A 52,835-nucleotide genomic window follows, 5' to 3' on the forward strand; every position below is an offset into this window, starting at 1 on the left:
GGCGGCGCTGCTGCCTGTACTGATCCTGGGCGCGGTGCAGTCGACCCTGGCCTTCCAGCGGGAGGGCGAGACCCGGCGCGCCGGCCTGGCCGCCGCCGCCGAGCGCAGCGCCGCCACCGCCCGGGCCCGGATGGAAGCGGCCGATATCCTGCTGGAGACCCTCGCCCCGGGCTCCATCGGCTTCCAGTGCGCCCAGCGGCTGGCCGAAGTCACCCAGCGCATTCCCGGCTACGCCAACCTGATCCGGTTCGACCGCAACGGGCGGGTGGCCTGCGCCGCCGCCGACACCCCCTTTGACCCGCAACGCGCCCAGCGCCCGTGGTTCCAGCGCATGGCCGCCGGCGAGAACATGGTGGTGACCCGCGACGCCGGCGCGGCCTACGCCCGGCAGCCCGCCCTGCTGGCCGCCGTGCGGGCCACGGGTCCGGACCATCAGTTCGACGGCGGCCTGGTGGCGGTGATCTCCCTGGCCAGCCTGGCCCCCAAGCTGTCCGACGCCTCGCTGCCCGTGGACGCCGAGGTGGCGCTGGCCGATTCCACCGGCCACTATGTCAACGCCACCGACGCCCAGGCCTTTCCGGCCCTGCCGAAGGGATGGCGCAGCCGTATCGCCGCCCAGGGCTCGACCGTCTGGACCGGCCGCGACGCCCACGACCGCAGCCGGGTGTTCTCCGCCGCGCCGCTGGTGGGCGACGACCTCTATGTGATCCTCTCGGCCAAGTCGCAGGACCTGTTCGCCTGGGCCTGGATCAATCCCCTGAGCGGCCTGGCCTTCCCGCTGCTCACCTTCGCCCTGTCGCTCACCGCCGTGCTGGTGGCCGCCGACCGGGTGGTGATCCGCTGGATCAACTATCTGCAGCGCATCGCCGCCCTCTACGCGCGGGGCCGGTTCAGCGTCCGCGCCATCCAGGCCGAACAGGCGCCGCCGGAGATCCGCGACCTCGCCGAGACCCTCGAGGACATGGCCGACGCCATCCTGGCCCGCGACGGCGCCCTGCGCGAGAACCTGGCCCAGAAGGATGCGCTGATGCGCGAGATCCATCACCGGGTGAAGAACAACCTGCAGGTCATCACCAGCCTGCTCAACATGCAGCAGCGGGCCCTGTCCGACCCGGCCGCCCGCGCCGCCATGTCCGACACCCGCCAGAGGATCACGGCGCTCGCCCTCATCTACCGCGCCCTCTATCAGGGCCCCGACCTCAAGCAGGTGGATCTGCGCCCGTTCCTGGAGGAGCTGACCGCCCAGCTGATCGCCGCCGATTCCCTGCACGGGGCGACGGTGGAGACCGAGCTGAAGGTCGACGCCCTGGTCATCGATCCCGACCGGCTCGCGCCGCTGGCCCTGTTCACGGTGGAGGCCATCACCAACGCCCAGAAGCACGCCTTCGCCGGCCGGGGCGGGCGACTGCTGGTCGAGTTCAAGGTGGAGAACGGCGAGGCCGTTCTGATCATCAGCGACGACGGCTCCCCGCCGGATTCGGCCCTGGCCGGGTCAGGGGTCGGGCGCACCCTGATGAACGCCTTCGCCCGCCAGCTGCGGGGCACCGCAGAGCTGGTCCGCAACGCCCATGGCGGGATCAGCGCCCGCCTGGAATTCCCCACCCCGGCCTATGTGCCGCCGACACATCAGACCGCGGCGAGCGGGAACCAAGCTGCGGCTTGACCGTTGTTGAGGGCGTTCCCTTCCACACCGTCGCGGAGACCTAAGTCCATGCGCAAAATCATCCTGCTGGCCCTCGTGGCCTCGAGCCTCGCCGTCACCGCCTGCAACACCGTCTCGGGCGCCGGCAAGGACGTCCAGGCCGCCGGCAAGGCCGTCACCGGCACCGCCGAAGACGCCAAGCACTAGACCTTTCGCAGGTCTCAGAGCGTTCGAAGCCCCGCCCTCACCGGCGGGGTTTCTTCTTTTGGGGTCAGTCCCCGCCGAACCAGACGAAGGCCCGGTTCAGCCTCTGGCGCATGGCGGTGACCACGCCGGTCAGGACCGGCTCCTCCGCCCCGCCGGCGCGCACCCGGGCCAGGGCGGCCGCATCGATCCGGCCCTCGAAGGCGACTTCGCCCAGGACCTCGTCATGCCCGTGGAAGCGGATCGTCCCGGCCGTCACCTCATAGGCGTCGGGCAGCACGCGACGGCTGACCTCGTGATAGGTCTGGCCGAGTTCGTTTTCCTTCTGCGGGCTGGTGACGTCGTCGAATTCGAGCATCACCGGGGCGTAGTTGGGCGAGATCCTCTGGCCCTTCTCATAGGCCTCGAACTCCTCGGCCGAGCCGAGATTGACCTGCCGGAGCTTGAAATTGCCGAACATCACGTCGGACTTCGGAAAATAGTAGCCGAACAGGTCCAGGCCGGCCGCGTGGCGGAAGCCCTGGGCGGCGGGCGCCGCGGGGGGCTGAGGGGCCGCGGGCGCGATCGCCGCCGGCTTGGCCGCCGACGCCTTGGGCGCCTTGTCCTGGCGGTTGCAGGCGGCCAGCGACAGGGCCGCGACCAGGATCAGAGTGGAAACAAGACTGCGGCGCATCTGGGTCTCCCGATGTCGCGGCGACCTTAGCCCGGCGGGCCCGACCCGTCAGGCCCCCTCGCCTTTCAGGCGGCGGCGCGATAGGCGGGATTGCGGGCGTAGACGCCTGGCCGGCCGGTCACCGCCTGGAACGCGTCGGACACGCCGGTGACCCCTTCGCCCTCGCCCAGCACCAGGAAGCCGTCGGGGCTGAGCGCGCGGGCGAGGTTCTCCAGCAGGCGGGGCTTCATCTGGGGCGTGAGGCCGCCCAGCACATAGCGGCAGAAGATCACGTCGAAGCGGCCGGCGGTGGACAGGTCGGCGATCAGGTTGATGCGCCGCCAGCGGACCATCTGGCGGATGCGGGGCGACAGCACCCACATCTCGTCCGCCTTCTCGAAATGATTGACCAGGTGGCGGATCGGCAGGCCGCGCTGGATCTCGAACTGGGTGTAGAGGCCGCTCTGGGCCTTCTCCAGGGCGCGCTCGGAGAGATCGGAGGCGAACAGCTCGACCTTGGCGCCGGGAATCTGGCCGCGCATGTCCTCGACGGTCATGGCGAGCGAATAGATCTCTTGGCCCGAGCCGCAGGCGGCGCTCCAGATGCGGATCGGCTCATTGCCGCGCAGGCGGGCCAGAGTCGGCAGGATTTCCGTCTCGAACAGGGCGAAGGGGCGGCGGTCGCGATAGAAGGCGGTCTCGCCGGCGGCCAGGGCCTCGACGATCGACCAGGCCAGACGGTCGTCGCGCTTCAGCCGCAGATCGCCCAGCATGTCGTCGACCGAGCCGAAGCCCTCGCGGCGGGCGACGGGCGCGAGCCGGCTCTCGATGAAATAGGCCTTTTCCGGGTCGATCAGCAGCCCGGCCCGCGACGCGCAGATCTGCGCCGCCAGTTCGCGATCTTCAGGCGTCATGCCAGTCCGACCTCGACCAGCTTGGAGGCGATGATGTCGCCGTCGAAGGGCTTCATGATGTACTCGTTGGCGCCGGCCGCCAGGGCCTCGCGGATGTGGTCCAGATCGTTCTCGACGGTGCAGAACACCACGGTCGGCTTGTCGCCGCCGGGCTCGCGACGCAGGTGGCGCAGGAACTCGATCCCGTTCATCACCGGCATGTTCCAGTCGAGCAGCACGGCGTCAGGCATGGCGGCGCGACACCAGGCGAGCGCCTCCATCCCGTCGGACGCCTCGGCGATCTCGAAGCCAAGGTCCTCCAGGATGCGGCGAGCCACCTTGCGGATGACCTTGCTGTCGTCGACCACCAGACAGGTCTTCAAAAGCCACACCTCTTCCAATCGCCTTCATTTCGCGCGGCTTTGGTTAAGGAGGCGTGTGAACGCGACAAATCTTAACGCGGGACCACCCGATTTGGGGCGCATGACCGCGCCCTGGGCGCCGGCGCCCCGTCAGACCAAGCTAGACTATTGAATTCAAACGCGTCTCGAACCCAAAATGGGGATCAGGCCGGCAGGGTGGCGGCGAACACCACCTTCTCCTCGGAGGCCTCGGCGAACACCCGGCCGCCGGCGTCATTTATGAACAGGCTGACGTAATAGGCCTGGACCCAATGGCCGTGCAGGCCTTCGCCCATGGGCTCGCCGCGCAGGCCGGCGGCGACCTCGGGCCGCAGCCGGGCGCGCGGGCCGGTCGCCTCGACGGCGATGACCAGATTGCCGTCTTCCTCCACCGCCTGGACCCGGGCCGTGCCGCCGGTCGGCAGGGCCGCGCCGGCCAGCTGGGCGAGATTGAGCAGGGTGCGGGCGGCCGGCTTGTTGACCCCCAGAGGCGTCACCTGCCAGTCGAGCTGGGCGCGCATGTGCTGGAAGATCGCCGTGGTCAGCTTGGCGAGTTCGCGGCAGTCGAAGGTCTCGGCCATGGCCGAGGCGCCGAAGGCCACGCGGGTGAAGGAGAGCGCGTCGGCCAGCTTGCGGGCGCTGGACGAGATCAGGCCCATGGCCTCCTCGCGCATGTCCTGGGCGCTGGGGTCCTCCAGCAGGTCCAGGCCGGAGACGATGGCGCTGGCCGGGCTGATGAAGTCGTGACACATGCGCGCGGCCAGATAGGCCGCCACCTCGGCGGTGCGGGGCGTCGCAAGGGGTTCGGCGATCGTGGCGGCTTCGGTCATGGGCCCTGGACCTTGGCCTGATTTGGCGCTTTGGCAAACCGGGCGCTGAGGCTAGACCCTGGCCCGATGAGCGGTCCAGATCCCTTCCTCGAACCCGGCGTCCTTGTCCGCCATCCCGCCCAGCCCGACTGGGGCCTGGGCCATGTGCAGTCGGTGGCGGGCCGCAAGGTCACGGTCAATTTCGACGAGGCCGGCAAGCAGGTGATCGATTCCGCCGTGGTCCGCCTGGATTTCGTCGGCGACGACCCCCGCGCGCCAGGAGCCCGCCGATGAGCGCGACGACCGTGCCTGACGACGCCGGCGCCCGCCTGGCCGACATCTGCGAGGAAGCCGGCCGGCTGATCCTGCCCCTGTGGAAATCGGGGCTGAAGGTTCACACCAAGTCCGACGAGAGCCCGGTGACCGCGGCCGACCGTGAGGCGGAGCTTCTGATTCTGCGCCGCCTGGCCGAGGCGTTTCCGGACGTCCACGTGGTGTCGGAGGAACACGCCAGCGAATATGGCGCGCCGGAAGCGATCGGCGACCCCTTCTTCCTGGTCGATCCGATCGACGGCACCAAGGCCTTCGTGCGGGGCGATCCGAACTTCACCGTCAATATCGGCCTGATCTCCGGCAAGCGGCCGATCGCCGGCGCCGTGATGGCGCCCGTGACGGGCGAGACCTGGTTCACCCGGGCCGGGCGCACCTTCAAGCGGGTGTGGGGCGGGCCGGAGACCGAGGTGCGGGCCAGGGCCTGGCCGCAGGGCCATGCGGTCGCCCTGGTCAGCCACACCATGAAGCCCGACATCATCGAGAAGTACGCCGCCGAGTACGGCTTCGATCATCCGCAGGCGATGGATTCCTCCATCAAGTTCTGCCGGCTGGCCGAGGGTGCGGCGGATATCTATCCGCGGCACGGCCCGACCATGGAATGGGACATCGCCGCCGGCCAGGCGGTGCTGGAGGCTGCAGGCGGGCGGATGGAGGCCCACGGCGGCGGCGCGTTCGTCTATGGCAAGGTCGCCGATGGCTTCCGGAACGGCTGGTTCATCGCCCGGGGGGCGGCGGGCTAGATCGGCTGGGCCGCAGCCTCGTCCGCCGGCATCGGATAGAGCTCTGCGGAGATCGACTGCGCCCGGCCGTGCGCCTGGGCCACGCTGCTCGCGCCCGCGAAGAGGAAGCCGGAGAAGCCCAGCAGGAACGACAGCAGCGCGAGCCAGATGAAGGGCTTGAGCAGGCCGTACGGGGAGGCGGGCGAGGCCTGCAACGTCATGACGGTGTTCCTGGATGTCATGGACAGGGGAACGACCGGACCGCGCGAAAGGTTGCGATCCTTGAGCTCAAGGAATCAGCGAATCGCGCGACGGGCGAGGGGCCGGATCGTCGCAGGCAAATCAGACCTCGGCCCACATGCGGATCAGGTTGTGATAGGTCCCGGCCAGGGCGACCACCGACGGATCGGTCTGGCCCACCTGGGTCGAGAGCGCGCGGATGGCGTTGTCCATGTCGTGCAGCAGGGCCCGGCGCGCGTCCTCGCGGATCATCGACTGCATCCAGAAGAATGAGGCCCAGCGGGAGCCCGCCGTGACCGGCGCCACCCTGTGCAGGCTGGACGAGGGATAGAGCACCAGGTCACCGGCCGGCAGCTTCACGGCGTGTTCGCCGTAGGTGTCCTCGATGATCAGCTCGCCGCCTTCATATTCGTCGGGCTCGGACAGGAAGAGGGTGGCCGAGACATCGGTGCGGTAGCGGATCGGGCCGGCGAAGCGGATCGAATTGTCCACATGGGTGTCGAAGCCCATGCCCGCGTCGTAGCGGTTGAACAGCGGCGGGAAGACCCGCAGCGGAAGGGCGGCGGAGACGAAGGTCTCGTGGCGGCCGAGCGCGCCCAGGATGATCTCGCCCAGTTCGCGGGCGGTGGGGGAGTCCTCCGGAACCTGCAGATTGCGCTTGGCCTGGGCGGACTGCTCGCCGGCCGTGACCTTGCCGTCGACCCAGGGCGTCGCCGCCAGGGTCTGGCGGAACCGGGCCACCTGGTCGGGCGTCAGCACGCCCTCGATCTGAATCAGCATTGTCGGGTCCTGAAGAGGTGATCGGCGCGGACCGGGACAGGGGTCCGCGCCGACGCCGAGCCGCGCAAGAGGGGAGGCGCGCGGCTCAGAAGGTCTTGCCGTAGGAGAGGATGAAGGTCCGGCCGGCGGCGGGAATGGCCCGGTTGGAGAACACCTGGGTGTAGTTCAGCCGGTCGGTGAGGTTGTAGATGTTGAGGCCCAGCCGCTGGCCGTCGGCGAAGGTCCAGGCGGCGAAGGCGTTGAGGGTGATGCTCTCGGGAACCTGGGCCAGGCGCGCGGCGGTCAGGGTCGAGCGGTCGGCGTAGGAGACGCTGCGGGCGGTGTAGGCCACGTTGAGCTTGCTCTGATAGGTCGCGTCGCCGCCGACACTCAGCCCCGGGACCCATCGGCCCAGGTCATAGGTGGTGAACAGCGAGGCCGAGGTCTTGGGCACATAGGCCACCTGCTGGCCCACGGCGACGGTGTTGAGCACGGGGATCGCGGCCGTCACCCCCACCGGACAGATCACCGCGGTCGGCGTGCCGGAGGTCGAGGTGGGCACGGTGCAGTTGGAGTAGGATTCCTTGATCTTGGCGTCGAGATAGGCGTAGCCCGCGCTGACCGTCCAGGCGTCGGTCAGCTTGCCGGTCAGGCCGAGCTCGAGCCCCTTGACCTCCTGGCGCTCGCCCGACTGGGCGACCAGGAAGCCGGTGCCGGGATCGGTCTGCAGGGCGTTGTCCTTCTTTACATCGAACAGCGAGGCGGTGAAGGACGCGCGGCCGCTGGGCAGGGCGAGCTTGGCGCCGGCCTCCCAGATCTGGCTGACCTCGGGCTCCAGGTCCTTGGCGGTGAGGGCCACGGCCGTGCCGGCGCCGACCACCGAGGTTCCCTGCGGGGTCTCGGACCGGCCCCAGGAGAGGTAGTAGGTCTGGGTCTGGGAGGGCTCATAGACCACGCTGGCCCGCGGGCTCTTCAGGGTCGACTTGACCTTCAGCCCCCCGACCGGGCTCTCGGCGCCGCTCATCAGCAGGGTGTCCAGTTCGGCGTTGTAGCGGTCGAGCCGCAGCGATCCGATCACCGACAGCTCCTCGGTCAGCCAAAGCCGGTCGGTCAGGAACACGGCGAGGTCCGTCGATTCGCCCTTCGTCGACAGGGTGGTCGCCGCGGTGACATTGGTCGCCACCGTCGCCCCGTTCAGGGTGGTGGTGCAGGCGCCGCTGGTCGGGCAGGTGATGTTCACGCCAGGCCTGGGCCGGAACACCGTGTAGCCCGCCGGGAAGTTCGGATCGGGATTGACCAAGGCGTGCGGAATGGCGGTCCGCGCCGTGATCCCGCTGGGCAGGGTGTAGGCATAGAACTGTTTGTCATTGTGCTGGTAGGAGACGTCGAGGCCGACGATCGCCTGGTTCTTCAGGCCGCCGACGGTGAAGTCCATGCGCGCTGTCGAGATGTTCTGGGCGCCCCAGCTGTCCTGGTCATAGGGGCCCGAACCGCCAATGCCGCCATAGGCCTCGGTGGCCGGATTGTTGTCGAACAGGGCGGTGGTGCAGGCCGTGTTGCACTGATCGGTCGTCGTATATTGGAAGTAGCGCTTATAGGCGCCGACCCGGCTGTCGGAGGTGAGCGTCAGCCAGGATTCGGGCTTGTGGCTGAGCCTCAGGGTCACGACGTCGGCGTCGGTGCGGTCGACGTCGTTCTTGAAGCCCAGATAGCTGGAGCGCTCGACGCCCACGCCATATTCGGTGGCCGGCAGGGCGACGATGTCGCCAGGCTTCTGGACAATGATGATCCCGTAGTCGGGGCGGCGGTTGTCGTGCTGGTGCAGATAGCTGAGCACGGCGCTGGTGTCGGTCCCGAGCCCGAGCCCCACCGAGATCGCCGCCCCCCAGCGGTCGGACTTGACCAGGTCGCGATCGACCACGCCGGTCGAGGAGCCCATCAGGTTCAGCCGCACGGCCGAATGCTCGCCCAGCTGATGATTGATGTCGGCCAGCGCCCGGTAGTAGTCGCCGTTGCCGACATAGGCGTCGAGGATCGTCACATCGTCGAGCTTGGGCGTCTTGGAGACGGTGTTGATGGCCCCGCCCGTCGTGCCGCGCCCGAACATGGCGCCCGACGGCCCTTTCAGGACCTGGACCTCCTGATAGTTGAAGCTGTCGCGGGTGTAGACGCCGAAGTCGCGCAGGCCGTCGATATAGACGTCGTCCTTGGCGTCGAAGCCGCGGATCTTGAACTGGTCGCCGTTGAGGGTGCCGCCCTCGCCGATGGCGATGGTGATGCCCGGCACGTTGCGCAGGGCCTGTTCCAGGGTGTTGACCCCCTGGGCCTTCAGCTGGGCCTGGGAGATCACATTGATCGCCTGGGGCGTGTCCTGGACCGTGGTCGGCAGGACCGAGAGGCCGGTGTCGGTGTCGAGCGGCTTGCGCTGGCCGTTGACCTGGACGCCGGCGATCTCGTTGGCGTCGGCGTCGGCCTCGGCGGCCTGGGCCGCGCCGGCCAGGCTGACCACACCCGCGAGCGCCAGCATGCCCAACCGCGCCGGCCGCTTGCGCGCATAACCGACCACTCCGCTCTTCACCCGACGCATCCCCGAACCCTCACTGAAAGCCGCACAAACTGCTATTGCGAAGCGTTCTTAATTGCAGGCGAGAAACTTAGCAATGCGAGTCATTCGCAAATTTGATCAGGATCAAACGGCGCAACGCATGGCGCCTACACGGCCGCGCATTTTCGGCCCATAAGGCGGCGCTGACCTAAGGAGACCGGCCATGGCCCTCGACACCGCCGCCCCCGCCAAGACCTTCGATTGGGAAGACCCCCTCGACCTGGCCGCGCGGCTTTCCGAAGACGAGCGCATGGTCTGGGATTCGGCCCGCGCCTACGCCCGCGAGAAGCTCCTGCCCCGCGTGGTCTCGGCCTATGCCGAGGAGCGGTTCGATCGCGAGATCATGACCGAGATGGGCGCCCTGGGCTTCCTCGGCCCGACGCTTCCGGAAGAGTACGGCTGCGCCGGGGTCAATCACGTGGCCTATGGCCTGATCGCCCGCGAGATCGAGGCGATCGATTCCGGCTACCGCTCGGCGATGAGCGTGCAGTCGTCGCTGGTCATGTACCCGATCTTCGCCTTCGGCTCCGAGGCCCAGAAGCGCAAGTACCTGCCCGGCATGGCGGCCGGCGAGATCATCGGCTGCTTCGGCCTGACCGAGGCGGACGGCGGCTCCGACCCCGCCTCCATGCGCACCGTGGCCCGCAAGGCGCCCGGCGGCTATGTGCTGAACGGCGCGAAGATGTGGATCACCAACGCCCCGATCGCCGACGTGGCCCTGGTCTGGGCCAAGCTCGACGGGGTGATCCGCGGCTTCCTGGTGGATCGCGGCTCGGAAGGCTTCGAGACGCCGAAGATCCAGAACAAGCTTTCCCTGCGCGCCTCCATCACCGGCGAGATCGCTCTGGCCGACGTGTTCGTGCCGGAAGACCAGATGATGCCGGGCGTGTCGGGCCTGCGCGGACCGTTCTCCTGCCTGAACAAGGCCCGCTACGGCATCGCCTGGGGCGCCATGGGCGCGGCGGACTTCTGCCTGCACGCCAGCCGCGAATACACCCAGACCCGCAAGGTGTTCGGCAAGCCGCTCGCCGCCCGTCAGCTGATCCAGAAGAAGCTGGCCGACATGCAGACCGAGATCGCGCTCGGCTTCGAAGGCGCCCTGGCGCTGGGCCGGCTGATCGACCAGGGCGCCTGGGTGCCCGAGGCCATCAGCCTGATGAAGCGCAACAACTGCGGCAAGGCGCTGGCCATCGCCCGCGAGGCCCGCGACATCCACGGCGGCAACGGCATTTCCGGCGACTATCACGTGATGCGCCACGCCGCGAACCTGGAGACCGTGAACACCTATGAAGGCGCTCACGACGTCCACGCCCTGATCCTGGGCCGGGCCATCACCGGCGAGAACGCGTTCTAGGACGGACCTCGGCCGCCCTCCCCGGCGTCGGGCAGGGCGGCCACTTCCGCGTGGCTCCCGCATCCGCGCAACCCTTGCGGTCAATCGTCGCGGGTTCGAACCATACGTTTACGCTTCCTGCCCCATGGTCTCGCCCGTCACCGGGGGACGAGGACATGGCCGAAGCGCGCAGGGACTGCACGCCGACCGATCGGGCGGGCATGGTGCAATGGCTGTTCGAGAACAGCCGCGAAGTGCTGTTCGTGCTGGGCCCCAACCGCCGCTTCAAGCTGGTCAATCCCGCCTGGCTGCGCACCACCGGCTGGACCGAGGCCGAGGTGATCGGCCGCCCGGCCCGCGACTTCATGCACCCCGACGACCTGCCCGGCATCGAGGCCCACATGGCCCGCGTCGCCGCCGAGGGGATCGGCGACCACACCTCGCGCGTCCTGATGAAGAACGGCGACTGGCGCTGGTTCGAAGGCCGCGCCCAGTTCACCGAGGACGGCCACACCATCGGCATCGTCCGCGACGTGACCGAGGATCGCGCCGCGCGCCTGGAGCTGGAGACCGCGCGCCAGACCCAGCTGATCCTGGCGGAAGCCGCGGGCATCGGGTCCTGGAGCTATGAGCCGGAAGACCGGCGCATCACCTGGTCCGAGGATATCCGCGCCATCACCGGCTACAGCCAGGACGAGATGGAGACGCCGGAGCAGTTCATCGGCCTGCTGCACGCCGACGAGGCCGAGGAGGTTCGGCGCCGGTTCGTTGAAGGCGCGCAGCTGGGCCGGCCCGGGGCCTTCGACCACCGCATGCGCAACAAGAACGGCCGCTGGTCGACCTGGCGCGTCACCTATCTCTGCGAACCGCGCCCGAGCGGCGTCTTCGCCCTGCGCGGCATCTCCCAGGACATCACCGAGCTGACCGCGGCCCACGAGGCGGCCGTGCGCACCAGCCAGCAGATCCGCGGCCTGATCGAAAGCGCCCCGGTCGCGGTGGCCATGTTCGACACCGAGCTGAAATATGTGGTGGCCAGCGGCGCCTGGCGGGCGGCCTTCAGCCTGGATCACCGCCCCTATATCGGCCGCACCCTGCCGGAGGTCTTCCCGACCATCCCGAAGCGCCTGCTGCGCGCCCAGCGCCGGGCCCTGGCCGGCCAGGTGACCTCCAACCAGGAGGACCGCTTCACCGACAGCCAGGGCGTCGCCCACTGGGTGCGCTGGGAGGCCCGGCCGTGGCGCGACGCCTCGGGCGAGATCCGCGGCATGCTGGCCTTTGTCGACGACGTCTCGGCCCTGTCCCTGGCCAAGCGCGAGGCCCAGAGCAATGCGCGTCGCCTGAAGCTGGCGCTCAGCGCCGCCGACGCCGGGGTCTATGAGATCGACCACGTCAACAAGACGTTCTGGGTCTCGCCGGAATTCAAGCGGCTGATCGGGGCGACCAAGAGCTACGAGGACGCGCGCGCCCTGCGTTTTCCGCACTTCCACGAGGACGACATCGAGCGGGTCAAGGCCGCCTTCCGCGAGGTCCGCTCCGGCCAGCGCGCCGGCGGCGACGCGATCGAGGCCCGGATCCACACCCCCTCGGGCGAGGCGCGATGGGTCCGCGTCTTCCACCATCTGAAGATCGACCGGAACGGCCAATGGCTGAAGGGCGTCGGCCTGATCCAGGACATCGACGACCGCAAGCGCCAGGAACTCGCCCTGATCGAGGCCCAGCGCGCGGCCGAGGCGGGCGCGGACGCCAAGGCGGCGTTCCTGGCCAATATGAGCCACGAGATCCGCACCCCGCTGAACGGGGTGATGGGCGTGCTGCACCTGTTGAAGTCCGAGGCCCTGTCCGGCGAAGGGCGCGGCATGCTGGAGGAGGCGCTGTCCTGCGGCCAGATGCTGTCGGAGCTGCTCAACGACGTCATCGACTTCTCGAAGATCGAGGCGGGGCGCCTGGAGCTGACGCCGGAATCCATCGACCCCGCCGCCCTGGCCCAGGGGGTGGCGCATCTGCTGCGGCCCCAGGCCGAGGCCAAGGGCCTGGCCATCCGCCTGGAAGGGTTCGCCGAGATCGGCTGGGTGCGGGCCGACCCCGTGCGGCTGCGCCAGGCCCTGTTCAATCTGGTCGGCAATGCGGTGAAGTTCACCCTTGAAGGCCATATCACCCTGCGGGCCCGCCTGCTGGAGGGCGAGACCCGGCTGCTGCGGATCGAGGTCGAGGACACCGGGGTCGGCATCCCCGCCGAGGCCCAGGCCCGGATCTTCCAGCGCTTCGACCAGGGCGACGCCTCCACCACCCGCCGGTTCGGGGGCTCGGGCCTGGGCCTGGCCATCACGCGGCGCCTGGCCGAGATGATGGGGGGCCGGGTCGGCTTCTCCTCCGTCGAGGGCGAGGGGTCCACCTTCTGGCTGGAGGTCACCGCCCCGCCTGCCGAGGCCGTCGCGGTCGTGCAGGACAGCCGCGAGGCCTTCCTGGCCGGCCTGAAGGTCCTGGTGGTCGAGGACAACCCGACCAACCGGATGATCGCCACCAAGCTGCTCGAGAACCTGGGGGCCAGCGTCGAGACGGCGCCGGACGGCCTGCTGGGCGTCGAGGCCGCCGCGCGCGGGAGCTTCGACCTGATCCTGATGGACGTGCAGATGCCGGGCATCGACGGGCTGGAGGCCGCGCGGCGCATCCGGGCCCTGGCCTGCCCCGCCGCGGCGACGCCGATCGTGGCGCTGACCGCCAACGTGCTGTCGCACCAGCACCAGTCCTATATCGAGGCCGGGATGGACGGGGTGGTGGCCAAGCCGATCTCGCCGGCCGCCCTGCTCACCGAGATCGCGCGGCTGTCGCAGGCGGGGCCGCTCAGGGACGAAGCGGCGGCCTGATCCAAGGCCGCGCGGCGGCCCGAGTCGCCAGCCCCTTTCGCGCAAGGTCTTGCCGGTGTTAGACCTTCCCGCCAGTTCAGGGGGGCATAAACACATGGCCGAAGTCGCCGCACAGTCATCGGAGGCGCCGCTGGAGGGCGCGTCCCTGCGCACCGTGGTCGCCGCGTCATCCGCCGGCACGACCTTCGAGTGGTACGACTTCTTCGTCTTCGGCAGCCTGACCCAGGTCATTTCCAAGACCTTCTTCTCCGGCCTCACCGACACCGCCGGCTATATCGCGGCGCTCGCCCTGTTCGGCGCGGGCTTCGCCTTCCGGCCCCTGGGGGCCCTGGTGTTCGGGCGAATCGGCGACCGGGTTGGGCGCAAGGGCGCCTTCCTGGTGACGGTGATGCTGATGGGCGGCGCGACGGTCGCCATCGGCCTGTTGCCCAGCTACGCCCAGGCCGGCCTGCTGGCGCCGGCCCTGCTGGTCCTGATGCGCATCCTGCAGGGCTTCGCGCTCGGCGGGGAATATGGCGGGGCCGCGATCTATGTGGCCGAGCACGCGCCTTCGAACGGCCGGGGCAACGCCACCAGCTGGGTCCAGACCTCGGCGGCCTTCGGCCTGTTCGGGGCCCTGCTGGTGATCCTGCTGACCCGCCTGATCCTGGGCAAGACCTTCGGCCCCGAGGCCTTCGACGCCTGGGGCTGGCGCATCCCGTTCCTGTTCTCGGCGGGCCTGTTGGCGGTCTCGGTGTTCATGCGCCTGAAGCTCACCGAGAGCCCGGCCTTCGCGAAGATGAAGGAGGACGGCGAGATCAGCCATGCGCCCTTCACCGAGGCCTTCGGCCAGTGGAAGAACCTCAAGCTGGTGCTGATCGCGCTGTTCGCGATCATGTCGGCCCAGGGCGCGGTCTGGTACACGGCCTTCTTCTACGTCCAGACCTTCCTGGACAAGTTCCTGAAGGTGCCGGCCGAAACCATCAACTGGATCATGATGGTCGCCACCGCGGTCAGCGCGATCTTCTATGTGGTGTTCGGCTGGCTGTCGGACCGGATCGGCCGCAAGCCGGTCATGCTGTTCGGCATGTCGCTCATGCTGGTCGCCTATTTCCCCGGCTTCCACGCCCTGACCCAGGCCGCCAATCCGGCGCTGGCCGAGGCCCAGGCCCGCACCCCCGTCGTGGTGGTCGCCGATCCGGCGGAGTGCTCCCTGCAGTTCGACCCCGTCGGCAAGGCGTCCTTCGTCTCGTCCTGCGACATCGCCAAGAGCGTGCTGGCCAACGCCGGCGTCTCCTATGACAACCAGAAGGGCGCGCCGGGGTCGAAGGCCGAGGTGCGGGTGGGATCGTCCGTGGTGACCACGGCCTCGGCCAAGGGGCTGGCCAAGCCCCAGGCCAAGCTGGTCAAGACCAAGGTCGAGGGCGACATCAAGAAGGCCCTGGCGGCCGCCGGCTATCCGGCCAAGGCGGATCCCAAGCGCATGAACCTGCCCCTGCTGTTCGGGGTGCTGTTCGTGTTCGTGATCGCCGCCACCGCCCTGTTCGGCCCGATCGCCGCCTGCCTGGTGGAGCTGTTCCCGACGAAGATCCGCTACACGGCCATGTCCCTGCCCTATCACATCGGCACGGGCTGGATCGGCGGCTTCGTCCCCTTCACCGCCTTCGCCATCGTGGCGGCGGTGGGCAACATCTATTCCGGCCTCTGGTACCCCTTCGGCTTCACCCTGCTGTCGGTGCTGACCTGCCTGTTCTTCCTGCCGGAGACCAATGGCCGGTCTTTGGACCAGTAGGACGGCTCAGGCGGCCAGCACCCTGGCCGCCTGATCGAAGGCCGGGCCGGCCATGCCGTCGCGCGCGGCCGCAAGGTGCGCCTTGCCATAGGTCACCCGACCCTCCCAGGGATCCAGGGCGAAGGCCCCCTCGCTGATGCCCCGATGCAGTTGGCCGAGCGGAGGCGCCTCCAGGTCGGCGAACCGCGCCCCCGGCCGTTCGGCCGCCGCGCCCGACAGGAACATCACGCCGTAGAAGACGTGATTGATCTGGCGCATGAGCTGCAGCCGCGCCGCTTCCTGGGGGGTCGGCTCGCGGTTGAAATAGGTGCGCACGGCCAGGGCCGCCTCGGCCTCGTCGGCGGTGAACATGTTGAGAAGCGCCGCGAGATCCACATAGCGGTCGGTGCGGAACGCCGATTCCCAGTCCACCAGCCAGATCCGGCGACCGTCATAGAGAAGGTTGCGGGGGTTGAGGTCGTTGTGGCTGGAGACCTCGTCCGCCGGCAGCCGGCTGTAGAGCGCGGCGAGCCGGGCGTAGCGGCCGAGCAGGTCGTCCAGAACGCCCTTCGCGAAGATCCCGCCGGCCCGGAAAGGCGCCAGCAGGCTCTCCATAGCGTCGAGATAGCCGACCAGGGGCGGGAAGCCGGGGGTCTGGTGCAGGATCCGGACGGTCTGGGCCAGTTCGACGATCAGGTCGGCCCTCGTCCCCGCATAGTCGGTCGACATCGGACGTTCGGGAATGAAGTCGAGGACCGCCACCCCGTCCTCGGGGTCGGCGCACCAGACCCGCGGCGCCAGGCAGGCTTCCGCCGCGCGGCGCATGCAGCCGTACCAGCGATGCGGGTCGCGAAAGGCGTCGCGGGCGCCCTCGATCCTCAGCACATAGGCGATGCCGCCCACCCGGATCTTGAGGATCAGCGCGCCCGACAGGCCGCCGGACAGCGGGGTGACGCTGTCGAGCACGTCCGTGCCGAAGGCCGCGGTCAGGGCGCGGGCGACGGCGGCGCGATGGATTTCGGGAATGGACATGCAGCGGCTCCAGACGAGGCCGCCGCTTTTACCCGGATAAAATCAGGAGTCAATATTACCCGGATTATATTCAACCCGAGCTCGCCGTCGCCAGGACCTCCACCGGGACCCCGGCCGCCGCCAGGGCCTGGACCTCGCCGGCCGGGATCTGGGCGGCCAGCACCCGGACCACCCGCCGGCCCGAGGCCACCAATTCGGCCAGGTGCTCCGGCCCCGCGTCGCCGGGCGCCAGCCGCTCGGCGTCGCGGCGGGCCATGGCCAGGACCTGGGGATCGGCGCCGGCGTCGATGACCAGCACATCGGCGGCGGCGAGCGCCCGGCTGGCGCGGATGGTCAGGAGGTCGGCGGGGCCGCGGCCGGCGACGTACTGGACCTTGCCGATGGCCTTGGGGCCGCGGGCGATGGCGTCGCGGAACAGCTGCTGGGCCTTGGTCATGTCGCCGGACTGGGCCGCTTCCGCCGCCGCGCCGGACAGGGCCTCGCGCAGGAAGGCGCGGCGGGCGTGCAGCTCGGGGAAGCGGGCGCGGATGTCGTCCTGGAACTTGCGGAACAGGGCCGCGACCCGACCGGCGCCCTCCGGCACGCGCTGCTCGATGTCGTTGCGCAGCATGGTGGCCAGCATGGGCGAGGCGCCGCCGGTGCCGATGGCGGCCACCACCTCGCCGCGGTCGATCACCGCCGGCGTGGTGAAGTCGCAGAGCTGCGGCCGGTCAGCGACATTGACCAGGGCGCGGGCCACCCGGGCGGCGGCGGCGGCGGCCTGGCAGAAGCCCTCGTCCTCGTCGGCGATGAAGGCCAGCATGGCGCCGGAATAGGCGCCGGGCAGCAGGGCCTCGGGCCCCTCGACCCGGACCAGAATGGCCGGCGAACTGGCCAGCAGCCGGTGCTTGGCCTCGGCGGGTTCGCCGGAGCCGGCGATCACCACCTTGCGGCCGGCGAGCGGAAAGAAGGCGGGAAAGGCGTCCAAGGGCCTAACCGCGCGCCGGGGCGGCCGGGCTCATTTCAGGGTCTTCAGATAGCCGATCACCGCCGTGCGGTCGGGGGCGGAGACCACGCCGGCGGTCATGCGCGTGCCCGGCGCGAACTTCGAGGGACTGGCCAGATAGGCGTCGAGATTGGCGTCGGTCCAGGTCCCGTCCTTGCCCTTCAGCCCCGTGGAATAGGCGAAGTCCGCAAGGCTCGCGATCTTGCGGCCGGCCACGCCCGCCAGGCTGGGCGCCATGGGCGAGCTCTTGGCCCCGTGGCAGGTCTTGCATTGCAGCTGAAAGATCTTGGCGCCGTCGGCCGCCTGGGCCGTTCCGGCGACGGCCGCAACCCCCAGGGCGAGGGCGGGCAACCAGGGGTGGCGGGTCATGGGCGTCTCCTGAACCTGTGGTGCGAGGTTAGTCGCATGCGCCCTTGGCCGCAAAGCCGGAACCGATTTACGACGCGAGCTAAACGACGTTAAGATCGACCCATAACCGCCGATACGGGGAGGACGCGAACCCATGGCTACGACGCTTGATGTGAACGGCAAGCCGGTGACGGTGAAGGCCGCGCCAGAAACGCCTCTGCTGTGGGTGTTGCGCGACGAGATCGGTCTGACCGGTCCGAAATTCGGCTGCGGCATCGCCCAGTGCGGCGCCTGCACGGTGCTGGCCGATGGCCAGCCGATCCGCTCCTGCTCCATGCCGATCTCGGGCCTGGCCGGCGTGAAGATCACCACGGTCGAAAGCCTGGGCGGGAACTCCGCCCTGCAGCAGGCCTGGGTGAAGAACGACGTGCCCCAGTGCGGCTATTGCCAATCGGGCCAGCTGATGAGCGCCACGGCGCTGCTCGCCGCCAAGCCCAAGCCGACCGACGAGGACATCGACGCGGCCATGGACGGCAACATCTGCCGCTGCGGGGCCTATCAGCGCATCCGCGCCGCCATCAAGGACGCCGCCGGCATGACGCCCGCCGCGCCCGCCAAAGCCTGAGGGAGGACCGCATGAACGCTCCCGTGAACCCTGAAAACCTGAAGTCGGGCGCCACCCGGCGCGAACTGGTGGTCGGCACGGCCCTGGTCGGCGGCGCCCTCCTGGTCGGCTGCTCGCCCGGCGATCTGCTGTCGATCGGCGCCAAGACCGATTTCGGCGCCTTCGGCCCCTTCATCAAGATCGGCGCCGACGGCGTGGTGACCGTGGTCTCCAAGCACATCGAATTCGGCCAGGGAAACCATGCCGGTCTCGCCGCCATCGCGGCCGAGGAGCTGGACGCCAACTGGTCGACGCTCAAGGTCGAGCAGGCGCCCGCCATCGCCAAGGTCTACGCCAATCTGAAGATGGGCGTGCAGGGCACCGGCGGCTCGTCGGCCATCGCCAACAGCTGGACCCAGCTGCGCCAGGCCGGCGCCTCGGCCCGCGCGATGTTCGTCGAGGCCGCCTCCAACAAGTGGAACCTGCCGGCCGGCGAGATCACCGTGAAGGACGGGGTGGTCGGCCATCCCTCCGGCAAGAGCGCCACCTTCGCCGAACTCCTGCCCGACGCCGCCAAGGTGACGCCGCCCAAGGAGCCCAAGCTGAAGGATCCCAAGACCTTCACCCTGATCGGCACCGACCGCGTGCGCCGCAAGGACGCCCAGGCCAAGAGCGACGGCACCGCCCGCTTCACCCAGGACGTCCACCTGCCCAACATGCTCACCGCCATGGTGGCGCATGCGCCGCGCTTCGGCGCGACGGTGGCGAGCTTTGACGCGACCGAGGCCAAGAAGGTCGCCGGCGTGGTCGATGTGTTCCAGATCCCCTCGGGCGTGGCCGTGGTGGCCGAGAACACCTACGCCGCCCGCATGGGGCGCGAGGCCCTGAAGGTGACGTGGGACGAGTCCAAGGCCGAGAAGCGCGGCTCCAAGGAGCTGACCGCCGCCTATACCGGCTGGGCCGCCGGCAAGGGCGCCCTGCCCGAGAAGACCGCCTGGCAAGGCTTCGAGACCAAGGGCGACTTCGCCCAGGCGCCCAAGGGCGAGCTGTTCGAGGCGACCTACGACTTCCCGTTCCTGGCGCATGCGACCATGGAGCCGATGAACTGCGTGGCCGAGGTCTCGGCCGGCAAGGCCAAGCTGACCTTCGGCTCGCAGATCCCGACCGTCGACCAGCTCAACACCGCCAAGATCGTCGGCATGCTGCCGGGCGCGGTGGAGATCGAGACCCTGTTCGCCGGCGGCTCCTTCGGCCGTCGCGCCAACTTCCAGTCCGACTACGCCGCCGAGTGCGTGCAGATCGCCAAGAAGGTCGGCAAAGGCCGGCCGGTGAAGCTGGTCTGGACCCGCGAGGACGACATGACGGCGGGCTATTTCCGCCCGCTGACCCACCACAATGTGAAGGTGGTGATCGGGGCGGACGGCTATCCCGTCGCCTGGCGCCACCGGATCGTCACCCAGACCCTGATGAAGGGCTCGCCGATCCCCTCCAAGGGGCTGGACGAGACCACGGTCGAAGGGGCCAAGGGCTCGCCCTATCTGAAGGCGATCCCGATCGTCGACGGCCAGGCCCTGCTGCCGGATGTCGGGGTGCCGGTGCTGTGGTGGCGATCGGTGGGCGCGACCCACACCGCCTTCGTCATGGAGCACACCATCGACCAGCTGGCCCGCAAGGCCGGCAAGGACCCGATCGCCTATCGCCTGGCCCTGTACGACAAGGCCGGCGCGACCCGGCACACCGCGGTGCTCAAGCTGGCGGCCGAGAAGGCCGGCTATGACCAGCCGGCCACCGCCGGCTGGACCCGCGGAGTCGCGGTTCACGAATGCTTCGGCACGGTGGTCGCCCAGATCGCCGAGGTGAAGCTGGTGGACGGGGCGCCCAAGGTCGGGCGCGTGGTCACCGCCGTCGATTGCGGCGTCGCCATCTCGCCGGACCAGATCGCCGCCCAGATGGAAGGCGGCACCTGCTACGGCCTGTCGGCGGCGATGTTCGGCCAGATCACCCTCAATAACGGGGTGGTCGAGCAGACCAATTTCGACACCTACCGGGTGCTGCGCAATTCCGAGGCCCCGCACGTCGAGACCTATATCCTGCCCTCCGGCGAGGCCCCCTCGGGCATCGGCGAACCGGGCGTGCCGGTGATCGGCCCGGCGGTGGCCAACGCCATCCTGGCGATCAACGGCCAGGCCACCCACAGCCTGCCGATCGTGAAGGCCTAGGACCCGTCCAGGGCCTCGCCCAGATCCCGGGCGCCGTGGAGGATACGCATGATCTCCACGGCGTCCGGCGCGATCCGGTAAAGGATGAGATAGTTTCCAACCGCCCAGCTTCGGGCGTCAGACGCGATGTCGGGCCGTTCCCGGCCCATTTGCGGAAAGTCGGCGAGTCGCTGTTCGGCGTCGTATATCCGAGTGAGCAACCGGTCCGCAGCGCCTTCGCTGTCCACCGCGATCGACATCCAGATTTCGTCGGCGTCGAGGACCGCTTGTGGCGCCCGCCTAAGCCGCGCCACGCCGCATCTCGGCCAGCCTGCGTCGGTTGCGCGCCAGCATGTCGTCCAGGGGCTCACGCTCAACGGACGGGCCGCTATTGACCGCCTCATCCCAAGCCTGGCGCAGGCGTTCGATCGCGGCCGCCTTGCGTTCCTGCTTCTCAGCGAAGTCGCGCAGGGCGTCGCGGATCACCTCGCTGGAGGACGCGTAGCCGCCGGTGCTCACCGCCGCACGGACGACGTCGGCGAGTTCGCCGGTGAGCGAAATGGAGATCTTCTCTACCTTGGACATCAGCGCCTCCTGGTGCGAAAAAGTACTACCTTTTCGCACCACCGTCGAGATCGCCCCGCTCGTCCACGTCGAACAGCACCCCGTCGTCGGGGGCCTCGACCCGCGCCAGCCGATCGCCCAGGTCCTTGAGAACGGCGCGGGCGCCGGCGTCGCCCTTGAGGATCAGGAGCTGGGGGATCAGGTCGCGGCCGATCAGGGCCGGGTGGCCGCGCTCGCCCTGAAAGACCGGCGCAGCGGCGGGCGCCCCGTCGCGGACGGCCTGGATCAGGGCCTCGGCGATTGCGGGCGGGATGCGCGGCATGTCGCCCAGGAAGACGAAGACGCCCCGGGCGTCCGGGGACAGGGCCGCCGCGGCGGTCCGCAGGGAGGCTCCCATGCCCTCGGCGTGATCGGGCGCATGCACGACCCTGAGCCGCGCCGCCTGGCCCGTCCGGTTGGCATAGGCCTGGACGGCGCGCCCGACCGCCTCGTCGTCGGCGCCGGTCACCACCACCACGCGCGCCACCGGGGCGGCGAAGGCGGCGGCGAGCGCGCCCTCGATCAGCACGCCGTCCCGCCAGGGCGCCAGCAGCTTGCCGCCGCCGAACCGCGTCCCCGACCCGGCCGCCAATAGGATCGCCTCAAATGCGTCGCCCCCTGTCATGGACGGCCCATCCTCTCTATGTTGCCAAGGTGATGACGCCCTACGACGCCCCCTCGCCTCGCGCGCCCGCCCTGATCGACGGGTTCGGCCGCACGGTGACCTATCTGCGGGTCTCGGTCACCGACCGATGCGACCTGCGCTGCGTCTATTGCATGGCCGAGCACATGACCTTCCTGCCAAAGGCCGAGGTCCTGACGCTGGAAGAGCTCGATCGCATCGCCTCGGGCTTTGTCGGCCTGGGCGTGCGCAAGCTGCGCATCACCGGCGGCGAGCCCCTGGTCCGCAAGGGCGTCATGGGACTGATCGAGTCCCTGTCACGGCACCTGCATACCGGCGCGCTCGAGGAGCTCACGCTCACCACCAACGGCACCCGGCTGGCGGAGTTCGCGAGCGACCTCGCCAGGTTCGGGATCCGGCGGATCAATGTGTCCATGGACACCCTGAAGCCCGACCTGTTCCGCAAGCTGACCCGCGGCGGCGACCTCTCCAAGGTGATCGGCGGCATTGATGCGGCGCTGGCCGCCGGCATTGCGGTCAAGGTCAACGCCGTGGCGCTGAAGGACGACAACGCCGCCGAGCTGCCGGACCTGATCACCTGGGCCCATGCGCGCGGCTGCGACATGACCTTGATCGAGGCCATGCCGCTCGGCGAGATCGAGGTCGACCGCACCGACCAGTTCCTGTCGCTGAAGGACGTCCGCCGGACCCTGGAGAGCTTCTGGACCCTGGAGGATTCCGACCACGTCACCGGCGGGCCCGCCCGCTATGTACGGGTCGCCGAGACCGGCGGGCGGCTGGGCTTCATCACGCCCTTGAGCCACAATTTCTGCGAGGCCTGCAACCGCGTGCGGCTGACCTGCACCGGCACCCTGCACACCTGCCTGGGCCGCGAGGACGCCAGCGACCTGCGGGCCGTTCTGCGGGCCGGCGGGACCGACGCCGACCTTATCGACGCCATCCGCCTGGCCGTGGACGCCAAGCCCCAGGGTCATGATTTCCAGATCGTCCGCTCATCGGCCCCGGCCGTGGCGCGGCACATGTCGACCACGGGCGGCTGACATGGCCCGCGTGCTGCTGTTCGGACGCCTCAGCGACATCGCCGGCTGGCATGAGCGCGACCTGGAGGGCGACAGCCTGTTCGCCCTGCGCGCCCGTCTGGCCGAGGAGGACGAGGCGCTGGGCCAGGCCCTGGGCGGCCCCGGGGTGCAGATCGCGCTCGACCAGGAGATCGTCCGCGGCGACGCGGCCGTGACCGCCCGCTCCGAGGTCGCCTTCCTGCCGCCGATGAGCGGCGGATGATCACCCTGACCGACCAGCCCTTCGCGCCCGGCGACCTGCTGACCGCCTTTTCGCAGGGGCGCAGCGAGACCGGCGCCATCGCCACCTTCACCGGCCTGGCGCGCGCCGAGGCCGGCGAGACCCAGGTGCTGGAGCTGCAGGCCTATCCCGGCTTCACCGAGCGCGAGATCGGCAAGATCGCCGATCAGGCCCGCGACCGGTTTGCTCTGCAGGACCTGGCCATCCTGCACCGGGTCGGTCGGATCGCGCCGGGTGAGGCCATCGTGTTCGTGGCCACGGCCGCCAGCCATCGCCGCGCCGCCTTCGAGGCCTGCGACTTCCTGATGGATTATCTGAAGAGCCGGGCGCCGTTCTGGAAGAAGGAGACCGGGCCCGGTGGCGACCGCTGGATCGAGCCCCGCCCCCAGGACCACGCCGACATCGCCCGCTGGGAGACCACCACATGAGCACCATCGCCTTCGGCGGCTATATCGAGGACAGCCTGAAGCTGGTCCCCGTCCGCATCGCGGTCCTGACCGTGTCCGACACCCGCACGGCCGAGACCGACACCTCCGGCGATGTGCTGGCCGGCCGGATCACCGACTACGGCCACGAGCTGGCGGCGCGGGCCATCGTCAAGGACGACATCGGCCAGATTCGGGAACAGGTGAAGGCCTGGATCGCCTCGGGCGAGATCGACGCGATCATCACCACCGGCGGCACCGGCATCACCGGGCGCGACGTCACGGTGGAGGCCCTGGAGCCCCTGTTCGACAAGAAGATCGACGGCTTCTCGGTGATCTTCCACCTGGTCAGCTACCAGTCGGTGGGCCTCTCCACCCTGCAGAGCCGCGCCACCGCCGGCATCATCGGCGGGGTGTTCGTGTTCTGCCTGCCGGGCTCCAACGGCGCCGTGAAAGACGGCTGGGACAAGGTGATCTCCGCCCAGCTCGATAACCGGCACGGCCCCTGCAACATGGTCGAGCTCATGCCCCGGCTGCTGGAGAAATGAGCGGCCTGACCCACATCGACGAGACCGGCCGCGCCCATATGGTCGACGTCTCCGACAAGGCGGCCACGGCCCGCGAGGCCCTGGCCGAGGGTTTCGTGCGGATGGACGCCGCCACCCTGGCCCTGGCCCTGTCCGGCGACGCCAAGAAGGGCGACGTGCGCGCCACGGCCGAGATCGCCGGGATCATGGCCGCCAAGAAGACCGCCGACCTCATCCCGCTCTGCCACCCGCTCGCGCTCAGCAAGGTCGAGGTGCGGGTGACGCCCGGCGAGGGCGGCCTGGCCGTCACCGCCCGGGTGAAGACCACCGGCCCGACCGGCGTGGAAATGGAGGCCCTGACCGCCGTCTCGGTCGCCTGCCTGACCGTCTATGACATGCTGAAGGCCGCCGATAAGGGCATGACCATCGAGACCGTCCGGCTGATGACCAAGTCCGGCGGCAAGTCCGGCGACTGGGTCCGCGCATGAAACTGATGCCGGTCGACCAGGCCCGGGCAGCCATGCTGGCGGAGATCCGCCCCCTGGGGGCCGAGACCCTGGCGCTGAAGTCCGCCATCGGCCGGGTGCTGGCCGAGGATGTGGCCGCCGTCCGCGACCAGCCCCCCTTCACCGCCTCGGCCATGGACGGCTGGGCCCTGCGCAGCGCCGACGCGCCCGGATCCCTGCAGATCGTCGGCGAGAGCGCGGCCGGCCACGGATATGAGACCGCGCTGCGGCCCGGCGAGGCGGTGCGCATCTTCACCGGCGCCGCCTTGCCCGCTGGCGCCGACACCGTGGTGATCCAGGAGGAGGCGACCCGCGAGGGCGATCGCGTCACCGTGCCCGCCAGCCCGCCCGGCGCCCATCTGCGGCCGGCCGGCGTCGATTTCCGCGCCGATCAGGTGCTGCTGACCCGGGGCCTGAGGATCGATCCCTGGCGTCTGTCGCTCGCGGCCTCGGCGGGGCGGGAGATGGTGCTGGTCCATGACCGGCCGCGGGTGGCGATCGTCTCCACCGGCGAGGAGATCGTCGAGGCGCCGGCCCATCCCGGCCCCTTCCAGATCTATGACTCCGGCGCTCCGGCCCTGGCGGCCATGGCGAGCGGCTGGGGCGCAGAGGTCAGCAAGCTGAAGCCGGTCCGCGACCAGCTGGATGCGGTGATCGCGGCGCTCAAGTCCGCCGAGGCCGACCTGATCGTCACGGTGGGCGGCGCCTCGGTGGGCGACCACGATCTGGTCCGGGCGGCGGCCGAGGCCCTGGGGCTGAGCCTCAAGGTCGCCAGCGTCAATGTGCGGCCCGGCAAGCCGACCTTCTTCGGGACCCTGGCGGACGGCCGCCGCCTGCTGGGCCTGCCCGGCAATCCGGCCTCGGCCTTCGTCTGCGCCGAACTGTTCCTGAAACCCTTGATCTGCGCCTATTCCGGCGCCCCGGCCGAGCCCGCCCTGGTCGGCGCCCGCCTGGCCCAGCCCCTGGGCGGCAACGGTCCGCGCGAGCACTGGATGCGGGCCAAGCTCAGCTTCCAGGACGGCGGCCTGATCGCCCAGCCCTATCGCGACCAGGACTCGTCCCTGGTCACCGTCTTCGCCGCCGCCGACGCCCTGTTGCGCCGACCGGGCGGCGCCCCCGCCGCCGCCGCGGGCGATGTGGTCGAGGTCCTGCCTCTGCCCCGCGCCTGATCCTCACCCCAAGGAGCCTCGACCATGACCACCCCCCGGACCGTCGCCGTCATCGTCGGCAGCCTGCGCAAGGGCTCCTTCAGCCGGATCACCGCCAAGGCCCTGGCGGGCCTCGCCCCGGCGAACCTGAAGCTGGAGATCGTCGAGATCGGCGACCTGGCGCTCTATAACGAGGATGTCGAGAAGGAGGGCCCTCCGGCCGCCTGGACGGCCTTCCGCGACCAGGTCCGGGCCGCCGACGCCGTGCTGTTCGTCACCCCGGAATACAACCGCTCGGTCCCGGGCGCCCTGAAGAACGCCATCGATGTCGGCTCGCGCCCCTATGGCAAGAGCTGCTGGGCGGGCAAGCCGGGCGCGGTGGTCAGCGTCTCGCCGGGCGCCATGGGCGCCTTCGGGGCCAATCACCACCTGCGCCAGTCCCTGGTGTTCCTGGACGTGGCGACCCTGCAGCAGCCCGAGGCCTATGTCGGCCACATCGCCACCCTGTTCGACGAGGCGGGCCAGATCACCAATGAGGGGACCAAGGGCTTCCTCACCGGCTTCATGGCCAGTTTCGCGAGCTGGATCGAGGCGGTGCTCGGGCGCGCCTGACCTCAGGCGTCGTCGCGCCCCGGCCGGATGATCGGCGCGGACATCAGGTCTTCGAGAAACAGGCTGGCCAGGGCGGCCCGCGAGTTCACGCCGGCCTTGTCATAAACCCGGGTCAGCTGGGCCCGGACCGTGCCCGCCGCCGATCCCCGCAGCTCGCAGATCTGGGCGATGTCGCAGCCCTTGAGCGCGAAGACGGCGACATCGGCCTCGGCCGGGGTGAGCCGCCACTCCCGAAACCGCTGGGCCATCACCTCGCTCAAGGCGCCCGCGGCGACGGCCAGGGCGGCCCGGCGACGCCGCGCCTCGCGCCACATGCGACGGACCTGAAGCGCGCCGGTCACCACGCCCGCCACCAGGGCCAGGGCGATGATCGCCTCGATCACCACATGCGGGGTCGCGCCGGACGCCCCGATGTCCGCCGTCGCGTCGGCCAGGAAGAACGCCGCGGCGATCGCCTGTAGCGCGACGACGGCGGCGACCGCGGCGGCGCCGCGATCGCCAGGGCAGTGATCGGAGCGGGCCATCAGGCGTCCTTGGGAGCGTCCCCTCCGCCTAGCATCGCCGTGACCACCTGGCGACCGCTTCGGCGCGTCTCGAAGGCGACGCCGGCCAGATGGACGGCCGCCAGGACGAACAGGAGGTTGGCGGCGACCTCGTGGATCTCGCCAATCCCTTCGTCCTCGCCCTCATGCTCCTCCTCGCCGCCCTCCGCCTCGCGGTTGGCCTCGGGACGTCCCGCGACCTCCCCCGCTTCATGGGCCCGCGGGGCCGGCGGAAAGCCGGTCATGGCCACCCCCGTGCCGACGACGACCGCCAGGGTCGCCCAGACCGCATAGACCATCAGGGCGCCCAGGGGATTGTGCGACCGATGCGACGTGCGCCGGCCGGCCAGGATGTCGCGCACGTGCCGGACCGCTGCGGCGGGACTGGGCGGGAAGGCCGTGAACCGCGCTTCCGGCGGGCCGATCAGTCCCCAGGCCAGGCGGAGCGCCAGCAGCGCCCCGGCCGCCAGCCCGACCCAGACGTGCCATTGCGAGCCTTCCTCGGTGATCAGGCCATTGACGACGATCGCGGCGGCGACGCCCCAGTGGGTCAGTCTGACCAGGGGGTCCCAGCGGCGCGGCGGGGCGACGGGGCCGGTCATTCGCGGTCCTTTCCGTCCGCGCCGCGAGGCCGGGTCGTGACCTTGGTGACCTTGCCCGAGACGGGATCGACCCGGAGCTCCAGGCGCTGGGCGGGACTGGAGGCCTTGAGCTCGAGCGCGCCGTCCTCGCGTTCGAACGCGGTCATGCGATAGCCCTGGGCGGCGAGGGCCGTGGTCGCGGCGGGCTTGGTGGTCCCGACCAGGTCGCCGACACGGGTCTGGGCAAGCGCCGGGGTGGCGGCGACGAGCAGGGGGATGAGGAGGAGAGGCAGGCGCATGGGAGCTCCGTTCGATGTGACGGAGCCCAGCCTGGCCCTCTGCAGACCGGCGACCATGGGAGGCGCGCTTACGCCCGGCCGCCTAAGCGCCTGCTTAGGGTCAGGCCGGCTGGACCTTGTCCGTCTTCGACTCCGGGGCGCGGTCGGCGCCGCGGGCGTGGCGCAGGGCCATGATCTCGCCGATCACCGAGACGGCGACCTCCCAGGGCGCCTTGCCGCCGATGTCCAGGCCGATGGGGGCGTGGACCCGCATCAGCACGCTTTCGGCCACGCCCTTGGCCCGTAGGGGGGCCAGGCGTTCCGGCAGGCGGCGGCGGGCGCCCAGCAGGCCGACATAGCCGGCGGCGGACGGCAGGGCGGCGGCGAGCGCCGACTGGTCGAGCTCCAGGCTGTGGGTGGCGATGGCGACGGCTGTCCAGGCGTCGACCCCGATGGCGGCGAGCGCCGCCTGGGGTTCGTCGCGGCGATAGGCGACGCCGGGCAGGGGCGGCGGGGCCTCGGGCCCCTTGGGGCGGACCAGGGTGGTCTCGAAGCCGCTCTGGGCGCCGAGGCCCGCGATGGCCAGCGCCGTGGGGTCGGAGCCGAACACCACCAGCCGCGGGACCGGATCATGACGGCGGACAATGGCCCCCGCCCAGGGCGTGACCGTTCCCGGCGCGGCGCAGCTGCGCTTCACCCCGTCGCTGATCCATTCGACCGGACGCCGCTCGGTCTCGGCCGTCAGCAGGGCGGCGAGCGCCGGATCGTCGGCCTCGACCTTTTCCAGGAAGATCTCGATCCGCGCGCCGCACAGCAGCTGGATGTCGGGCCAGGGGCTGCCGGCCCCATAGACCAGGGTGCGGGGCGCGCCGTCGTCCAGGCAGGCGCGGGCGTGGCCGGCGATGTCGCCCTCCACGCAGCCGCCTGAAAAATAACCGGCGACGATCCCACGAGCGAAAACCATCTGGGTTCCGGGGGGACGCGGCCCTCCGCCCTCGACGGCGGTCAGGGTGGCCAGCACCAGGGGCGTTTTCCCTTGCTGGGCTTGGCGCAGGGCGGGGCGCACATCCTCGGCCATGCCGAACAGGGGCCACTCGGGCAGGGTCTCGATCATCGACTGAGCTTAACTCCCCGGAAAGGTTACAGACACCGGTTCTTTAGGCCTTTGCGTCTAGATGGGGGCTCACAGGGTTCGCATCCAGCGTTGTTGATGACCTCACCGCTTACCAAACTCGGCATCGGCTCCGGCCAGTTCGCCCTCGACCAGGCCAGCGTCCGCGGACGTCCGCGCTCGGCCGAGGTCCGCGACATGCTGGAGATCGCCGCGCGCTCGCGACTGTCCGTGTTGGACATCGCCGGGCACTCGCCCCAGGCCGACGGCGCGCTCGCCGACGTCCTGCCGCGCCCCAATCCTTTTGACGTCTGCATCTCGACCGTTCGCGCCGACCGCGGCCCCGACCTGGTCGAGGCCGAAGCCCGCGCCGCCCTGCGCCGGCTGGGCGTCGACCAGGCCGAATGCATCTTCGTGCCCTCGGCCTCCGAGCTGTTCGGCCCCCATGGCCTGGCCATGTGGGACCGCCTGCGCGCCCTGAAGGACCAGGGCGTCACCCGCAAGATCGGCGTCTCGGTCTTCGCCTCCGACGATCCGCTGGGCGTCGCCCGCCGGTTCCGCCCGGACGTGGTCCAGGCGCCGGCCAGCCTGCTCGACCAGCGGCTGATCGTCGACGGCACGCTCGCGGCCATCGCCGAGATGGGCATGCAGGTCCACCTGCGCTCGATCTTCCTCAACGGCCTCTTGCTGCTGCCGCCGGACCGCGCGCCCAATCATCTGAAGGCCGCCGCCGCCCGCATCTCGCGCGCCCGCCGGCTGATCGCCGAAGGCAAGAGCGACCCGCTGCAGGCCGCCCTGGGCTTCGCCCTGTCCCGTCCCGAGGCCCACACCGTGCTGGTGGGCGTGGCCTCGGCCGCCGAACTCAATGCGGTGATCGCCGCCGCCGCCAATCCGCCCCCGGATCTCGACTGGGACGAGATGGCGATCGACGATCCCGTCGCCCTCGATCCCCGCGCCTGGGCCGCCGCCTAAAGGCCGCCCACGGCACGGGTAAGGCGCTCAGAAGGAGCCCGCCCGTGATCCTCGCCATCCTGCAAGCCCGCATGACCTCGCCCCGCCTGCCCGGCAAGGCGATGGCCCCCCTGCGCGGCGAACCTATGATCTGGCGCCAGGTGGAGCGCATCCGCCAGGCCCGCTGCCTGACCAAGCTGGTGGTCGCCACCAGCGGCGAGGCGGTGGACGATCCGCTCGCCAGCTTCCTGGTCTCCCGCGGCCAGACCGTGTTCCGCGGCGCCTCGGAGAACCTGTCACGCCGTTTCATGCGATGCGTGGAGGCCGCCGGCCCCGTACGCCATGTGGTTCGGCTGAAGGGCGACAGCGCCTTTGTCGATCCCGGCCTCATCGACGAGACCATCCGCCTGGCCCTGGCCTCGCGCGCCGACTACGTCTCCAACCGCGTCCAGCAGACCTATCCCAAGGGGCTGGAGGTCGAGGTGGTCACCGCGCAGGCCCTGGCCCGCACGACGGCGGAGGTCGACGAGGCCACGGCCGCCGGGACCTCGCCGCTCGCCCAGATCCGCGCCCGGCCCGACCGCTATCCCCAGGCCCATGTCCTGGCCCGGCGCGATCTGTCCAACCTCGACTGGCGGGTGAAGACCGCCGCGGACATGGCCTTCGCCCGCGGGGTCTATGACGCCCTCTATCCGGCCGATCCGGGTTTTTCCCTGGAAGACGTGCTAGGCGTCCTCCAGGGCCGCCACGACCTGGCGGAGTGGGCCGCGGCCTAGCGGTCCGCCGCCAGGCTCCAGTTGTAGACGCAGCGGTCGAGGCCGATGGCGATCTCCAGCACCTTCACCTCGACCTCGCGGACCTGGCCCGCCTTGCCGGTGAAGCGCGCGCGCTCGGGAAAGTCGGTGCGCCGGGAGATCGAAGCGATCTCCATCCACTTGTCGCCATTGTCGACCTCCACATCCATGGTGATCTCGGAATAGGCCGGCAGCCGGTCGGAGGGGACGACCCGGGCCGGCAGGCCGGTCAGGGTCGTGATCATCCGCCGAACCGGCTCCAGCACGCCCGCGTGATAGTCATTGGCCGTGTCGGCGGCGTAGGCGCACTGGAACTCCTGCTGCCAGAACTCCTTCAGCCGCATGTGGCGGGTGGTCTGGTCCTGTTCGCGGCGGAAGGACTTGCCCGCCTGCCAGACGCAGAGCGGCAGCCGCACGCCGGTGTGGGCGCCCAGGAGGTGCTGCATATAGGCATAGGTCGAGGGCGTGGTCTCCGGCCGCAGGACGAGCTCCAGGTCGTGCGGGCTGAGCTGCTGCTGCACGAAGACGTCGTCCTCGCCATAGGCCTCGGAGATCAGGGCGCGGGGGGTCAGCAGCGGCGCCTCGACCCGGCGGATATCCCAGGCGGGGTTGGCGGATTTCAGGTGGGCCGAGATCTCGGCGGCGAAGTGGGCGAGCATCATGTCGCGCACGCGGATATCGCGGTCGGTCCAGTGGACCAGGCCGTTGGCGGCATAGAGGGACAGCACGGAAAGCTTCCTTGAGATAGGTCGATGAGGTCTGGGGTTCGGGCTTTACGTCTCCGGCGAGGCGGAGACCGTCAGGCGCAAGGGCCCCGTTCCGCGCTTATCCGAAGACGCGCAGACCTCGGCCGCCGGACGCGAAGCGCGTCGGCTGGGCGGCGACATTCATCTGGGTACGCAGGGCGACCATGGGCTGAATCTGATCGAAGGCGTCGGAAATGACAAGCGGATCCTTCTCCTCGCCCCGCTTGCGGGGAGAGGTCGGGTGAGGGGCGCGGCGCGCAGCGGCGCGTCGTTCGGCGGCTCGGCGTGGGGGCGAGGCTGCAATCCCCTCACCCCAACCCTCTCCCCGTGAACGGGGCGAGGGAGCCCTTTACAGCACGCACTCCGCCCCGCCCTCGCGGCGGACGACGCCGGCGGCCTTGGTGATGCGGCCCGAGCGGCGCTGGACGTAGGGGCCCGGGGCGGCGGCGCGCCACTTCAGCGGGCTGGGCAGGATGGCGGCCAAGCGGGCGGCCTGGGCGCTGTTCAGGTGGTCGGCGCCCACCCCGAAGTTCTTCTGGGCGGCGGCTTCGGCGCCATAGACGCCCGGCCCCCATTCGACGCTGTTGAGATAGACCTCCATGATCCGGGGCTTGCCCCAGAGCACCTCGATCAGGACGGTGAAATAGGCCTCCAGCCCTTTGCGCACATAGGAGCGGCCCGGCCAAAGGAAGACGTTCTTGGCGGTCTGCTGGCTGATCGTCGAGCCGCCGCGGATACGCTTCGAGCGCTCGTTATGGGCCATGGCCTTTTCCATGGCCTCGAAGTCGAAGCCGTGATGGTCGCAGAACTTGGCGTCCTCGGCGGCGATCACCGAGCGGGCCAGGGTTGGGGAGATGGCGTTCAGCGGCACCCATTTGCGATGGAAGCCCTGGCCCTCGAACAGCCGCTGGACCATCAGCCAGGTGATCGGCGGCGGGACGACCCGATAGATCGCCACGGTGAGGACCGGCCCGACCAGGCCGAAGATCACGAACAGCATGACGAAGGCCCGGCCGATCCGGCGCAGCAGGCCAGGCCGCTTCGGACCGTCGTCGGCGCGCATGTCGAGCTTGGGCGCCTCGAGATCGGGGGTCGCCTCGGGCGGCGGGGCCGGCGCGAGCGACAGATCGCCCAGCCCCGCGGCCTGGCCGTCCCAGCCAGATCCGGACTCCAGGCTGGTCAGCCTCAGTCCGTCTGAGGAGCCCAGGGGGTGTTGAGAGTCCTTGGGCGCGCGGGGTTCGTTCAAGTTTTCTAGCCTTGCCTTGACCTGGAGACCCAGTGCTACCGATGCCCCCTGCCCGGTCAAGCGGGCGCGCGAGCGAAGGGATGAGACATGAACGTAAGCGAAGCGGTTGAACGAAGGATGTCCATCCGGGCCTTCAAGCCGGACACGCCGCCCGCCGCCGTGGTGCGCGAAATCCTCGAGCGGGCCGACCGCGCGCCGTCCGGCGGCAATCTTCAGCCCTGGCGGGTCTATGCCCTGGCCGGATCGGCCCTGGCCGAGCTGAAGGCCAAGGTCGCGGCCAATCCCTTCGGCGAAGAGCCCGAATACGACGTCTATCCGCCCAATCTCTGGGACCCCTTCCGCACGCGGCGGTTCCAGAACGGCGAGGACCTCTACGCCACCATTCCGATCCCCCGCGAGGACAAGGCCGCGCGCCTGCGCCAGCTGGCCCGCAACGGCGAGCTGTTCGGCGCCCCCGTCGGCCTGTTCTTCTGCCTGGATCGCAAACTCGGCCCGCCCCAGTGGTCGGATGTGGGTATGTACATGCAGACCGTCATGCTGCTGGCCACCGAGCGCGGCCTGGACACCTGCGCCCAGGAATATTGGGCGCGCTATCCCAAGACGGTGGCCGAGACCCTGAACCTGCCCGAGGACCACATGCTGTTCTCCGGCATGGCCCTGGGCTGGCGCGATGAGACGGCGCCGATCAACACCCTGCGCTCAGCCCGCGACCCGTTCGAGGTCTGGGCGGAGATGAAGGGCTTCGAGGCCTAGATCGTCGCCACGCCCGCGCCGCCGTCCTCGTCGCCCCAGGCGAGGCGGCCGGCGTCGGGGCTGATGGTGAGCGCGGTGATCGGCGGGCCCTTGTCGGCCTTGAGCATGTCGATCTTCTGGGTGGCGAGGTCACAGACCCAGACCCGGCCGTCCTCGAGACCGCCGGCCACCTTCTGGCCGTTCACGGCCGCGGCGACCCTTGCGACCATGGTCGACTGGTCGAAGCCGATCTCGGCGGCCTGCTTGCCCAGGGGCCCGGTCGCGCCGGCGAAGGGCCAGACCACCGCGCCATTGGCGCCGGAGGTGGCCAGCATCTGGCCCTTGGCCATGAAGGCCAGGCTCTTCACCTTGGCCGGATAGCCGCCCATCTTCAGATTCTTGTCGTCGGCGACCCGCCAGCCGTGCAGCTGGTTCTCCTGCATGGCCGACATGAGGAACTTGCCGTCCGGGCTCCAGGCCAGCGCCACGTGGCTGCCGGCCCATTTCAGCACCACCGGCTTCTGTTCGGCGATGCGCGCGTACCAGAGCCAGGCCCCGCCATAGGTCGCCGTGGCGATTCGCCGCCCTTTGGGATCGAAGGCCAGATCCGCCACGCTGCGCTCGTGGACGAAGGTGCGCGTGAAATCGGCGTCGGCTGCATCGCGAACGATCAGCTCCTTGCCGGCCGCGAAGGCGTAGAGCTTGGACTCGGCGCTGGCGGCCACCGCCTCGATCCAGCGGCCCTTCAGGCGCAGGATTTCCTGGCTGCCCTCGGCCGTCGTCCAGACCAGGCGGCCGTCGTCGCCGCCGGTCAGAATCCCTTGGCCGGACGGGTGCGGACAGGCGCAGAGCACGGCGCCCTCATGGGCGGGGAAGCTCTTGCCGTCCTCCAGGCGGACCGTGCCGTCGCCCAGGGCGAACAGGACCTGGCCGGTGCGGTCGAAGACGGCGGCGGTGACATAGGCGTCGAAGTCAAAGCTCATGCGAACCCCATAGACGGCGAACAAGGGTCTTGGCGAGAGCCCGCAGGCGCCCAGGATTTCGCGCCCTGGGAGAGTTCCTGGGGCAGGCCGTCGATCCTGACGCCCGGCCGACGCGGTTGGGGCTTTACATTCGCGAATTGATTGGCGATGGGTGTCGTCGACGGCGGGCGCGCGATTGCGCCTCCTATGGGAAGGAATTGCATATGGGTGCGAAGCTGGGCGGCGGGGGCGGCGGCAAGTTCGACCTCGGCCAAAACAGCGAGATCAACGTCACGCCTTTCGTGGACGTGATGCTGGTGCTCCTCATTATTTTCATGGTGTCCATCCCGGCCGCCACGGTTTCGATCAAGCTCGACCTGCCGCCGGCCGTTCCGCCGCCGCCGGGCGCGAAGATTGAAGAACCGACCGTCATCAATATCCAAGGTGGCGGCGGCATCTTCATCGGCGAAGCGGCGACCTCGGTCGCCACCCTGCCGGCGGACCTGGCCCGCAAGCTGAACAAGCCGGATCCGACCCAAGAGCGCGTCTACATCCGCGCCGACCGGACGGTCCGCTACGGCGACTTCATGACCGTCATGAACACGCTGCAAGGCAACGGCTACTTCCAGGTCGCCCTGATCAACGAAGACCTCTAAGGCCTTCGGACCAGACATCGAAAAGCCCGCTCGGAGCGATCCGGGCGGGCTTTTTGCTGTCTGAAATTCCCTCCCCTGAATGCGCAGGGCTACCGCAGAGGAAATAGGCCCCAGGTCGGCTCCGCTCAGTTGCTCCCCTCTTGGGGGAGCTGCCACCCGAATGGGTGGCTGAGGGGGACCTTGATGAACTTCTTTGGGCGGCTTGAACCTCAGCAGAGAGAGTCAAAGTCCCCCTCAGCCCCTCCGGGGCAGCTCCCCCAGCGGGGGAGCAACTTGGCGGGCCTCATACGCCACAGCCCTCCCCTTCATGGGGAGGGAGATATTCAGGCCGCGCAGGCCTCGAAGCCGGCCTTGAGCTTGGCCTCGTCGAGATTGCGGCCGATGAAGACCATGCGGCTGAAACGCGGTTCGCCGTCCTTCCAGTCGCGCTGGAAGTCACCCTCCAGGATCATGTGCACGGCCTGGAACACCAGGCGGCGGTTCTCGCCGGCCACGTCGAGAATGCCCTTGGCCCGCAGGATGTCAGGGCCCTGGGCCTGGAGGACGTCGTTCAGCCAGGCGGTGACCCGGGCGCCGTTCAGCGGCTTGTCGAAGGTCAGCGAGATCCCCCGGATGCCCGCGTCGGCCACATGGTCGTGATGGTGATGATCGTGATCATGGCCGTGGTGATCGTGGTCATGCCCATGATGGTCGTGGTCGCAGTCCTCGTCATGGACATGGCCCGGCTCCCCGTGGGCGGGATTGAGGAATTCCGGCTGCAGCTCGGTGATGCGGTCGAGATCGAAGCCGCCGCGGCCGAGGATCAGCTCCAGCGGCACATTCGAGCGCTGGGCGCGGTGGATGGGGGCCAGCGGGTTCAGCCGGCGGATGCGGGCCTCCACGTCGCGCAGCTGGGCCTCGGTCACGAGGTCGGTCTTGTTCAGCACGATCTGGTCGGCGAAGGCCACCTGTTCGACGGCCTCCTTGGAGTCCGACAGGCGCAGGGGCAGGTGCATGGCGTCGACCACGGTGGTGACGCTGTCCAGCCGGGTCTTGGCGCGGACGTCGTCGTCCACGAAGAAGGTCTGGGCCACGGGGCCGGGGTCGGCCAGGCCGGTGGTCTCGACGATGATGGCGTCGAACCCGCCCTTGCGCTTCATCAGGCCCGAGAGCACCCGGATCAGGTCGCCGCGCACCGTGCAGCAGACGCAGCCGTTGTTCATCTCGAACACTTCCTCGTCGGCGCCGACGATCAGCTCGTTGTCGATGCCGACCTCGCCGAACTCATTGACGATGACGGCGTAGCGCTTGCCGTGATCCTCGCTGAGGATGCGGTTGAGCAGGGTGGTCTTGCCGGCGCCGAGATAGCCGGTGAGGACGGTGACGGGGGTCTTTTCGGTCATGGGGCGTATCTAGTCACTCAGAACGATCTAGGGAACAGGTCGCGGCGCCAAGGCGCCTCGGGAACCGCTTGACCGAGGCTTAGTGTTATAGAATAACACAATCACGCCGAACGGCGGAGTCCGAGATCACCGTGACCGCACCTGTCGACATCGAACCGCCGATCGACGCCTTCCGGGGCGATCGCATCTATCTGGGCGCGGATCATGCGCGCAATGAGCGCCGCACCTGGATCGTGGCCGGGGTGTGCCTCGTCTCCCTGGTCGTCCAGGTGGCCGGCGGGCTGATCTTCCACTCCATGGCCCTGGTGGCCGGGGGGCTGCACATGGGCGCCCACGTGGCCTCCATGGTGGTCGCCGCCGTGGCCTATGGCGTCGCGCGCACCTATGCCGCGGACCAGAGGTTCGCCTTCGGCACCGGCAAGGTCGGCTATGTGGCGGGCTTCGCCAACGCCGTGGTGCTGGGCGTCACCGCCCTGCTGATCGCCGCCGAGAGCGTGCAGCGCCTGATCACGCCGGAGCCGGTCGCCTATCAGGGCGCCATCGGCCTGGCCGGGATCGGCCTCATCATCAACCTGGTCTGTGTCGCCCTGCTGAAGCCCCAGACGGTCCACGCCCATGACCGCGACGGCGACCTCAACCTGTCGGCCGCCCACCTGCACCTGTCGGCTGACGCGGTGGTCTCGGCCCTGACCATCGCCGGACTGGCGGCGGGATCCTATCTCGGCTGGACCTGGGCCGATCCGCTCGCCGCCCTCTGCGGCGCGGGCCTGGTCGGCCATTTCGCCTGGCGGCTGATCACCCGCACCGGGGCGGTGCTGCTGGACATGACGCCGTCCGCCGAACTCAGCGCCGAGATCCGCGCGCGGCTGGAGGGCGACGGCGCACGGGTGCTGGACCTTCACCTCTGGCGGCTGGGTCCGGGACATCACGCCGCGGTCGTGGTGCTGGAAACGGACAAATCGACAGCTTCAGCGCACTATCACGCACGCTTGAACGGTCTTTTAGGACTTAGTCACGTCACCATAGAGACCCGCGACCCCAGGACCGCTTGACGGCGGCGCGCGGATCAGGCGTGAAAATGGTGATGGATCGCGTATCGGATCGCGCTTACGACTTCTCCACCCCCGGGGCCACAGCTTGGCGCCCTGGCGCTGGGGGCGCTCGGTGCGGTGTTCTGGCCGGTCGCCGACGGACTGTTCGTCGCCTGCGTCGCCGCCGACAAGATGGCGCGGAAATCCGCCGCCGCCGCCCGCCACGTGCTTTCCGACATTCCCGGTTCGCTCGGCGTGGCCGCCCTGCGCGCCGGCGCCTTCGCCGTTGAGCGTCGCGCCCCGCTGACGGCCCTGGCGATCATCCTGGCCGGCGCGGGCATCGGCTGGAACGCGACCGCCCCGGCGGGTGTTCCCGGCCGCCACGCCGCGGCGCCCAGCCACGCCATACCGACCAAGCTGGTCACCTCGGCGGTGACCATCCGCACACCGCATCGGCGCGCCCCGACCTCGCCGCCGCCCGCCGCCCTGCAGCACGAGCTCAGCGCGCTGGCCGCCCGCTTCGACGAACCGGTCGGCATCGCCGTCACTGACGTCACCGAAGGCTGGGTCGCCTCCGTGGACGGCCAACAGTCCTTCCCCCAGCAGAGCGTGTCGAAGCTGTGGGTGGCGATCACCGCCATGGACGCCGTCGACCAGGGCCGCATGCGCCTGGACCAGGGCGTGCTGCTGACCAATGACGACCGCAGCGTCTTCTTCCAGCCGATCACCTATCGGATCGACAAGGACGGCTATCAGACCACGGTCGACGAGCTGCTGCACAAGGCGCTGATCACCTCCGACAACGCCGCCAACGACAAGCTGATGGGCATGGTCGGCGGCCCGACCGCCGTGCACGAGGTCCTGCAGCGCAAGGATATCGAGGGCGTCAGCCTGGCCGAGGACGAGAAGCACCTCCAGGCCCATATCGCCGGCATGACCTGGACGCCGGAGTTCCGGCCCTATGGCGCCTTCGAGGAAGCCCGCGGCCGCCTGCCGCGCGAGGTGCGCGACCGGGCGATGCAGGCCTATCTCGACGCGCCCTATGACGGCGCGAGCCCGGTGGGCATCGTCCAGGCGCTCGCGGCCCTGAAGCGCGGCGAACTGCTGTCGCCCGCCTCGACCGACGTGATTCTCGGCGCCATGGCCAAGGCCCGAACCGGCCCGCGCCGCCTGGCCGGCGGCCTGCCCTCTGGTTGGAAGATCGCCCACAAGACCGGCACCGGCCAGGATTGGCGCGGCGCGACCTATGGCCTCAACGATGTCGGCCTGCTGACCGCGCCGGACGGCCGCACCTATGCGGTGGCGGTGATGATGCCCAAGACCCACAAGCCGGTGCCCGCCCGCCTGGAGTTCATGCAGGCGGTGTCGCGGGCCGTGGTCGGCGCCTGGGAGACCGATCGGCGGACCCTGGCCAGCCTGCGCGGCTCGGAAGGCAATCGCGGGGACTGAGTCCCAAGCCTCAAGGGCCGCCAATCGCGTTGACTCAAACCGGGCTCTCTGTATAAGTCCGCGCCTCTCGCCCGCGGGCCTTCTCGCGGGCGCAATCTTTTTTGCTATTTCAAGGCGCGAACGATGTACGCGGTGATCAAGACCGGCGGCAAGCAGTACCGGGTCCAAGCCGGTGATGTGCTTGTTGTTGAAAAGCTCGATGGCGAACCGGGTGCGGACGTCGCCTTCGGCGAAGTCCTCATGCTGGGCGATGGCGAGGCCGTGACGGTCGGCGCCCCCACGGTGGACGGGGCCAAGGTCAGCGCGACGCTGATCGAAACCCGCCGCGGTGAGAAGGTGAAGATCTTCAAGAAGATCCGTCGCCAGGGCTACCGCCGCACCCAGGGTCACCGCCAGTTCGAAACTGTGCTGCGCGTGACCTCGGTCGAAGGCGCCGGCAAGACCGACAAGTGGGACGGGACCGTGTCCCTGACCACCAAGGCGGTGCTCGACGCCCGTGCGCGGAACCTGAAGCTGGAAGACGGCCCGGCCCAGACCCCGCAGCGCAAGTCCGCCCGCGCCCTCAAGGCCGCCGCCGCGGCTCCGGCGGTGGAAGCCGCTCCGGCCAAGAAGGCTGCGCCGAAGAAGGCCGCCGCCCCCAAGGCCGAAGCTCCGCAAGCCGGCGCCGAATAAGCAACCGACCAGACCAGTTTTAGGAGGCCACTATGGCTCACAAGAAATCAGGCGGCTCCTCGCGTAACGGTCGCGACTCGGCCGGCCGTCGTCTCGGCGTGAAGAAGTTCGGGGGCGAAGCTGTCGCCGCCGGCAACATCCTCGTGCGTCAACGCGGCACCAAGTTCTATCCGGGCGTGAACGTCGGGATCGGCAAGGACCATACCCTCTTCGCCATGGCCGAAGGCGCTGTGAAGTTCATCACCAAGCGTGATGACCGCACCTACGTGAACGTGGTCGCCAACGAGAACGCCAACTAAGGCGGAACCATCCCGATCCGGTTCCGCTTCGACTTCAAGTCAGGCGGTACCGGACAGAATTCCCAAGCGGGGAGTCCGGACGCCGGGCTCCCCGCTTTTGTTTTTCTGACCCTGAGGGTCCGGGAGGTAGAGATGTGCGCCATCGAAATCCAACCCGTCGTCACGACGGAACGTCTGGTCCTGCGCCGGCCCCGGGTGGCCGACGCCGAGCGAATCGCCAACCTCGCCAATGACTTCGACGTGGCCCGCATGCTCACCTCCATGCCCCATCCCTACGGGCCAGAGGACGCGCGGGGCTATCTTGAGAAGCTGGACGACCTTGATCCCGAGACCGGGCGCAAGTTCGTGGTCGAGCATCCCGCCCTGGGCGTGATCGGCCAGATGGGCTTCAAGGCCGACGACCAGGGTCGGCCGGAACTCGGCTACTGGCTGGGCAAGCCCTATTGGGGGGCGGGTCTGGCCACCGAAGCCGTTCGCGCCGCCCTGGTCTGGGCCTCCAAGGACTGGGGCAAGCGCTATGTCCTGGCCCGCCACTTCTCGGACAACCCCGCCTCCGGCGAGGTCCTGAGCAAGGCCGGCTTCCTCTATACGGGCGAGGTCACCCTGACGCGCTCGGCCGCCCGCGGCGAGGCCGCGCCGGCCCGCACCATGGTCTGGCTCGCCTGATCGTCACCCCCGCCCGTCGGACCAACGTCTCGACGGGCGGCTTTCCTTGGTTCAAAAGGCCCACATGAAGTTTCTCGACCAGTGCAAGATCTATGTCCGCTCCGGGAACGGCGGCGGCGGGGCGGTCTCGTTCCGGCGCGAGAAGTACATCGAGTACGGCGGCCCGGACGGCGGTGACGGCGGCAATGGCGGCGACGTCTGGATCGAGGCCGTCGATGGCCTGAACACCCTGATCGACTTCCGCTACCATCAGCATTTCAAGGCCGAGACCGGCACCCACGGCATGGGCCGCAACCGCCACGGCGCCGCCGGCGCCGACGCCGTGCTGAAGGTCCCCGTCGGCACCCAGGTGCTGGAGGAGGACAAGGAAACCCTGATCGTCGACATGGACACCCCCGGCCAGCGCTATCTGCTGTGCAAGGGCGGCAATGGCGGCTGGGGCAATGACCGGTTCAAGGGGCCGGCCAACCAGGCGCCCTATCACGCCAATCCGGGCCAGGAGGGCGAGGAGCGCTGGATCTGGCTGCGGCTGAAGCTGATCGCCGATGTCGGACTGGCCGGACTGCCCAACGCCGGCAAGTCCACCTTCCTGGCCGCGGCCAGCGCCGCCAAGCCCAAGATCGCCGACTATCCGTTCACGACGCTCGCCCCCAATCTCGGCGTGGTCGACCTGTCGCCCAATGAGCGCTTCGTCATCGCCGACATTCCCGGCCTGATCGAGGGCGCGTCGGAGGGCGCGGGGCTCGGCACCCGCTTCCTCGGCCACGTGGAGCGCACCGCCGTGCTGATCCACCTGGTCGACGGCACCCAGGACGACGTGGCCGAGGCCTGGCGCACCGTGCGCCACGAACTGGAGGCCTATGGCGAGGAGCTCGGCGACAAGACCGAGATCCTGGCGCTCAACAAGATCGACGCCCTGTCGCCCGACATGATCGAGTTCCAGCGCCAGGCGCTGGAGGAAGCCTCGGGCGCCAAGGTCCGGCTGGTCTCCGGCGTGTCCGGCCAGGGCGTGGTCGACATCCTGCGCGAAGCCTACGCCCTGGTGCGCCAGCGCAAGGCCGCCGCCGCCCTCAAGGCCCGCGGCGGCGAAGAGGTCGAGGACTGGAAGCCGTGACAGGGCTGACGGCCGCCAAACGCATCGTCGTCAAGGTGGGCTCGGCCCTGCTGGTCGGCGAGGACGGGGCGCCGGACGCCCACTGGCTGGCGGCTTTCGCCTCTGACCTGGCGCGGGTGCGCCATCGCGGCCAGCAGGTGCTGGTGGTCTCCTCCGGCGCGGTGGCGCTCGGCCGCAAACGCCTGGGGCTCGGCAAGCGGGCGCTCACCCTGCCGGAAAAGCAGGCCGCCGCCGCCGCCGGCCAGTCGGCCCTGATGCGGGCCTGGGAAGAGGCCCTGGAGCCCCACGGCTTTTCCGCCGCCCAGGTGCTGCTCACCCGCGACGACACGGAGGTCCGCCGCCGCTGGCTGAACGCGCGGGCGACGGTCGAGACCCTGCTGACCCTGGGCGTCGTGCCGGTGGTCAACGAGAACGACACCGTGGTCACCGAGGAGATCCGCTACGGCGACAATGATCGCCTGGCCGCCCGGGTGGCCCAGATGATCGGCGCCGACGTGCTGGTGCTGCTCTCCGACATCGACGGCCTCTACACCGCCGATCCGCGCAGCAACCCTGAGGCCCGGCATATTCCCCGCGTGACCCGGCTGGACGCCGAGATCGAGGCCATGGCAGGCGGCGCGAACGCCCAGGCCGGGGTCGGCACCGGCGGCATGGCCACCAAGATCGCCGCCGCCCGCATGGCCCAGGCCGCCGGCTGCGCCACGGTCATCACCCTGGGGCGGCGCCCCTCTCCGCTCTATGCGGTGGAGCATGGCGAGCGCGCCACGGTCATCGAACCGGCGATCACCGCCAAGGCCGCCTACAAGGCCTGGATCGCCGGATCGCTCGCCCCCAATGGCGCCCTGATCATCGACGCCGGCGCCGCCCGGGCGCTGGCCACCGGCAAGAGCCTGCTGGCCGCCGGGGTGAAGGCGGTGGAGGGCCGGTTCGAGAAGGGCGACGCGGTCATCGTCCGCGACGAAGCCGGCGCCGAGATCGCCCGCGGCCTCAGCCGCTACGACATCGCCGACGCCGAACGGATCCGCGGCCTGAAGTCCGACGCCATCGAGGCGGCGCTCGGCTTCACCGAGGGCCCGCTGATCCACGCCGACGATCTGGCCCTGGTCGAACGCGCCTAGCGCACGACACCCAGCGCCGGGCCGTCCCAGTCGGCGCCAAGATCCCGCTTCAGCTTCGCCCGGGTCGCGGCCTCAAAGGCCTCCGGCCACGCGGCGCCCACCCGTTCGGCCAGGGCCCTCGCCCGCGGCAGGAAGATCCGCGCATAGGCGAAATTGGTCGAGACGACCGAGTCGCGATTGGCCTCGGCCACAGGCAGGTTGGTGACCAGGTCCATGTCCTGCGGCGAGAGGTGCCGCTTCAGGTGCAGGGCGCCGGTCGGGCTGGGCAGGTCGAGCTCTTCGACCATCAGGGCGATCAGCTGGTTGCGCAACATGCCGGTCCCGGTGACCGACACCGCCCATTCCTCCCGGCCGACGACTACGTGCAACAGGCCCAGGATGCGCAGGAACTCGCAGACCATGGCCTCGACCTTCTCTGGGTCGGCCGAACGCGGCGCCAGCCGATCCGGCAGGGCTTCGAACAGGGCCCGGGGATCGTATAGCGGCTTGAGGCGGTCCTTGGCGCCATGGACCATGCCCGGCACGGTGATGGTCAGGTCCGCCCTCAGCCACTCGGCCGTCACCGAGGTGAACAACGGCATGTTCGGAAAGGTCCGGCGGAAGTGCACGAGGTCGAGGCCGGCCGCCAGCCAGGCCTTCGCCTCCTCGATAAACGTCTGGTGGGCCGCGGGCTCGACCACCACGATGAAGTCGGCGTCGCTATAGGCGTCGCCCACCCCCTGCCCCAGGCTGCCGCTCAGAAACAGCGCCACGACCCGGTCATCCGCGGCCGCCAGGCCCCTGACGGTCTCGATCAGTTGGTCACGTTCCATCCCGCCCTCCGTGCGGTCCCGCTTGTACACCGATCAAGGGTTGCGCACCTCTTATTTGAACCCGCCGAGAAAGACGCCTAGTAAGGCTTGGAACGACACTAAGGCTCACGCTGAGCATATGGGCGCAGGGATGGACGACGCGAGCGCGGCAGGACTGGCCGAGACCCGGGGACGCCTGACGGCGCTCAGCCCGGGCATGGCCGTGCCCTATGGCGGCGACCGCCTGGCCTTCGTCTCGCCGGAGCTGGCGGCGGCCTTCCATGTCGGCGACCAGCTGGTGGTGATCCAGGACACCGGCGACCTGCTGCACGTGCCCGCGGAGGTCCAGGCGGTGGCCCGCGCCGCCGTCGGTCGGGCGCACGCCGCCTTCCGCCAGATGGGCCAGGTCGGCGACGCCGCCATCACCGCCTTCTTCGAGGCCTTCGCCGCCCGACTGGCGGACAACCACGTCTGGGCCGAGATCGCCGCCGCCAACGCCGCCGATGTCGCGGCCGCCCAGGCCAAGGGCCGCTCGACCACGCGCCTGGCGCTCAGCGACCAGATGCGCGCCGACATGATCGCCGGCCTGCGCGCCTGGCGCGACGCCCCGCCGGCCCGCGGCCGGGTGCTGGAGACGATCCGCCATGAGGGCTGGAGCGTCGAGCAGGTCATGGCGCCCCTGGGGGTGGTCGGCTTCGTGTTCGAGGGCCGGCCCAATGTGTTCGCCGACGCCACCGGCGTGCTGCGCACCGGCAACACCGTGGTGTTCCGCATCGGCTCCGATGCGCTGGGCACCGCCCGCGCCATCGTCCATCACGCCCTGGATCCGGCGCTCGCGACCGCCGGCCTGCCCGAAGGCGCGGCGTCCCTGGTGTCCAGCGCCGAACGCTCGGCCGGCTGGGCGATGTTCTCCGATTCCCGCCTGGCCTTGGCCGTGGCCCGCGGCTCCGGCCCGGCCGTGGCCCAGCTGGGCGCCGTGGCGCGCCAGACCGGCACCCCGGTCAGCCTGCACGGCACGGGCGGCGCCTGGATGGTGGCCGACGCCAGCGCCGATCCAGAGCGCTTCGCGGCGGCCGTCTACCACTCCCTCGACCGCAAGGTCTGCAACACCCTGAACGTGGTCTGCGTGGTCCGCGACCAGGCCGAGCCCCTGATCCATCGCTTCCTCGAGGCGCTGGAGGCCGCGGCGCCCGCCGCAAGGGCTGGAAGCTGCATGTCTGCGCCGCCGCCTGGGACCTCGTGCCCCACCATTGGCGCACCCGTCGCGGTCCCGTCGTCCGCGCCGGGGGCGTCGAGGACGAGGCCCTGGTCGAGCCCCTGGTCGAATCCGAGCTCGGCCGCGAGTGGGAATGGGAGGAGACGCCCGAGGTCAGCCTGGTGGTGGTTGACGACCTGGCCGAGGCCGCCCAGCTGTTCAACCGCTACAGCCCGCGGTTCGCCGCGAGCCTGATCTCCCAGGACCCGGCGGCGCACGAGCTGTTCTACGCCCTGGTCGACGCCCCCTTCACCGGCGACGGCTTCACCCGCTGGGTCGATGGCCAGTACGCCCTGAACCGGCCGGAACTGGGCCTGTCCAACTGGGAGCACGGCCGGCTGTTCGCCCGCGGCGGCGTCCTGGCCGGGGACGGGGTCTTCACCGTCCGCGCCCGGGTGCGCCAGACCGACATGGATCTGGACCGCAATCCCGACACCGCCGGTTGGACCCGGACTTGACGGCCCTCACCTCAACAACGGGAAGCGCCCATGTGGTTCGCCGGTCCGGCGCGACGCGTCCCTGACGCCGGCCGTCCCGCGACCCTGCGCCTGGGCTTCACGCTCGCGCGCGGGATGCGGGTGGGGCTCTATGGCGGGTCGTTCAATCCGGCCCATGAGGGCCATGCCCATGTGGCCGAGACCGCGCGCCGGAGGCTGCGGCTCGACCGGGTGATCTGGCTGGTCTCGCCGCAGAATCCGCTGAAGTCCGCCCATGAGACCGCCAGCCTGGACAGTCGCCTCGCCGGCGCCCGGCGCTTCGCCCGCGGCCGGGCCATGGTCGTCTCCGCCGCGGAGACCAAGATCGGCTCGACCTACACCATCGACACCCTGCGGGTGCTCAAGGCGCGGTTTCCGGGCGTGAAGTTCGTCTGGATCATGGGCGCCGACAGCCTGGCCAATTTCCACCGCTGGCGGGGCTGGACCCAGATCATGGGCGGGGCGCCGGTGGCCGTGGTCTCCCGCCCCTGGATCTCGCTGAAGAGCCGCTTCTCGCCGGCCGCCCGCCGCTTCGCCCACGCCCGCCGCCCGGCCGCCGAGGCGTCCGGCTTGGCCGGCGCCAAGCCGCCCCGCTGGGTGTTCCTGACCGGTCCCCTGAACTTCCAGTCCTCGACCGCCCTGCGCGAACGGATGGGCGGCTCCCGGCGCTGACCCACCCGCTAACCCTGTGGGAATCACGCGCCCTGTGCTGATCCCGCGATCTGTGGTAGGAAGCCTTTTAGCGAGGATATAAAGGAGCGACCCCGCTGAGCCCTGAACCTGCGCCCCGCGCGCAAGAGACTCCGGTTTCGGCCGAGTCCCTCGAGACCCAGAAGCGTATCACCGCCCTGGAAGACCTGATTCTGGCGCGTCTCGACGACGACCAGGCCCAGGACGTCGTCTTCATCGATCTCAAAGGCAAGAGCGCGGTCGCCGACGGGCTGATCGTGGCGTCCGGCCGTTCGCACCGCCATGTCGGCGCGATCGCCGACCACCTGCTGCGCGCCCTGAAGGAGCAAGGCTATGGCAAGGCCCGCGTCGAGGGTCTGCCGCACTGCGACTGGGTGCTGATCGACACCGGCGACGTGATCGTCCACCTGTTCCGGCCGGAAGTCCGCACCTTCTACAACATCGAGAAGATCTGGTCGGTGGACGCGCCCACCCACATCCCCTTCAGTTGAGACTGACGATCCTGGCGGTCGGGCGTCTCGCCCGGTCCCCTGAGGTCGAGCTCGTGAAGCTCTATGTCGACCGCGCGACCGCGGCTGGGCGCGCGCTCGGGCTCGGTCCGGTCGAGGTGATCGAGGTCGAGGCCAAGAAGCCCGGCAAGGCCGCCGAGGCCGAGGTGCTGAAGCCTCACCTGGACGGCGCCCATGTCATCGCCTGCGACGAGCGCGGTCAGGCCCGCGCCTCCCGCGCCTTCGCCGCCGAGATCGGCCGGCTGCGCGACGACGGGGTGCGCCGGCTGGTGTTCATGATCGGCGGGGCGGACGGGCTGGACCCGGCCCTGGTCGCCCAGGCCGACGTCAAGCTGGCCTTCGGGCCCCAGACCTGGCCCCATGCCCTGGCCCGCGCCATGCTGGCCGAACAGGTCTACAGGGCGGTCACCATCCTGGCCGGGGGGCCCTACCACCGTGATTGAGGCGCTGCGAAAGCCGCCCGTGCTGATCGCCGCCGCCGTGCTGGCGGTCTCGGCCGCGGGCGCCCTGGCCGCGGCCGGCGATCCGGCGACGCTCGCCCGCCTCAACATCCGCGAGACCGAGCTGAGCGCCCAGCAGGGCCGCAACCTCAACCACCTGTCCCACCTGCTCACCGTCCTGGTGCGCTTCCGCCGTGACCCGCCGCCGGCCCTGCTGGTCAGTCCGGGCGATGCGGTGGACGCCGCCCGCGCGGCGATCCTGATCAAGGCGCTGACGCCCGAGCTGCAGCGCCGCGCCAATCTCTACGCTGGCGAGGCGCGGGAGATCGCCCGCCAGCGGCGGCTGGCCGCCGTGGCCGCCGAGGCCCTGTTCACCGCCGACAGCAATCAGGCCGACCGCGCCCTGACCGAAAGCGCCCCGGTGGAGGCCGACGCCACGCCGCTGCAGGGGGTCGAGGACACCCGCCCCGTCCTGCCCCCGACCGCCCTGCTGGTCCCCACCGACGGGCCGATCGTGCGGCGTTACGGCGACAAGCTCGCCGGGGGCGACCGGGCGCATGGCCTGACCATCGCGGCCAAGGCGGGCGCCAAGGTGGCGGCGCCCGGCGACGGACTTGTTCAATTTGCAGGCCCGGTTAAGGGTTGGGGGGTCATTTTGATCTTGAGATTGGCTGGCGGGTACCATCTGGTGCTGGCGGGCCTGGACCGCGCGAGCGTCAGCGTCGGACAATCCGTCGCGGCGGGCGCGCCTGTCGGATGGATGGCGGATGGGCGACAAACGCCTGCCGAACTCTATCTGGAAGTCCGCGAACGCGACGCGCCGGTGGATCCGGGGCGTTGGCTCAAGGGTTGAACCGGCGCAAGATCGGTTCGTCCTCATGAAACTTTGAGCCATTTGGCTCTATCGGAGACAAGACAACAGTTCGCGGCGTAATTCCGCCGCAAGGGAGCCCTAGGGCCAGACTATGCGCAAGTATCTGCTGATCGGTGTTTCGGCCTTCGTGCTCGGTGCGGGCTCGATGGCCTATGTGAGCCAACAGGCCCTGGCGTCGGCCGAGCCCCGGGCGAAGACCTACAAGATGCTCGAGCTGTTCGGCGACGTGCTGGACACCGTCGAGCGCCAGTATGTCACCGAGGTCGACGACAAGAAGCTGATCGAGGCGGCCATCGACGGCATGCTGACCTCGCTGGACCCCCACTCGAACTATCTGAACCCCGAGTCCTATGACGACATGCGCGATCAGACGCGCGGCGAATATGGCGGGCTGGGCATCGAGGTCACCAGCGAGGACGGCGTGGTCAAGGTGATCTCGCCCATGGACGGCACGCCCGCCTTCAAGGCCGGAATCAAGGCCGGCGACTACATCACCGCGGTCAATGGTGGCAGCGTGCTCGGCCTGTCGGTTTCCGACGCGGTCAAGCAGATGCGCGGCAAGCCCGGCGAGACCGTGACGCTCACCATCGCCCGCGAGAAGACCGATCCCTTCGACGTGAAGCTGGTCCGCGAGATCATCAAGACCAAGTCGGCCACCGCCAAGATGGAGGGCGACTACGGCTATCTGCGCGTCTCGGCCTTCAATGAAAAGACCACCGACGAGGCTCAGGCGGCGATCGCGACCTGCGCGCCAAGAACCCCAAGATCAAGGGCTGGATCCTCGACATGAGGAACAACCCCGGCGGCCTGCTGGACCAGGCGGTGTCGATCTCCGACCTGTTCCTGGAAGGCGGCGAGATCGTCTCCCAGCGCGGCCGCGATCCGCGCGACGTCGAGCGCTACAACGCCCGCCCGGGCGACGCCATCGGCGGCGCGCCCCTGGTGGTGCTGATCAATTCCGGCACCGCCTCGGCGGCCGAGATCGTCGCCGGTGCGCTGCAGGACCGCAAGCGGGCGGAACTGGTCGGCCTGACCAGCTTCGGCAAGGGCTCGGTCCAGACCGTGATCCCGCTGCGCGGCGGCATGGACGGGGCGCTGAAGCTGACCACGGCGCGCTACTACACGCCGTCCGGCCGCTCCATCCAGAAGACCGGCATCCAGCCGGACCTGGAAGTGGCCGAGACCCGCGAGGACGCCCAGCAGATCGCCAACCGCGCCTTCCAGTTCTCGGAAGCCTCCTTCACCAACGCGCTCAACGCCGAGGAGGGCAAGGCCCGGGTCGGCGCGCACGAGCCGGCCGAGGCCCCGCCGGAAGGCTTCGACACCAAGAAGGGCGACTTCCAGCTGACCCGCGCCGAGGACGTGCTGAAGTACGGCTCGGTCGCCGCGACGCCCAAGCTGCCCAAGCCCGCCGCCCGGCTGGCCGAGGTGATCGGCCCCAAGACCCCCAAGGTCGAGCCCGCGCCGCCCGTGAAGAAGTAGGGGGCCCGAGCCCCCTTCCCCGCCGCAGCGGAAAGGCGTCTATCGTTCCCGTCAAACAGGGAGGACGAGCGCCATGGCCGATGATCCGGGGACACCCAGCCTGGGCGATGTGCGGCCCGCGCACCGGCTCGACGAGGCCAGGCTCGAAGCCTGGCTGGCGGCCAATGTCGAGGGCTTCTCGGGCCCGCTCAGCGTCCAGCAGTTCAAGGGCGGGGCCTCGAACCCCACCTATCTGCTGACCACGCCCGCGGCGCGATATGTGATGCGCAAGAAGCCGCCGGGCCAATTGCTGGCCAGCGCCCACCAGGTCGACCGCGAATACCGGGTGATGAAGGCGCTGGGCGACACGCCCGTGCCCGTGCCGCGCATGCGGGCGCTGTGCGAGGACGAGAGCGTCGTCGGCACCAGCTTCTATGTCATGGACTTCCTGGAGGGCCGGATCTTCCGCGACGCCCGCCTGCCCGGCATGACGCCTCCGGAACGCCGGGCGATCTATGACGAGCTGGTGCGGGTGATGACCCTGCTGCACGCCGTCGATCCGGAGGCCGTGGGCCTCTCCGACTTCGGCCGGCCCGGCAACTATTTCGAACGCCAGGTCGGGCGCTGGATCAAGCAGTACCGCGGGGCCGAGACCGAGCTGATCCCGGCCATGGAGGCCCTGATCACCGAGCTGCCGCCGCGCATCCCGGCCGACGACACCGTGACCATCGCCCACGGGGACTATCGGCTGGAGAACGTGATGTTCCACCCGACCGAGCCCAGGATCATAGCCGTGCTCGACTGGGAGCTCTGCACCCTCGGCCATCCCCTGGCGGACATCGGCTATAACTGCATCCTGTGGCACTCCCGCTCGGAGAGCTGGGGCACGCTGGACGGCATCGACCTGGCGGCGAGCGGCATCCCGACCGAGGCGGAATATGTGGCGGCCTATGCCCGCCTGACCGGCCGCGACGGGATCGACGACCTTCCCTTCTACCTGGCCTTCTCGCTGTTCCGCCTGGCCTCGATCAGCCAGGGGGTCTTCAAGCGCAACCTCGACGGCATCGGCGCGGGCGAGCCCAGCACCGACAATTCCGGGGTGAAGATCTTGGCGGCGACGGCGCTGGAGGTGCTGCGCCGCTAGGTCAGGAACGCCACCACCGCCGCCGCGAATTCGGGCTTCGACACCGCGCCCCGGTGATCGCCGGGGGTGATCACGGCCTTGGCGCCGGGAATGGCCGCGGCCAGGCGTTCCGGATGGGCGGCCAGGGGGTCGCGGTCGCCCGCGATGACAAGGGTCGGCGCAATGATGCGGTCGAGCGGGATCGGCTCGGCATGAACCACCTGGGCCTGGGCGGCCAGGGCCTTGCGGTCAGCGCCGGTGGCGTCGGCCATCTGGCGGAACGGCAGGGCCGAGGGCGAGACGCTCGACAGGTCGTCGGCCATCAGGGCCGTGACGATGTCGCGATTGTCGACGACACGGGTGTCCACGCCGCCGCGGGCCAGAATGCCGTCGCCCACCCCGCCGATCACCAGCCGGCGCAGGCGACGCTCCCGCGCGCCCGTAATCAGGGCGACGATCGCCCCCATCGAATAGCCGACCAGATCGACCTCCACGAGGCCCAGATGGTCGATCAGCTCCGACAGGTCGCGGGACATGCGGTCCTCGCCATAGAGGGCAGGATCATGCGGCTTCTCCGACTCGCCATGGCCGCGGGCGTCGATGGCGATCACCCGGCGTCCGGCGTCGGTGAGGGCCGCGACCACTCCGGCCGCCAGCCAGTTCAGCTTGGCGCTGGCCCCGAAGCCGTGATGCAGCAGCACGGGGGTCCCGCCATGTTCGGCGCCCCATTCGTGCCAAGCCAGGGTCAGGCCGTCGGAGGTCTTGAAGTGATTGGCCAAGGCCGTCGTCCCCTATCCGATCTCGAAAACCTGGAGCCGCACCTGGTCGGCCAGACGCTCGCCGGTCGCCAGGGCCAGGACGGCGTTGAGGCGCATCAGGCCCGGCGCGGCCGTCCGCATCCGGACCGCCGTGCGGAAATAATAGAGCCCCGGATCGACCGCCTCGCCGCGAGCCAGGGCGGTCAGAATCTCGGGCGGGCCGGCGCGGACGCCTTCGGAGGTGATCTCCACCTTCCCGTGGCCAGTGAGGTCGAGGATGTAGTGGGCGGAGATGTCCATGCGGCCGTCGGGCCACAGGGTCTGCCAGTCGCCGCCGCCCGGCAGCACCTGGCCTTCGAAGCCGCCCGATACGGTCCCGCCGACAATGGGAATGAACCGCCGGCCCGGCGGTCCCGGATCGATCGACACCGGCGGGGCGACCGCGACCTCCAGGGTCATCAGGGGCGTGAGCGCAGGCGTCATGCAGCGGCCTCCGGCTTGAGCTTCAGGCCGGTCAGCACCTTGTAGCGGGCGGCGATGGCCTCGAGCTCGCCCGGGGCGAAGACGTCCTCGATCCGGGCGAAGCCGTTCGGCGCGCGCTCCTGCGCCATCTGCATGCACTGCTCGGGGCCGTTGCCGCGATTGGCGCGGACGATGGCGGCGGTGGCCGGCAGCCGCTCAGCCTCGTAGGCCGCGAGCGCGTCAACAGGGTCGGGATGGGCGGCGAGCGCCCGGACCAGGGCGCGGGCGTCGAGAATGGCCTGGCTCGCCCCGTTGGAGCCGATCGGATACATGGCGTGGGCGGCGTCGCCCAGCAGGGTCATGCGGCCATGGCTCCAGCGCGGCAGGGGATCGCGATCGACCAGGGGAAATTCGTAGATCGCCTCGGCGCCGGCGATCAGGCCGGGCACGTCCAGCCAGTCGAACCGCCAGTCGGCGAAGCGCGGCAGAAAGTCGGCGGGGTCGCCGGCCCGGTTCCAGTCCTCGCGCTTCAGGCTCTCCGCGATCCGCAGTTCGGCGATCCAGTTGATCCTTTGGCGGCCGTCGGCGGCCGGCGGCGAGATCGGATAGGCGACGAACTTCTGATCCTGATGCCCGGCCATGATCATGCTGGCGCCGGTCAGAAAGGGCATGGCCACCGTGGTCGCCCGCCAGAGAATCCGCCCGCCATAAACCGGCGGCCCCTCGTCCGGGAAGAGCCTGGCACGCGCTCCCGAATGGATGCCGTCGGCGGCGATCAGCATGTCGGCCGTCGCCTCATGCGCTTGGCCGGCGGCGTCGACGAGCCGCACGGCGACCCCACCCGCGTGATCCTCATGGCCGACCATGCGCCGATCGCAGATCACCCGGTCGGGCCCCAGGCGCGCGACGGCGGCGTCGAACAGCACGCCTTGCAGCGCCCCGCGCGGCAGAGAGATCTGCGGCGCGGAATGGCCGGCGAGACGGCCGCGGGCTCGCCCCAGATGCGCTGGCCGTGGCGGTTGAAATAGACCAGCTCGCGGGTCGCCACGCCCCGGGCCAGCAGGGCGTCGATCAGGCCAAGTTCGTCCAGCACCTCGGCCGCATGGGGCAGGAGATTGATGCCGACGCCGAGGGGGAGGATCTTGGGCGCGGCCTCATAGACCGTCACCTCATGGCCGGCCGCGTCCAGCGCCAGCGCGGCGGCGAGGCCGCCGATGCCCGCGCCTGCTATGTTGACCTGCATGGCGTCCTCCCAGCAGACAGGCGGCGTCTGGCCGCATATTGTTATGCACTATAACAATCTAGTTCCGGAGTTCAACCGCACGCCCATGAGCCGAGCCCCTCGCCCGCCCCGCCGGTCCTTTCAGCCCCATCGTCCCGGCGTCGACTACGGCGTGCTGGACGAGCTCTTGGGCTATGAGGTGCGCCGCGCCCAGATCCGGGTGACGGAGGCCTTCGACGCCGGCTGGGGGCGCTGGGCATGACCACCCAGAGGTTCTCGGCCCTGGTGCTGATCGCCGCCAATCCGGGCC

The 52,835-nt window shown here is 69.9% G+C and carries 62 protein-coding genes and 1 pseudogene (2 of these 63 only partly in view); 37 read left to right on the forward strand and 26 right to left on the reverse strand.

All coding sequences use genetic code 11. The features are described from left to right. Together phyK and MQH10_RS13310 are read left to right on the forward strand one after the other, a co-directional pair. Nucleotides 1-1,663, forward strand: the 3' portion of a protein-coding gene (gene phyK / locus MQH10_RS13305; RefSeq protein WP_419720775.1) for a sensor histidine kinase PhyK. 62 nt of this gene lie to the left of the window's left edge; only the last 1,663 of its 1,725 coding nucleotides appear in the window; its start codon lies off the left edge, out of view; the stop codon is at nt 1,661-1,663. Between the two features lie 48 nt (nt 1,664-1,711). Next, nucleotides 1,712-1,849, forward strand: a complete 138-nt coding sequence (locus MQH10_RS13310; protein ID WP_242564517.1) for an entericidin A/B family lipoprotein — start codon at nt 1,712-1,714, stop codon at nt 1,847-1,849. A 64-nt stretch (nt 1,850-1,913) separates the two neighbouring features. Here the strand turns inward: MQH10_RS13310 and MQH10_RS13315 are convergent, their stop codons facing one another. From MQH10_RS13315 to chpT, 4 genes are all read right to left on the reverse strand, one after another. After that, nucleotides 1,914-2,519: a hypothetical protein gene (locus tag MQH10_RS13315; RefSeq protein WP_242564518.1), complete on the reverse strand. Its 606-nt coding sequence runs from the start codon at nt 2,517-2,519 to the stop codon at nt 1,914-1,916. A gap of 65 nt (nt 2,520-2,584) precedes the next feature. Further along, on the reverse strand, nt 2,585-3,412 hold the full coding sequence (locus tag MQH10_RS13320; protein WP_242564519.1) for a CheR family methyltransferase: 828 nt from the start codon (nt 3,410-3,412) through the stop codon (nt 2,585-2,587). Next, nucleotides 3,409-3,774, reverse strand: a complete 366-nt coding sequence (locus tag MQH10_RS13325) for a response regulator (RefSeq protein ID WP_242564520.1) — start codon at nt 3,772-3,774, stop codon at nt 3,409-3,411. Before MQH10_RS13325 ends, MQH10_RS13320 begins: the two co-directional genes overlap by 4 nt. 182 nt (nt 3,775-3,956) lie before the next feature. After that, a complete protein-coding gene (gene chpT, locus MQH10_RS13330; protein WP_272886910.1) occupies nt 3,957-4,622 on the reverse strand; it encodes a histidine phosphotransferase ChpT in 666 nt (221 codons plus the stop codon). 66 nt (nt 4,623-4,688) lie between these two features. Here chpT and MQH10_RS13335 point away from each other — a divergent pair, with 66 nt between their 5' ends. Further along, nucleotides 4,689-4,895: a DUF3553 domain-containing protein gene (locus MQH10_RS13335; protein ID WP_242564521.1), complete on the forward strand. Its 207-nt coding sequence runs from the start codon at nt 4,689-4,691 to the stop codon at nt 4,893-4,895. Then, nucleotides 4,892-5,674, forward strand: a complete 783-nt coding sequence (cysQ, locus tag MQH10_RS13340) for a 3'(2'),5'-bisphosphate nucleotidase CysQ (RefSeq protein ID WP_242564522.1) — start codon at nt 4,892-4,894, stop codon at nt 5,672-5,674. The genes MQH10_RS13335 and cysQ overlap by 4 nt, the downstream gene beginning before the upstream one ends. Here the strand turns inward: cysQ and MQH10_RS13345 are convergent. The 3 genes from MQH10_RS13345 to MQH10_RS13355 all read right to left on the reverse strand — a co-directional run bounded on the left by MQH10_RS13345 (nt 5,671) and on the right by MQH10_RS13355 (nt 9,239). Continuing rightward, nucleotides 5,671-5,874, reverse strand: coding sequence for a hypothetical protein (locus MQH10_RS13345; protein WP_242564523.1), 204 nt, complete (start codon nt 5,872-5,874; stop codon nt 5,671-5,673). The two genes, cysQ and MQH10_RS13345, sit on opposite strands and share 4 nt — an antisense overlap. 121 nt (nt 5,875-5,995) lie before the next feature. After that, nucleotides 5,996-6,673, reverse strand: a complete 678-nt coding sequence (locus tag MQH10_RS13350; protein WP_242564524.1) for a Fe2+-dependent dioxygenase — start codon at nt 6,671-6,673, stop codon at nt 5,996-5,998. An 85-nt stretch (nt 6,674-6,758) separates the two neighbouring features. Next, the gene (locus MQH10_RS13355) at nt 6,759-9,239 is read right to left on the reverse strand and encodes a TonB-dependent receptor (protein ID WP_242564525.1); all 2,481 of its coding nucleotides are present in this window, start codon (nt 9,237-9,239) and stop codon (nt 6,759-6,761) included. 181 nt (nt 9,240-9,420) lie between these two features. On the opposite strand from MQH10_RS13355, the gene MQH10_RS13360 reads away from it, so the two are divergent. From MQH10_RS13360 to MQH10_RS13370, 3 genes are all read left to right on the forward strand, one after another. Next, nucleotides 9,421-10,611 (forward strand): acyl-CoA dehydrogenase, encoded by a 1,191-nt coding sequence (locus MQH10_RS13360; protein WP_242564526.1) that lies wholly within the window; start codon nt 9,421-9,423, stop codon nt 10,609-10,611. A 155-nt stretch (nt 10,612-10,766) separates the two neighbouring features. Further along, nucleotides 10,767-13,454, forward strand: a complete 2,688-nt coding sequence (locus MQH10_RS13365) for a PAS domain-containing hybrid sensor histidine kinase/response regulator (RefSeq protein WP_242564527.1) — start codon at nt 10,767-10,769, stop codon at nt 13,452-13,454. Between the two features lie 94 nt (nt 13,455-13,548). Next, nucleotides 13,549-15,225, forward strand: coding sequence for an MFS transporter (locus MQH10_RS13370; protein ID WP_242564528.1), 1,677 nt, complete (start codon nt 13,549-13,551; stop codon nt 15,223-15,225). Nucleotides 15,226-15,231: 6 nt separating this feature from the next. Here MQH10_RS13370 and MQH10_RS13375 read toward each other — a convergent pair whose 3' ends face one another. The 3 genes from MQH10_RS13375 to MQH10_RS13385 form a co-directional block, all read right to left on the reverse strand. Beyond that, nucleotides 15,232-16,236, reverse strand: coding sequence for a phosphotransferase (locus MQH10_RS13375; RefSeq protein WP_242564529.1), 1,005 nt, complete (start codon nt 16,234-16,236; stop codon nt 15,232-15,234). A gap of 70 nt (nt 16,237-16,306) precedes the next feature. Continuing rightward, entirely contained in the window at nt 16,307-17,203 is an 897-nt protein-coding gene (locus MQH10_RS13380) for a siroheme synthase (protein ID WP_242564530.1), read from the reverse strand. A 30-nt stretch (nt 17,204-17,233) separates the two neighbouring features. Next, nucleotides 17,234-17,590 (reverse strand): c-type cytochrome, encoded by a 357-nt coding sequence (locus tag MQH10_RS13385; protein ID WP_242564531.1) that lies wholly within the window; start codon nt 17,588-17,590, stop codon nt 17,234-17,236. 133 nt (nt 17,591-17,723) lie between these two features. Here MQH10_RS13385 and MQH10_RS13390 point away from each other — a divergent pair, with 133 nt between their 5' ends. Together MQH10_RS13390 and MQH10_RS13395 are read left to right on the forward strand one after the other, a co-directional pair. Next, nucleotides 17,724-18,194 carry a (2Fe-2S)-binding protein gene (locus MQH10_RS13390; RefSeq protein ID WP_242564532.1) on the forward strand — a complete coding sequence of 157 codons (471 nt, stop codon included), beginning with the start codon at nt 17,724-17,726 and terminating at the stop codon, nt 18,192-18,194. Nucleotides 18,195-18,205: 11 nt separating this feature from the next. Next, nucleotides 18,206-20,392 (forward strand): xanthine dehydrogenase family protein molybdopterin-binding subunit, encoded by a 2,187-nt coding sequence (locus tag MQH10_RS13395; RefSeq protein WP_242564533.1) that lies wholly within the window; start codon nt 18,206-18,208, stop codon nt 20,390-20,392. On the opposite strand, the gene MQH10_RS26430 is transcribed toward MQH10_RS13395, so the two are convergent. From MQH10_RS26430 to MQH10_RS13410, 3 genes are read right to left on the reverse strand one after another with little or no spacing between them, the layout of a single operon-like run. Continuing rightward, nucleotides 20,389-20,775, reverse strand: coding sequence for a type II toxin-antitoxin system RelE/ParE family toxin (locus tag MQH10_RS26430; RefSeq protein ID WP_272886911.1), 387 nt, complete (start codon nt 20,773-20,775; stop codon nt 20,389-20,391). The two genes, MQH10_RS13395 and MQH10_RS26430, sit on opposite strands and share 4 nt — an antisense overlap. After that, nucleotides 20,672-20,956, reverse strand: coding sequence for a type II toxin-antitoxin system ParD family antitoxin (locus MQH10_RS13405; protein WP_242564535.1), 285 nt, complete (start codon nt 20,954-20,956; stop codon nt 20,672-20,674). Before MQH10_RS13405 ends, MQH10_RS26430 begins: the two co-directional genes overlap by 104 nt. Nucleotides 20,957-20,981: 25 nt before the next feature. After that, a complete protein-coding gene (locus tag MQH10_RS13410) occupies nt 20,982-21,599 on the reverse strand; it encodes a nucleotidyltransferase family protein (RefSeq protein ID WP_242564536.1) in 618 nt (205 codons plus the stop codon). 32 nt (nt 21,600-21,631) lie between these two features. On the opposite strand from MQH10_RS13410, the gene moaA reads away from it, so the two are divergent. From moaA to MQH10_RS13445, 7 genes are read left to right on the forward strand one after another with little or no spacing between them, the layout of a single operon-like run. Then, entirely contained in the window at nt 21,632-22,657 is a 1,026-nt protein-coding gene (moaA, locus tag MQH10_RS13415) for a GTP 3',8-cyclase MoaA (RefSeq protein ID WP_242564586.1), read from the forward strand. A 1-nt stretch (nt 22,658) separates the two neighbouring features. Further along, nucleotides 22,659-22,898, forward strand: a complete 240-nt coding sequence (locus MQH10_RS13420; RefSeq protein WP_242564537.1) for a MoaD/ThiS family protein — start codon at nt 22,659-22,661, stop codon at nt 22,896-22,898. Then, entirely contained in the window at nt 22,895-23,344 is a 450-nt protein-coding gene (locus MQH10_RS13425) for a molybdenum cofactor biosynthesis protein MoaE (protein WP_242564538.1), read from the forward strand. Before MQH10_RS13420 ends, MQH10_RS13425 begins: the two co-directional genes overlap by 4 nt. Further along, complete coding sequence (gene moaB, locus MQH10_RS13430; protein WP_242564539.1) at nt 23,341-23,889, forward strand: molybdenum cofactor biosynthesis protein B; 549 nt, start codon at nt 23,341-23,343, stop codon at nt 23,887-23,889. Before MQH10_RS13425 ends, moaB begins: the two co-directional genes overlap by 4 nt. After that, nucleotides 23,886-24,356 (forward strand): cyclic pyranopterin monophosphate synthase MoaC, encoded by a 471-nt coding sequence (gene moaC, locus MQH10_RS13435; protein ID WP_242564540.1) that lies wholly within the window; start codon nt 23,886-23,888, stop codon nt 24,354-24,356. Before moaB ends, moaC begins: the two co-directional genes overlap by 4 nt. Next, nucleotides 24,353-25,543, forward strand: a complete 1,191-nt coding sequence (locus tag MQH10_RS13440) for a molybdopterin molybdotransferase MoeA (protein WP_242564541.1) — start codon at nt 24,353-24,355, stop codon at nt 25,541-25,543. Before moaC ends, MQH10_RS13440 begins: the two co-directional genes overlap by 4 nt. Before the next feature lie 24 nt (nt 25,544-25,567). Further along, nucleotides 25,568-26,134 carry an NADPH-dependent FMN reductase gene (locus tag MQH10_RS13445; RefSeq protein ID WP_242564542.1) on the forward strand — a complete coding sequence of 189 codons (567 nt, stop codon included), beginning with the start codon at nt 25,568-25,570 and terminating at the stop codon, nt 26,132-26,134. A gap of 2 nt (nt 26,135-26,136) precedes the next feature. On the opposite strand, the gene MQH10_RS13450 is transcribed toward MQH10_RS13445, so the two are convergent. The 4 genes from MQH10_RS13450 to MQH10_RS13465 all read right to left on the reverse strand — a co-directional run bounded on the left by MQH10_RS13450 (nt 26,137) and on the right by MQH10_RS13465 (nt 28,649). Continuing rightward, entirely contained in the window at nt 26,137-26,658 is a 522-nt protein-coding gene (locus MQH10_RS13450) for a helix-turn-helix transcriptional regulator (RefSeq protein WP_242564543.1), read from the reverse strand. After that, a complete protein-coding gene (locus tag MQH10_RS13455; RefSeq protein WP_242564544.1) occupies nt 26,658-27,278 on the reverse strand; it encodes a cytochrome b/b6 domain-containing protein in 621 nt (206 codons plus the stop codon). The genes MQH10_RS13450 and MQH10_RS13455 overlap by 1 nt, the downstream gene beginning before the upstream one ends. Next, a complete protein-coding gene (locus tag MQH10_RS13460; protein WP_242564545.1) occupies nt 27,275-27,556 on the reverse strand; it encodes a PepSY domain-containing protein in 282 nt (93 codons plus the stop codon). The genes MQH10_RS13455 and MQH10_RS13460 overlap by 4 nt, the downstream gene beginning before the upstream one ends. A 100-nt stretch (nt 27,557-27,656) precedes the next feature. Then, nucleotides 27,657-28,649, reverse strand: a complete 993-nt coding sequence (locus tag MQH10_RS13465) for an XdhC family protein (protein ID WP_242564546.1) — start codon at nt 28,647-28,649, stop codon at nt 27,657-27,659. 96 nt (nt 28,650-28,745) lie between these two features. Between MQH10_RS13465 and MQH10_RS13470 the strand changes: the two genes are divergently transcribed. Together MQH10_RS13470 and MQH10_RS13475 are read left to right on the forward strand one after the other, a co-directional pair. Further along, on the forward strand, nt 28,746-29,618 hold the full coding sequence (locus MQH10_RS13470) for an aldo/keto reductase (RefSeq protein ID WP_242564547.1): 873 nt from the start codon (nt 28,746-28,748) through the stop codon (nt 29,616-29,618). Between the two features lie 44 nt (nt 29,619-29,662). Further along, nucleotides 29,663-30,373, forward strand: coding sequence for a cytidylyltransferase domain-containing protein (locus MQH10_RS13475; RefSeq protein WP_242564548.1), 711 nt, complete (start codon nt 29,663-29,665; stop codon nt 30,371-30,373). Here MQH10_RS13475 and MQH10_RS13480 read toward each other — a convergent pair. Beyond that, entirely contained in the window at nt 30,370-31,119 is a 750-nt protein-coding gene (locus tag MQH10_RS13480) for an aminoacyl--tRNA ligase-related protein (protein ID WP_242564549.1), read from the reverse strand. The two genes, MQH10_RS13475 and MQH10_RS13480, sit on opposite strands and share 4 nt — an antisense overlap. Nucleotides 31,120-31,486: 367 nt before the next feature. Continuing rightward, nucleotides 31,487-32,200: a monofunctional biosynthetic peptidoglycan transglycosylase gene (gene mtgA, locus MQH10_RS13485; RefSeq protein ID WP_242564587.1), complete on the reverse strand. Its 714-nt coding sequence runs from the start codon at nt 32,198-32,200 to the stop codon at nt 31,487-31,489. 270 nt (nt 32,201-32,470) lie between these two features. Here mtgA and MQH10_RS13490 point away from each other — a divergent pair, with 270 nt between their 5' ends. Continuing rightward, the gene (locus MQH10_RS13490; protein ID WP_242564550.1) at nt 32,471-33,136 is read left to right on the forward strand and encodes a nitroreductase; all 666 of its coding nucleotides are present in this window, start codon (nt 32,471-32,473) and stop codon (nt 33,134-33,136) included. Here the strand turns inward: MQH10_RS13490 and MQH10_RS13495 are convergent. Beyond that, complete coding sequence (locus MQH10_RS13495; protein ID WP_242564551.1) at nt 33,133-34,098, reverse strand: WD40 repeat domain-containing protein; 966 nt, start codon at nt 34,096-34,098, stop codon at nt 33,133-33,135. The genes MQH10_RS13490 and MQH10_RS13495 overlap by 4 nt on opposite strands. A 203-nt stretch (nt 34,099-34,301) precedes the next feature. Between MQH10_RS13495 and MQH10_RS13500 the strand changes: the two genes are divergently transcribed. After that, on the forward strand, nt 34,302-34,733 hold the full coding sequence (locus MQH10_RS13500; protein ID WP_242564552.1) for a biopolymer transporter ExbD: 432 nt from the start codon (nt 34,302-34,304) through the stop codon (nt 34,731-34,733). A 323-nt stretch (nt 34,734-35,056) separates the two neighbouring features. Here the strand turns inward: MQH10_RS13500 and MQH10_RS13505 are convergent, their stop codons facing one another. After that, entirely contained in the window at nt 35,057-36,115 is a 1,059-nt protein-coding gene (locus tag MQH10_RS13505) for a CobW family GTP-binding protein (protein ID WP_242564553.1), read from the reverse strand. Between the two features lie 131 nt (nt 36,116-36,246). Here MQH10_RS13505 and MQH10_RS13510 point away from each other — a divergent pair, with 131 nt between their 5' ends. The 7 genes from MQH10_RS13510 to proB all read left to right on the forward strand — a co-directional run bounded on the left by MQH10_RS13510 (nt 36,247) and on the right by proB (nt 42,464). Beyond that, nucleotides 36,247-37,167 carry a cation diffusion facilitator family transporter gene (locus MQH10_RS13510; RefSeq protein ID WP_242564554.1) on the forward strand — a complete coding sequence of 307 codons (921 nt, stop codon included), beginning with the start codon at nt 36,247-36,249 and terminating at the stop codon, nt 37,165-37,167. Between the two features lie 117 nt (nt 37,168-37,284). Beyond that, on the forward strand, nt 37,285-38,595 hold the full coding sequence (locus tag MQH10_RS13515; RefSeq protein WP_242564555.1) for a serine hydrolase: 1,311 nt from the start codon (nt 37,285-37,287) through the stop codon (nt 38,593-38,595). Between the two features lie 123 nt (nt 38,596-38,718). Next, on the forward strand, nt 38,719-39,267 hold the full coding sequence (gene rplU, locus MQH10_RS13520) for a 50S ribosomal protein L21 (protein WP_242564556.1): 549 nt from the start codon (nt 38,719-38,721) through the stop codon (nt 39,265-39,267). 32 nt (nt 39,268-39,299) lie between these two features. Further along, nucleotides 39,300-39,566, forward strand: a complete 267-nt coding sequence (gene rpmA / locus MQH10_RS13525) for a 50S ribosomal protein L27 (protein WP_242564557.1) — start codon at nt 39,300-39,302, stop codon at nt 39,564-39,566. A gap of 132 nt (nt 39,567-39,698) precedes the next feature. Beyond that, nucleotides 39,699-40,232, forward strand: a complete 534-nt coding sequence (locus tag MQH10_RS13530) for a GNAT family N-acetyltransferase (protein WP_242564558.1) — start codon at nt 39,699-39,701, stop codon at nt 40,230-40,232. Between the two features lie 64 nt (nt 40,233-40,296). Then, on the forward strand, nt 40,297-41,346 hold the full coding sequence (gene obgE / locus MQH10_RS13535) for a GTPase ObgE (RefSeq protein WP_242564559.1): 1,050 nt from the start codon (nt 40,297-40,299) through the stop codon (nt 41,344-41,346). Then, on the forward strand, nt 41,334-42,464 hold the full coding sequence (proB, locus tag MQH10_RS13540) for a glutamate 5-kinase (protein WP_242564588.1): 1,131 nt from the start codon (nt 41,334-41,336) through the stop codon (nt 42,462-42,464). Before obgE ends, proB begins: the two co-directional genes overlap by 13 nt. On the opposite strand, the gene MQH10_RS13545 is transcribed toward proB, so the two are convergent. After that, nucleotides 42,461-43,276 (reverse strand): hypothetical protein, encoded by an 816-nt coding sequence (locus MQH10_RS13545; RefSeq protein WP_242564560.1) that lies wholly within the window; start codon nt 43,274-43,276, stop codon nt 42,461-42,463. The genes proB and MQH10_RS13545 overlap by 4 nt on opposite strands. Nucleotides 43,277-43,406: 130 nt before the next feature. Here MQH10_RS13545 and MQH10_RS13550 point away from each other — a divergent pair, with 130 nt between their 5' ends. The 8 genes and pseudogenes from MQH10_RS13550 to MQH10_RS13585 all read left to right on the forward strand — a co-directional run bounded on the left by MQH10_RS13550 (nt 43,407) and on the right by MQH10_RS13585 (nt 50,104). Then, on the forward strand, nt 43,407-44,705 hold the full coding sequence (locus tag MQH10_RS13550) for an aldehyde dehydrogenase family protein (RefSeq protein ID WP_242564561.1): 1,299 nt from the start codon (nt 43,407-43,409) through the stop codon (nt 44,703-44,705). Beyond that, complete coding sequence (locus MQH10_RS13555) at nt 44,633-44,968, forward strand: hypothetical protein (RefSeq protein WP_242564562.1); 336 nt, start codon at nt 44,633-44,635, stop codon at nt 44,966-44,968. Before MQH10_RS13550 ends, MQH10_RS13555 begins: the two co-directional genes overlap by 73 nt. A 30-nt stretch (nt 44,969-44,998) precedes the next feature. Continuing rightward, nucleotides 44,999-45,658 (forward strand): nicotinate-nucleotide adenylyltransferase, encoded by a 660-nt coding sequence (locus MQH10_RS13560; protein WP_242564563.1) that lies wholly within the window; start codon nt 44,999-45,001, stop codon nt 45,656-45,658. Between the two features lie 95 nt (nt 45,659-45,753). Then, nucleotides 45,754-46,167, forward strand: a complete 414-nt coding sequence (gene rsfS / locus MQH10_RS13565) for a ribosome silencing factor (protein WP_242564589.1) — start codon at nt 45,754-45,756, stop codon at nt 46,165-46,167. After that, a complete protein-coding gene (gene rlmH, locus MQH10_RS13570) occupies nt 46,164-46,628 on the forward strand; it encodes a 23S rRNA (pseudouridine(1915)-N(3))-methyltransferase RlmH (RefSeq protein WP_242564564.1) in 465 nt (154 codons plus the stop codon). The genes rsfS and rlmH overlap by 4 nt, the downstream gene beginning before the upstream one ends. A 19-nt stretch (nt 46,629-46,647) precedes the next feature. Further along, nucleotides 46,648-47,478, forward strand: a complete 831-nt coding sequence (locus MQH10_RS13575; protein WP_242564565.1) for a murein hydrolase activator EnvC family protein — start codon at nt 46,648-46,650, stop codon at nt 47,476-47,478. Nucleotides 47,479-47,590: 112 nt separating this feature from the next. Then, nucleotides 47,591-48,981 (forward strand): annotated as a pseudogene (locus MQH10_RS13580) (S41 family peptidase). A 73-nt stretch (nt 48,982-49,054) separates the two neighbouring features. After that, entirely contained in the window at nt 49,055-50,104 is a 1,050-nt protein-coding gene (locus MQH10_RS13585; RefSeq protein ID WP_242564566.1) for a phosphotransferase, read from the forward strand. Here the strand turns inward: MQH10_RS13585 and MQH10_RS13590 are convergent. From MQH10_RS13590 to MQH10_RS13605, 4 genes are read right to left on the reverse strand one after another with little or no spacing between them, the layout of a single operon-like run. Beyond that, nucleotides 50,101-50,862: an alpha/beta fold hydrolase gene (locus tag MQH10_RS13590; RefSeq protein WP_242564567.1), complete on the reverse strand. Its 762-nt coding sequence runs from the start codon at nt 50,860-50,862 to the stop codon at nt 50,101-50,103. The genes MQH10_RS13585 and MQH10_RS13590 overlap by 4 nt on opposite strands. A 12-nt stretch (nt 50,863-50,874) precedes the next feature. Beyond that, nucleotides 50,875-51,324, reverse strand: a complete 450-nt coding sequence (locus MQH10_RS13595) for a DUF3237 family protein (protein WP_242564568.1) — start codon at nt 51,322-51,324, stop codon at nt 50,875-50,877. Continuing rightward, complete coding sequence (locus MQH10_RS13600; RefSeq protein WP_336605102.1) at nt 51,321-52,259, reverse strand: FAD-dependent monooxygenase; 939 nt, start codon at nt 52,257-52,259, stop codon at nt 51,321-51,323. The genes MQH10_RS13595 and MQH10_RS13600 overlap by 4 nt, the downstream gene beginning before the upstream one ends. Further along, nucleotides 52,184-52,546, reverse strand: coding sequence for an NAD(P)-binding protein (locus MQH10_RS13605; protein WP_242564569.1), 363 nt, complete (start codon nt 52,544-52,546; stop codon nt 52,184-52,186). Before MQH10_RS13605 ends, MQH10_RS13600 begins: the two co-directional genes overlap by 76 nt. A gap of 85 nt (nt 52,547-52,631) precedes the next feature. Between MQH10_RS13605 and MQH10_RS13610 the strand changes: the two genes are divergently transcribed. Together MQH10_RS13610 and MQH10_RS13615 are read left to right on the forward strand one after the other, a co-directional pair. Continuing rightward, a complete protein-coding gene (locus tag MQH10_RS13610) occupies nt 52,632-52,787 on the forward strand; it encodes a hypothetical protein (RefSeq protein WP_242564570.1) in 156 nt (51 codons plus the stop codon). Further along, nucleotides 52,784-52,835: the beginning of a MarR family winged helix-turn-helix transcriptional regulator gene (locus MQH10_RS13615; protein WP_242564571.1), read on the forward strand. The gene runs 263 nt beyond the window's last position; only the first 52 of its 315 coding nucleotides appear in the window; its start codon is at nt 52,784-52,786; the stop codon falls past the right edge of the window. The genes MQH10_RS13610 and MQH10_RS13615 overlap by 4 nt, the downstream gene beginning before the upstream one ends.

Source organism: Phenylobacterium aquaticum (assembly GCF_022695515.1).
Lineage (GTDB): Bacteria > Pseudomonadota > Alphaproteobacteria > Caulobacterales > Caulobacteraceae > Phenylobacterium > Phenylobacterium aquaticum.

Bases quoted from the DNA above. Each gene is read 5' to 3' on its own strand.
- MQH10_RS13405 (WP_242564535.1), bottom strand. From the start codon at position 20,956: ATGTCCAAGGTAGAGAAGATCTCCATTTCGCTCACCGGCGAACTCGCC.
- moaC (WP_242564540.1), top strand. From the start codon at position 23,886: ATGAGCGGCCTGACCCACATCGACGAGACCGGCCGCGCCCATATGGTC.
- MQH10_RS13465 (WP_242564546.1), bottom strand. From the start codon at position 28,649: ATGATCGAGACCCTGCCCGAGTGGCCCCTGTTCGGCATGGCCGAGGAT.
- MQH10_RS13610 (WP_242564570.1), top strand. From the start codon at position 52,632: ATGAGCCGAGCCCCTCGCCCGCCCCGCCGGTCCTTTCAGCCCCATCGT.
- MQH10_RS13410 (WP_242564536.1), bottom strand. From the start codon at position 21,599: ATGACAGGGGGCGACGCATTTGAGGCGATCCTATTGGCGGCCGGGTCG.
- MQH10_RS13505 (WP_242564553.1), bottom strand. From the start codon at position 36,115: ATGACCGAAAAGACCCCCGTCACCGTCCTCACCGGCTATCTCGGCGCC.
- MQH10_RS13350 (WP_242564524.1), bottom strand. From the start codon at position 6,673: ATGCTGATTCAGATCGAGGGCGTGCTGACGCCCGACCAGGTGGCCCGG.
- MQH10_RS13460 (WP_242564545.1), bottom strand. From the start codon at position 27,556: ATGCGCCTGCCTCTCCTCCTCATCCCCCTGCTCGTCGCCGCCACCCCG.
- rplU (WP_242564556.1), top strand. From the start codon at position 38,719: ATGTACGCGGTGATCAAGACCGGCGGCAAGCAGTACCGGGTCCAAGCC.
- MQH10_RS13530 (WP_242564558.1), top strand. From the start codon at position 39,699: ATGTGCGCCATCGAAATCCAACCCGTCGTCACGACGGAACGTCTGGTC.
- MQH10_RS13360 (WP_242564526.1), top strand. From the start codon at position 9,421: ATGGCCCTCGACACCGCCGCCCCCGCCAAGACCTTCGATTGGGAAGAC.
- MQH10_RS13440 (WP_242564541.1), top strand. From the start codon at position 24,353: ATGAAACTGATGCCGGTCGACCAGGCCCGGGCAGCCATGCTGGCGGAG.
- MQH10_RS26430 (WP_272886911.1), bottom strand. From the start codon at position 20,775: ATGAGGCGGTCAATAGCGGCCCGTCCGTTGAGCGTGAGCCCCTGGACG.
- MQH10_RS13365 (WP_242564527.1), top strand. From the start codon at position 10,767: ATGGCCGAAGCGCGCAGGGACTGCACGCCGACCGATCGGGCGGGCATG.
- MQH10_RS13345 (WP_242564523.1), bottom strand. From the start codon at position 5,874: ATGACGTTGCAGGCCTCGCCCGCCTCCCCGTACGGCCTGCTCAAGCCC.
- MQH10_RS13450 (WP_242564543.1), bottom strand. From the start codon at position 26,658: ATGGCCCGCTCCGATCACTGCCCTGGCGATCGCGGCGCCGCCGCGGTC.
- MQH10_RS13420 (WP_242564537.1), top strand. From the start codon at position 22,659: ATGGCCCGCGTGCTGCTGTTCGGACGCCTCAGCGACATCGCCGGCTGG.
- cysQ (WP_242564522.1), top strand. From the start codon at position 4,892: ATGAGCGCGACGACCGTGCCTGACGACGCCGGCGCCCGCCTGGCCGAC.
- MQH10_RS13375 (WP_242564529.1), bottom strand. From the start codon at position 16,236: ATGTCCATTCCCGAAATCCATCGCGCCGCCGTCGCCCGCGCCCTGACC.
- MQH10_RS13445 (WP_242564542.1), top strand. From the start codon at position 25,568: ATGACCACCCCCCGGACCGTCGCCGTCATCGTCGGCAGCCTGCGCAAG.
- MQH10_RS13385 (WP_242564531.1), bottom strand. From the start codon at position 17,590: ATGACCCGCCACCCCTGGTTGCCCGCCCTCGCCCTGGGGGTTGCGGCC.
- MQH10_RS13390 (WP_242564532.1), top strand. From the start codon at position 17,724: ATGGCTACGACGCTTGATGTGAACGGCAAGCCGGTGACGGTGAAGGCC.
- MQH10_RS13455 (WP_242564544.1), bottom strand. From the start codon at position 27,278: ATGACCGGCCCCGTCGCCCCGCCGCGCCGCTGGGACCCCCTGGTCAGA.
- obgE (WP_242564559.1), top strand. From the start codon at position 40,297: ATGAAGTTTCTCGACCAGTGCAAGATCTATGTCCGCTCCGGGAACGGC.
- mtgA (WP_242564587.1), bottom strand. From the start codon at position 32,200: ATGCGCGCCGACGACGGTCCGAAGCGGCCTGGCCTGCTGCGCCGGATC.
- MQH10_RS13310 (WP_242564517.1), top strand. From the start codon at position 1,712: ATGCGCAAAATCATCCTGCTGGCCCTCGTGGCCTCGAGCCTCGCCGTC.
- MQH10_RS13490 (WP_242564550.1), top strand. From the start codon at position 32,471: ATGAACGTAAGCGAAGCGGTTGAACGAAGGATGTCCATCCGGGCCTTC.
- chpT (WP_272886910.1), bottom strand. From the start codon at position 4,622: ATGACCGAAGCCGCCACGATCGCCGAACCCCTTGCGACGCCCCGCACC.
- MQH10_RS13495 (WP_242564551.1), bottom strand. From the start codon at position 34,098: ATGAGCTTTGACTTCGACGCCTATGTCACCGCCGCCGTCTTCGACCGC.
- MQH10_RS13605 (WP_242564569.1), bottom strand. From the start codon at position 52,546: ATGCAGGTCAACATAGCAGGCGCGGGCATCGGCGGCCTCGCCGCCGCG.
- MQH10_RS13595 (WP_242564568.1), bottom strand. From the start codon at position 51,324: ATGACGCCTGCGCTCACGCCCCTGATGACCCTGGAGGTCGCGGTCGCC.
- moaA (WP_242564586.1), top strand. From the start codon at position 21,632: ATGACGCCCTACGACGCCCCCTCGCCTCGCGCGCCCGCCCTGATCGAC.
- MQH10_RS13315 (WP_242564518.1), bottom strand. From the start codon at position 2,519: ATGCGCCGCAGTCTTGTTTCCACTCTGATCCTGGTCGCGGCCCTGTCG.
- MQH10_RS13395 (WP_242564533.1), top strand. From the start codon at position 18,206: ATGAACGCTCCCGTGAACCCTGAAAACCTGAAGTCGGGCGCCACCCGG.
- MQH10_RS13320 (WP_242564519.1), bottom strand. From the start codon at position 3,412: ATGACGCCTGAAGATCGCGAACTGGCGGCGCAGATCTGCGCGTCGCGG.
- MQH10_RS13500 (WP_242564552.1), top strand. From the start codon at position 34,302: ATGGGTGCGAAGCTGGGCGGCGGGGGCGGCGGCAAGTTCGACCTCGGC.
- MQH10_RS13560 (WP_242564563.1), top strand. From the start codon at position 44,999: ATGTGGTTCGCCGGTCCGGCGCGACGCGTCCCTGACGCCGGCCGTCCC.
- MQH10_RS13550 (WP_242564561.1), top strand. From the start codon at position 43,407: ATGGACGACGCGAGCGCGGCAGGACTGGCCGAGACCCGGGGACGCCTG.
- MQH10_RS13545 (WP_242564560.1), bottom strand. From the start codon at position 43,276: ATGGAACGTGACCAACTGATCGAGACCGTCAGGGGCCTGGCGGCCGCG.
- MQH10_RS13355 (WP_242564525.1), bottom strand. From the start codon at position 9,239: ATGCGTCGGGTGAAGAGCGGAGTGGTCGGTTATGCGCGCAAGCGGCCG.
- MQH10_RS13425 (WP_242564538.1), top strand. From the start codon at position 22,895: ATGATCACCCTGACCGACCAGCCCTTCGCGCCCGGCGACCTGCTGACC.
- MQH10_RS13335 (WP_242564521.1), top strand. From the start codon at position 4,689: ATGAGCGGTCCAGATCCCTTCCTCGAACCCGGCGTCCTTGTCCGCCAT.
- rpmA (WP_242564557.1), top strand. From the start codon at position 39,300: ATGGCTCACAAGAAATCAGGCGGCTCCTCGCGTAACGGTCGCGACTCG.
- MQH10_RS13470 (WP_242564547.1), top strand. From the start codon at position 28,746: ATGACCTCACCGCTTACCAAACTCGGCATCGGCTCCGGCCAGTTCGCC.
- moaB (WP_242564539.1), top strand. From the start codon at position 23,341: ATGAGCACCATCGCCTTCGGCGGCTATATCGAGGACAGCCTGAAGCTG.
- MQH10_RS13370 (WP_242564528.1), top strand. From the start codon at position 13,549: ATGGCCGAAGTCGCCGCACAGTCATCGGAGGCGCCGCTGGAGGGCGCG.
- MQH10_RS13585 (WP_242564566.1), top strand. From the start codon at position 49,055: ATGGCCGATGATCCGGGGACACCCAGCCTGGGCGATGTGCGGCCCGCG.